This window comes from Stenotrophomonas sp. SMYL8 (genome assembly GCF_036320065.1).
In the GTDB taxonomy this organism is placed as follows: domain Bacteria; phylum Pseudomonadota; class Gammaproteobacteria; order Xanthomonadales; family Xanthomonadaceae; genus Stenotrophomonas; species Stenotrophomonas maltophilia_A.
The window spans coordinates 112,865-158,233 of sequence record NZ_JAWIRR010000007.1 but is presented as its reverse complement, the minus strand read 5'-3'; the positions used below and the strand labels follow the sequence as shown (position 1 = coordinate 158,233).

41 protein-coding genes (1 of these 41 running past the window's edge) are annotated in these 45,369 nt (G+C 64.1%); 27 read left to right on the top strand and 14 right to left on the bottom strand.

All coding sequences use genetic code 11. The features are described from left to right. Positions 1–77: 77 nt before the first annotated feature. The 3 genes from V3B25_RS08710 to ykgO form a co-directional block, all read right to left on the bottom strand. Positions 78–1,115: an agmatine deiminase family protein gene (locus V3B25_RS08710; RefSeq protein WP_329810506.1), complete on the bottom strand. Its 1,038-nt coding sequence runs from the start codon at positions 1,113–1,115 to the stop codon at positions 78–80. Positions 1,116–1,154: 39 nt separating this feature from the next. Further along, complete coding sequence (locus V3B25_RS08705; protein ID WP_005416228.1) at positions 1,155–1,484, bottom strand: hypothetical protein; 330 nt, start codon at positions 1,482–1,484, stop codon at positions 1,155–1,157. 146 nt (positions 1,485–1,630) lie between these two features. Further along, positions 1,631–1,756 (bottom strand): type B 50S ribosomal protein L36, encoded by a 126-nt coding sequence (gene ykgO, locus V3B25_RS08700; protein ID WP_005409283.1) that lies wholly within the window; start codon positions 1,754–1,756, stop codon positions 1,631–1,633. A gap of 197 nt (positions 1,757–1,953) precedes the next feature. On the opposite strand from ykgO, the gene cmk reads away from it, so the two are divergent. The 8 genes from cmk (at position 1,954) to galU (ending at position 10,240) form a co-directional block, all read left to right on the top strand. After that, on the top strand, positions 1,954–2,631 hold the full coding sequence (cmk, locus tag V3B25_RS08695; RefSeq protein ID WP_032130077.1) for a (d)CMP kinase: 678 nt from the start codon (positions 1,954–1,956) through the stop codon (positions 2,629–2,631). Between the two features lie 198 nt (positions 2,632–2,829). Then, positions 2,830–4,515 (top strand): 30S ribosomal protein S1, encoded by a 1,686-nt coding sequence (rpsA, locus tag V3B25_RS08690; RefSeq protein ID WP_005416230.1) that lies wholly within the window; start codon positions 2,830–2,832, stop codon positions 4,513–4,515. Positions 4,516–4,602: 87 nt separating this feature from the next. Then, positions 4,603–4,908 carry an integration host factor subunit beta gene (locus V3B25_RS08685; RefSeq protein ID WP_005409286.1) on the top strand — a complete coding sequence of 102 codons (306 nt, stop codon included), beginning with the start codon at positions 4,603–4,605 and terminating at the stop codon, positions 4,906–4,908. A 77-nt stretch (positions 4,909–4,985) separates the two neighbouring features. Further along, a complete protein-coding gene (locus tag V3B25_RS08680; RefSeq protein WP_049423675.1) occupies positions 4,986–5,270 on the top strand; it encodes a LapA family protein in 285 nt (94 codons plus the stop codon). A 6-nt stretch (positions 5,271–5,276) separates the two neighbouring features. Next, entirely contained in the window at positions 5,277–6,455 is a 1,179-nt protein-coding gene (gene lapB, locus V3B25_RS08675) for a lipopolysaccharide assembly protein LapB (RefSeq protein WP_049423673.1), read from the top strand. Between the two features lie 3 nt (positions 6,456–6,458). Beyond that, entirely contained in the window at positions 6,459–7,448 is a 990-nt protein-coding gene (locus tag V3B25_RS08670; RefSeq protein WP_049399455.1) for a glycosyltransferase family 4 protein, read from the top strand. 3 nt (positions 7,449–7,451) lie between these two features. Further along, positions 7,452–9,365, top strand: coding sequence for a nucleoside-diphosphate sugar epimerase/dehydratase (locus tag V3B25_RS08665; RefSeq protein WP_329810505.1), 1,914 nt, complete (start codon positions 7,452–7,454; stop codon positions 9,363–9,365). Continuing rightward, positions 9,362–10,240, top strand: a complete 879-nt coding sequence (gene galU, locus V3B25_RS08660; RefSeq protein WP_019336276.1) for a UTP--glucose-1-phosphate uridylyltransferase GalU — start codon at positions 9,362–9,364, stop codon at positions 10,238–10,240. Before V3B25_RS08665 ends, galU begins: the two co-directional genes overlap by 4 nt. 482 nt (positions 10,241–10,722) lie before the next feature. Here galU and V3B25_RS08655 read toward each other — a convergent pair whose 3' ends face one another. The 3 genes from V3B25_RS08655 to V3B25_RS08645 form a co-directional block, all read right to left on the bottom strand. Beyond that, on the bottom strand, positions 10,723–11,931 hold the full coding sequence (locus V3B25_RS08655) for an acetyl-CoA C-acyltransferase (RefSeq protein WP_201118820.1): 1,209 nt from the start codon (positions 11,929–11,931) through the stop codon (positions 10,723–10,725). Between the two features lie 105 nt (positions 11,932–12,036). Beyond that, positions 12,037–14,409, bottom strand: coding sequence for a 3-hydroxyacyl-CoA dehydrogenase/enoyl-CoA hydratase family protein (locus tag V3B25_RS08650; RefSeq protein ID WP_049421273.1), 2,373 nt, complete (start codon positions 14,407–14,409; stop codon positions 12,037–12,039). A 39-nt stretch (positions 14,410–14,448) separates the two neighbouring features. After that, positions 14,449–15,102: a TetR family transcriptional regulator gene (locus tag V3B25_RS08645; protein ID WP_006431024.1), complete on the bottom strand. Its 654-nt coding sequence runs from the start codon at positions 15,100–15,102 to the stop codon at positions 14,449–14,451. Positions 15,103–15,428: 326 nt separating this feature from the next. Between V3B25_RS08645 and ndk the strand changes: the two genes are divergently transcribed. The 7 genes from ndk to der all read left to right on the top strand — a co-directional run bounded on the left by ndk (position 15,429) and on the right by der (position 22,060). Next, a complete protein-coding gene (gene ndk / locus V3B25_RS08640; RefSeq protein ID WP_008265389.1) occupies positions 15,429–15,854 on the top strand; it encodes a nucleoside-diphosphate kinase in 426 nt (141 codons plus the stop codon). Between the two features lie 10 nt (positions 15,855–15,864). After that, a complete protein-coding gene (gene rlmN, locus V3B25_RS08635; protein ID WP_005409296.1) occupies positions 15,865–17,070 on the top strand; it encodes a 23S rRNA (adenine(2503)-C(2))-methyltransferase RlmN in 1,206 nt (401 codons plus the stop codon). Next, positions 17,057–17,842, top strand: coding sequence for a type IV pilus biogenesis/stability protein PilW (gene pilW, locus V3B25_RS08630; RefSeq protein WP_032130491.1), 786 nt, complete (start codon positions 17,057–17,059; stop codon positions 17,840–17,842). The genes rlmN and pilW overlap by 14 nt, the downstream gene beginning before the upstream one ends. Positions 17,843–17,860: 18 nt before the next feature. Continuing rightward, entirely contained in the window at positions 17,861–18,733 is an 873-nt protein-coding gene (locus tag V3B25_RS08625) for a RodZ domain-containing protein (protein WP_049421276.1), read from the top strand. A 65-nt stretch (positions 18,734–18,798) separates the two neighbouring features. Continuing rightward, positions 18,799–19,437 (top strand): tetratricopeptide repeat protein, encoded by a 639-nt coding sequence (locus V3B25_RS08620; protein ID WP_049399466.1) that lies wholly within the window; start codon positions 18,799–18,801, stop codon positions 19,435–19,437. Further along, on the top strand, positions 19,437–20,645 hold the full coding sequence (gene bamB, locus V3B25_RS08615; RefSeq protein ID WP_032130494.1) for an outer membrane protein assembly factor BamB: 1,209 nt from the start codon (positions 19,437–19,439) through the stop codon (positions 20,643–20,645). Before V3B25_RS08620 ends, bamB begins: the two co-directional genes overlap by 1 nt. A 17-nt stretch (positions 20,646–20,662) precedes the next feature. Continuing rightward, positions 20,663–22,060: a ribosome biogenesis GTPase Der gene (der, locus tag V3B25_RS08610; RefSeq protein WP_049453247.1), complete on the top strand. Its 1,398-nt coding sequence runs from the start codon at positions 20,663–20,665 to the stop codon at positions 22,058–22,060. Between the two features lie 305 nt (positions 22,061–22,365). Here the strand turns inward: der and V3B25_RS08605 are convergent, their stop codons facing one another. The 4 genes from V3B25_RS08605 to V3B25_RS08590 all read right to left on the bottom strand — a co-directional run bounded on the left by V3B25_RS08605 (position 22,366) and on the right by V3B25_RS08590 (position 26,126). Further along, positions 22,366–23,484, bottom strand: a complete 1,119-nt coding sequence (locus V3B25_RS08605) for an amidase family protein (protein ID WP_329810504.1) — start codon at positions 23,482–23,484, stop codon at positions 22,366–22,368. Positions 23,485–23,723: 239 nt separating this feature from the next. Then, positions 23,724–24,506: a lysine transporter LysE gene (locus V3B25_RS08600; protein WP_329810503.1), complete on the bottom strand. Its 783-nt coding sequence runs from the start codon at positions 24,504–24,506 to the stop codon at positions 23,724–23,726. A gap of 94 nt (positions 24,507–24,600) precedes the next feature. Then, positions 24,601–25,236 carry a LysE family transporter gene (locus V3B25_RS08595; RefSeq protein ID WP_329810502.1) on the bottom strand — a complete coding sequence of 212 codons (636 nt, stop codon included), beginning with the start codon at positions 25,234–25,236 and terminating at the stop codon, positions 24,601–24,603. A gap of 74 nt (positions 25,237–25,310) precedes the next feature. Beyond that, positions 25,311–26,126 (bottom strand): AraC family transcriptional regulator, encoded by an 816-nt coding sequence (locus V3B25_RS08590; protein ID WP_329810501.1) that lies wholly within the window; start codon positions 26,124–26,126, stop codon positions 25,311–25,313. An 89-nt stretch (positions 26,127–26,215) separates the two neighbouring features. On the opposite strand from V3B25_RS08590, the gene moeB reads away from it, so the two are divergent. The 6 genes from moeB (at position 26,216) to V3B25_RS08560 (ending at position 35,169) form a co-directional block, all read left to right on the top strand. Continuing rightward, positions 26,216–27,352 carry a molybdopterin-synthase adenylyltransferase MoeB gene (moeB, locus tag V3B25_RS08585; protein ID WP_329810500.1) on the top strand — a complete coding sequence of 379 codons (1,137 nt, stop codon included), beginning with the start codon at positions 26,216–26,218 and terminating at the stop codon, positions 27,350–27,352. A gap of 250 nt (positions 27,353–27,602) precedes the next feature. Further along, complete coding sequence (locus V3B25_RS08580; protein WP_329810499.1) at positions 27,603–29,435, top strand: monovalent cation:proton antiporter-2 (CPA2) family protein; 1,833 nt, start codon at positions 27,603–27,605, stop codon at positions 29,433–29,435. 295 nt (positions 29,436–29,730) lie between these two features. Continuing rightward, positions 29,731–30,609, top strand: coding sequence for a bifunctional methylenetetrahydrofolate dehydrogenase/methenyltetrahydrofolate cyclohydrolase FolD (folD, locus tag V3B25_RS08575; protein WP_014036908.1), 879 nt, complete (start codon positions 29,731–29,733; stop codon positions 30,607–30,609). A 385-nt stretch (positions 30,610–30,994) separates the two neighbouring features. Further along, positions 30,995–32,452, top strand: coding sequence for an IMP dehydrogenase (gene guaB / locus V3B25_RS08570; RefSeq protein WP_006435286.1), 1,458 nt, complete (start codon positions 30,995–30,997; stop codon positions 32,450–32,452). 109 nt (positions 32,453–32,561) lie between these two features. Then, positions 32,562–34,127 carry a glutamine-hydrolyzing GMP synthase gene (gene guaA, locus V3B25_RS08565; protein ID WP_054171531.1) on the top strand — a complete coding sequence of 522 codons (1,566 nt, stop codon included), beginning with the start codon at positions 32,562–32,564 and terminating at the stop codon, positions 34,125–34,127. A 94-nt stretch (positions 34,128–34,221) separates the two neighbouring features. After that, on the top strand, positions 34,222–35,169 hold the full coding sequence (locus V3B25_RS08560; RefSeq protein ID WP_329810498.1) for a DUF5655 domain-containing protein: 948 nt from the start codon (positions 34,222–34,224) through the stop codon (positions 35,167–35,169). Between the two features lie 74 nt (positions 35,170–35,243). Here V3B25_RS08560 and V3B25_RS08555 read toward each other — a convergent pair whose 3' ends face one another. After that, entirely contained in the window at positions 35,244–36,584 is a 1,341-nt protein-coding gene (locus tag V3B25_RS08555) for a site-specific DNA-methyltransferase (protein WP_329810497.1), read from the bottom strand. A gap of 105 nt (positions 36,585–36,689) precedes the next feature. Between V3B25_RS08555 and V3B25_RS08550 the strand changes: the two genes are divergently transcribed. Both V3B25_RS08550 and V3B25_RS08545 read left to right on the top strand, forming a co-directional pair. After that, the gene (locus V3B25_RS08550) at positions 36,690–37,586 is read left to right on the top strand and encodes a Dam family site-specific DNA-(adenine-N6)-methyltransferase (protein WP_329810496.1); all 897 of its coding nucleotides are present in this window, start codon (positions 36,690–36,692) and stop codon (positions 37,584–37,586) included. 6 nt (positions 37,587–37,592) lie between these two features. Continuing rightward, positions 37,593–38,930, top strand: a complete 1,338-nt coding sequence (locus V3B25_RS08545) for an HNH endonuclease (protein WP_329810511.1) — start codon at positions 37,593–37,595, stop codon at positions 38,928–38,930. A gap of 29 nt (positions 38,931–38,959) precedes the next feature. Here V3B25_RS08545 and V3B25_RS08540 read toward each other — a convergent pair whose 3' ends face one another. Next, positions 38,960–39,316 carry a hypothetical protein gene (locus V3B25_RS08540; RefSeq protein ID WP_329810495.1) on the bottom strand — a complete coding sequence of 119 codons (357 nt, stop codon included), beginning with the start codon at positions 39,314–39,316 and terminating at the stop codon, positions 38,960–38,962. Between the two features lie 542 nt (positions 39,317–39,858). Further along, positions 39,859–40,776, bottom strand: coding sequence for a LysR family transcriptional regulator (locus V3B25_RS08535; protein ID WP_329810494.1), 918 nt, complete (start codon positions 40,774–40,776; stop codon positions 39,859–39,861). Positions 40,777–40,873: 97 nt separating this feature from the next. Between V3B25_RS08535 and V3B25_RS08530 the strand changes: the two genes are divergently transcribed. After that, positions 40,874–41,713: a type 1 glutamine amidotransferase domain-containing protein gene (locus tag V3B25_RS08530; protein WP_329810493.1), complete on the top strand. Its 840-nt coding sequence runs from the start codon at positions 40,874–40,876 to the stop codon at positions 41,711–41,713. Between the two features lie 95 nt (positions 41,714–41,808). Here the strand turns inward: V3B25_RS08530 and V3B25_RS08525 are convergent, their stop codons facing one another. Beyond that, positions 41,809–42,384 carry a hypothetical protein gene (locus V3B25_RS08525; RefSeq protein WP_329810492.1) on the bottom strand — a complete coding sequence of 192 codons (576 nt, stop codon included), beginning with the start codon at positions 42,382–42,384 and terminating at the stop codon, positions 41,809–41,811. Between the two features lie 543 nt (positions 42,385–42,927). Between V3B25_RS08525 and V3B25_RS08520 the strand changes: the two genes are divergently transcribed. The 3 genes from V3B25_RS08520 to V3B25_RS08510 all read left to right on the top strand — a co-directional run. Next, positions 42,928–44,280, top strand: coding sequence for a DUF1963 domain-containing protein (locus tag V3B25_RS08520; protein WP_329810491.1), 1,353 nt, complete (start codon positions 42,928–42,930; stop codon positions 44,278–44,280). 91 nt (positions 44,281–44,371) lie between these two features. Continuing rightward, positions 44,372–45,103 (top strand): hypothetical protein, encoded by a 732-nt coding sequence (locus tag V3B25_RS08515; RefSeq protein ID WP_329810490.1) that lies wholly within the window; start codon positions 44,372–44,374, stop codon positions 45,101–45,103. 79 nt (positions 45,104–45,182) lie between these two features. After that, a protein-coding gene (locus V3B25_RS08510) for a hypothetical protein (protein WP_329810489.1) crosses the window boundary here: on the top strand, positions 45,183–45,369 show its 5' portion. It continues 293 nt past the right edge of the window; 187 of the gene's 480 nt are visible here — the first part of the coding sequence; the start codon lies at positions 45,183–45,185; the stop codon falls past the right edge of the window.

Genomic DNA, 45,369 nt, shown 5'->3' with positions numbered 1-45,369 from the left:
CCGGCCCCCCCCCCCACCCACACACACACCGGCGCGCCGCGGGGCCCCCCCCCCCCCCCCCCCGCCACTACCCATCCTCAGGCCTTCAACAACCCTTCCGGCAGCTGCATGGTGATGCAGTGCAGGCTGCCGTTCTGCCAGATCAGCGAGCGGCACGGCACCTGCACGATCTCGCGACCCGGGTGTGCCTGTGCCAGCACGTCGCGGGCCAGGTCATCGGCCGGATCGCCATAGGCCGGCATCAGCACCGCGCCGTTGACGATCAGGTAGTTGGCGTACGAGGCAGCCAGGCGACGGCCTTCGTCGATCACCGGCTGTGCCCACGGCAGCGGGAACAGGCGATACGGCTGGCCGTCCTTGGTGCGCAGCGCGGCCAGCTCATTGCCCATCGCCTGCAGTTCGGCGTAGTGCGAGTCGCTCTCGTCGTCGCAGGCCTGGTAGACGATGCTGTCAGCCGAGGCGAAGCGGGCGAGGGTATCGATGTGCGCGTCGGTGTCGTCGCCTTCCAGGTAGCCGTGGTCCAGCCACAGCACGCGGTCCTGCTGCAGCCAGTCGGCCAGGTCGGCGCTCAGGCTGGCGCGGTCGCGGTCCGGGTGGCGCTCATGCAGGCACTTCCAGGTGGTCAGCAGGGTGCCTTCGCCATCGGTTTCGATGCCGCCACCTTCCAGCGCGAACGGAATGCTGCGCACCGGTGCGTCGTTGAACACGCCGGCCTGGTCGAGCACGCCCACCAGCTGGTCATCCAGGGTGGCGTCGAACTTGCCGCCCCAGCCGGTGAAGCGGAAATCCAGCAGCTGGAAGCCGCCGTTGGCACGTCGCAGGGTGATCGGGCCGGAGTCGCGCAGCCAGGTATCGTCGTAGGCCGCCGTGGTGAAGTGGACCTTGTCCATGTCGATGCGGTTGGAGCGCAGCCGCATCTCGGCATAGGTCTCCACATCGTCGTCGGCCACGCAGATCAGCACCGGCTGGAAGCGGGTGATGGCCGCGACCAGGGCGATGTAGGTCTCTTCCACCTGGCCCAGGCGGTCGGCCCAGTCGGTGTCGGCGGTGGGCCAGGCAATCAGGACGCCGCTCTGGGCTTCCCACTCGGCAGGAAAACGAAGGGTCTGGTTCATGGTCTCGCTACACAGGCCCGCCCAGGGCGGGTAAAGGGATCAACGGATCGGCGGTTTCGGGCCGATTTCGTTCGGGTCCGCCTGGTTGGCCACCACGTCGATCACCTTCTGCTTCTCGAAGTAGACGGTGAACTGCGGGTACACCCAGCGGTTGATGGTCGGCCATTGCCGCTTCTGCCCGCCACGCGGCTGCAGCTGCTCGCTCGGCGCGCCGAACTGCGCCTGTACCTGCTGCATGCTCTGGCCGCGCACGGGCAGGGCACCGGCCGGCTTCTCGCGGGCACGGTCGACAAGCAGGGTATCGGCCAGCGCCGGCGTGGCGGCGGCCAGGGTAGCCATCACGGCCAGGGCGGACAGGTAACGCTTCATCTCGATCTACTCCCCAGTGGTCAAGAAAGGCGATTACAGCAAAAACGGCAGGAAAAAGCCGCATAAACAAAAAACCGCCCGAAGGCGGCTTTTTGCATCGGGTCGGCCCCGCGTAGGGCCAGCCGCAGCCGCGAAGGCTGTTGGGCTTAGCGCTGACGCGCCTTGAAACGCGGGTTCGACTTGCAGATGACGAAGATCTTGCCACGACGACGCACGACCTTGCAGTCACGGTGACGGGCCTTCGCCGACTTCAGGGAGGACAGGACTTTCATGGCATACCTCGGCGTAAACAGTAGTTGTTCGGGTGGAGCGTGGCCGCGATATGCGAAAGACAATCGGCAGTTGACGCTCGTTCAAGCCCGCCATTCTACCGGGCTTTTCCTCGTGGTTTCAAGTGGTTGCACAAAAGATCCCATTGGGGGCGTCTGACAGGGGCTAGAATGACCCCTTCACACGCTCTGGGAACCCCATGAATCCACTCGCTCCCGTCCTGACCATCGACGGCCCTTCAGGGGCTGGCAAGGGTACCATCAGCCGCATCATCGCGCGCCGGATGGGCTGGCATTACCTGGATTCGGGCGCGCTGTACCGGGCGGTGGGCGTGGCCGCGAGCTGGGCCGACATCGATACCTCCGATGCCTCGGCGCTGGTCCGCTGCACCTTTGATACCCACGTTCAGTTTGTCGAGCAGGGTGAAGCCATGCGGGTCATGGTGAACGGGACCGATGCCACCGACGAGCTGCGCCTGGAGACCACCGGCGCGCTGGCCTCGGCCATCGCCGCCATTCCCGAGGTCCGGGCTGCCCTGAAGGAGCGCCAGCGCGCATTCAGGGAGCTGCCCGGCCTGGTCGCCGATGGCCGCGACATGGGCACGGTGATCTTCCCGGACGCCTCCTACAAGGTCTTCCTGACCGCCAGTGCCGAGGAGCGCGCCGAGCGCCGGCATAAGCAGTTGAAAGACAAGGGGGTTTCTGTTAACTTTGATGACCTCCTGCGCGAGATCATGGCCCGCGACGCCCGTGATGCTCAGCGTACCGTGGCGCCCCTGAAGCCGGCAGACGATGCTGTCCTCATCGACACCACAGGCATCGGCATCGCAGATGTCGTTGCCAGAGTGATGGATCTGCTTCCGGTTCCGGCTGCCTGATCCGTTCGCGCGGGAGCACTGCCAGCAGCATCGGTGGTGGTCGCGCATAGCAGTGCTGTACCAGCTCCGTCGCGCAATGATGCGTGGCGGTTTTCCTACTACACACGACCTGCGTTTCCGGGGTCGACCAACAGGCGGGCGGTCGCCATTCCCCTGAAGGGGACGCCACCGACCCATGTGTCCAACAGAGTAAATCTAATGACCGAATCATTTGCCGAACTGTTTGAAGCCAGCCAGGCCAATCTGGCCAAGCTGAAGCCGGGCGCCATCGTCAGCGGTACCGTTGTTGAAGTCCGCGGCGACGTCGTGGTGATCAACGCTGGCCTGAAGTCCGAAGGCATCGTGCCGATCGAACAGTTCCGTAACGACGCTGGCGAAATCGACGTCGCCGAAGGCGACATCGTCAAGGTCGCCCTCGACTCGATCGAGAACGGCTTCGGCGAAACCGTCCTGTCGCGCGAGAAGGCCAAGCGCGCGATGGTGTGGGACGAGCTGGAAGAAGCGTTGGAAAAGAACGAAACCATCACCGGCCGCATCAGCGGCAAGGTCAAGGGTGGTTTCACCGTGGACATCAAGGATGTCCGCGCCTTCCTGCCGGGTTCCCTGGTCGATGTGCGCCCGGTGCGCGATCCGGCCTACCTGGAAGGCAAGGAACTCGAGTTCAAGCTCATCAAGCTGGACCGCAAGCGTAACAACGTCGTGGTCTCGCGCCGCGCTGTCGTCGAAAGCGAGCACTCGGAAGAGCGCGAGCAGCTGATGGACAAGCTGCAGGAAGGCGCGATCCTGAAGGGTGTCGTCAAGAACCTGACCGATTACGGCGCGTTCGTGGACCTGGGCGGTATCGACGGCCTGCTGCACATCACCGACATGGCGTGGAAGCGCGTGCGTCACCCGTCGGAAGTCGTGAACGTCGGCGACGAGCTGGACGTCCGCGTGCTGAAGTTCGACCGCGAGCGCAACCGCGTTTCGCTGGGCCTGAAGCAGCTGGGCGAGGATCCGTGGGACAACATCGGCCGTCGTTACCCGGCCAACAGCCGCGTCTTCGGCAAGGTCTCCAACGTCACCGATTACGGTGCGTTCGTTGAGATCGAGCCGGGCGTCGAAGGCCTGGTGCACGTCTCCGAGATGGATTGGACCAACAAGAACGTCAACCCGTCCAAGGTTGTCCAGGTTGGTGATGAAGTCGAAGTGATGGTGCTGGACGTCGATGAAGAGCGTCGCCGTATCTCGCTGGGCATGAAGCAGGTTGCCGCCAATCCGTGGGAAACCTTCGCTGCCACCCACAAGAAGGGTGACAAGGTGTCGGGCCAGATCAAGTCGATCACCGACTTCGGCATCTTCATCGGCCTGGACGGCGGCATCGACGGCCTGGTCCACCTGTCCGACATCAGCTGGAACACCACCGGCGAAGACGTCGTTCGCAACTTCAAGAAGGGCGATACCCTGGACGCCGTCGTCCTGGCTGTCGATCCGGAGCGCGAGCGCATCTCCCTGGGCGTGAAGCAGCTGGAGCAGGATCCGTTCGGCCAGTACATGGCTGCCAATCCGAAGGGCTCCAAGGTCGAAGGCGTGGTGAAGGAAGTCGACGCCAAGGGCGCGATCATCGAGCTGGCTGACGGCATCGAAGGTTACGTCTCGGCACGCGACATCGCCAACGAGCGCGTTGACGACGCCACCCAGCACCTGAAGGTCGGCGACAAGGTCGAAGCCAAGTTCGTGGGCATGGACCGCAAGGGCCGTACCCTGCAGCTGTCGATCAAGGCCAAGGACGACGCTGAAATGCGCGAAGTGCTGGAGGAATACCAGTCCTCTTCGGCTTCCAGCGGCACCACCCAGCTGGGCGCGCTGCTGCGTGCACAGCTGAACGGCAACAAGTCCGAGTAATCGGCCTTACGCTGTTCGTTGTTTCCTGGACGGCCCGGGCATTGCCCGGGCCGTTTCAGGCTGAGATACCCCTGATGTGAGCCGGTAATGACCAAATCCGAACTGATCGAAATCCTTGCGCGCCGCCAGGCGCACCTGAAGGCCGATGATGTCGATCTGGCGGTGAAGTCGTTGCTGGAAATGATGGGCGGATCGCTGTCCGCCGGGGATCGCATCGAAATCCGTGGTTTTGGCAGCTTCTCGCTGCACTATCGTCCGCCGCGCCTGGGTCGCAACCCGAAGACCGGCGAATCGGTTGCCCTGCCGGGCAAGCACGTCCCTCATTTCAAGCCGGGCAAGGAACTGCGTGAGCGGGTCAGCAGCGTGCTGCCGCTGGACGCCGATCCGGCCTGAGCCTCCCGTCGCGCCACCGCGTGCGAATCCAGCCGCGAGTCGGATAAGCTACGGACTCCTGCCACTGGAGCTGTCGCATGAAGGTTTTTCGTCTGCTGGTCCTGCTGGCGGTACTCATTCTTGGGTTGATCATCGGTGCCATGAACATGGACGAGATGACCATCAACCTTGTTTTCACCCAACTGAAGACCTCGGTCGGCGTGGCAATCATTGCCGCATTGCTGATCGGTGTCATCGTCGGCGCTGGCCTGGTGCTGGTGAGCGTGGTCATTCCGCTCTACAGCCAGTTGCGCCGCGCCAACAAGTCCGCTGTCGCCACGCCGGCACCGGTTGCTTCCCCCCAATCTTTTGATGGACGCTGATCGAAGATGGATTTCGTCACCGAGTGGTTCTGGTTCTTCCTGTTCGTTCCGCTGGCCGCACTGGCCGGGTGGGTGATCGGACGGCGTGGTGGTCAACGCCACGGTGACAGCCAGGTCAGCCGCCTGTCCAGCACCTACTTCCGCGGCCTGAACTACCTGCTCAACGAGCAGCCGGACAAGGCCATCGAGCTGTTCCTGCACATCGCCGAGCTGGACAAGGAAACCTTCGAGACCCAGGTCGCGCTGGGCCACCTGTTCCGCCGCCGCGGCGAAGTCGACCGCGCCATCCGCCTGCACCAGGGCCTGGTCAACCGCCACGACCTCAGCGATGCGCAACGCGTGCAGGCGCTGCTGGCACTGGGCGAGGACTACATGAAGTCCGGCCTGCTGGACCGCGCCGAGACCGTGTTCACCGAACTGGCCCAGCTGGATCAGCGTGCTCCGCAGGCACTCAAGCACCTGATCGGTATCTACCAGGCCGAGCGCGATTGGGAAAAGGCGATCGACAACGCGACCCGTTTCGAGGACGTCACCGGCGAGCCGATGGGCAAGCTGATCGGGCAGTTCGAGTGCGAACTGGCCGAACGCTTCCGCGGTGCTGGCAAGCTGGAAGAGGCGAGGGCAGCGATTGCCCGGGCCTACCAGGCCGATGCGATGTCGGTGCGTGCCGGCATCATTGAAGGCCGCCTGGAAACCGATGCCGGCAATCCGGAAGCGGCCGTGCGCGCCTTCGAGCGCGCTGCGCGCAATGATCCGGAGTACCTGCCGGAGCTGCTGACGGCGCTGATGCAGAACTACCGCAAGGTGGGCGATCTGGCGGGCGCGCGCGCCTTCCTGTCGGAGATGACCGAGCACTACCGCGGCATCGCCCCGGTGCTGGCGCTGACCCGCCTGATGGAAGAGCAGGAGGGCGTGGCGCCAGCCCGTGCCTACCTGGGCCGCCAGCTCAAGGATCGCCCGTCGGTGCGTGGCGAGTCCGCGCTGATCGACCTGACCCTGGCTGAAGGCGCCGATTCCACGGCGACCCTGCACGACCTCAAGCACATCACCGACCAGTTGCTGGTGCGCAATCCGGCCTATCGATGCACCCGTTGTGGTTTCGGTGCGCGCACCCACCACTGGCAGTGCCCGAGCTGCAAGGAGTGGGGTACGGTCAAGCCGCTGCTGAACTACGCGGTGCTCTGATCCATGCCGTGGCTCGTGATGGGCGCGCTGCTGGGCCTGGCCCTGCTGAGTGCGGCACTGACCTGGGCGGCGCGGGGCTATGCGCTGCGCCGGCAACTGTTTGACCAGCCGGGCGAGCGCCGCAGCCATAGCGTGGCGACCCCCCGCGGCGGCGGCATCGCCATTGTCATCAGCCTGCTGGTGACCGCCGGTGTTGCCATGTGGGCCTGGCCCGAAGCGCGTCCGAGCCTGCTGGTCGCCAGCCTTGGCCTGGCGCTGGTGGCGGGTATCGGCTGGTGGGACGACCACCGGCCGCTGCCGGCCATGCGCCGCCTGATGGTGCACTTCATCGCCGCCGCGCTGCTGGCCGCGCTGGTCAAGGTCCACGGTGGCAGCTGGCTGCTGGCCGTGCTGGTCCTGCTGTTCACCGCCTCGCTGATCAACATCTGGAATTTCATGGATGGGATCAACGGCATCGCGGCCAGCCAGGCCATCGTGGTCGCGCTGGGGCTGGCGCCGCTGCTGCCCTGGCCGTACTCGCTGGCGGCGGTCGCGTTGGGCCTGGCCTGCCTGGGCTTCCTGCCGTTCAACTTCCCGCGGGCCCGGATCTTCATGGGCGATGTCGGAAGTGGCGCGCTGGGCTACGCGGTGGCGGCAGTGCTGGCACTGGCCAGCGTCAAGACCGACATCCACTGGATCCTGCTGCTGGTGTCGGCATCGCCGTTCCTTGTGGACGCGGGCTTCACACTGCTGGCGCGCATCATTTCCGGACAACGCTGGATGGAACCCCATACCCAGCATGTCTACCAGCGCGCGGTGCAGGCAGGAGCCAGTCACGCCCAGGTAACAGGGATGTACTTTGCTTTGGGCCTGTTCAGTATTACAGTGCTTAATGTCTGCTCCAATTTGCAGCCGAGGTGGGAGGCTGCCGTGGCGATCGCGTGGTTCATTGCGCTGAGCGTCCTCTGGCTCCTCCTGCGCAATGGATTGCGCCACCCAAAAGGAAATACCTGACTTATGGCTTCACCCTGGCGGGACAGAATCCTCGGCCTGATGCCGCGTTCGGCCATCGTCTGCCACGACCTGTTCATGGTCTGGGCATGCTGGCAGCTGCTCCACGCGGGGCGGTATTCGATCCTGGCCAACGCCCCCGAGCTCCCTCTCTGGAACGTCGACACCACGCTGGTGCTGCTGCTGCAGGGCATGGTGTTCTGGCGCGTGGGCCTCTATCGGGGCCTGTGGCGGTTCGCCAGCGTCAGCGACCTGCTGAACATCTTCAAGGCCAGTTTCATCGGCATGGTCGCCATCGTGCTGGTGCTGATGTGGAAGCGCTTCGACGGCGTGCCGATGTCGGTGCTGGTGATCTATCCGTTCGCGCTGTCGGCGCTGCTGGGCGCGCCGCGCCTGCTGTACCGGGCCTGGAAGGACTATCAGGCACTGCAGTCGGACTCGTCCGCGCGCCGCGTGCTGATCCTGGGTGCCGGCCAGGCCGCCGAGACCCTGGTCCGTGACCTGCGCCGTTCCGGTAATTTCGAGCCGGTCGGCCTGCTGGACGATGCGCCACACCTGCGCGGCGCCAAGCTGCAGGGCCTGCCGATCCTCGGCACCCTGGACGATGCGCCGACAGTGGTGCGGGAGACGGCGGCCAAGCTGCTGGTGATCGCCATTCCGTCGCTGGACGCGGCGGGCATGCAGCGGATCGTCGCCATCTGTGAAAGCACTGGTGTGCCGTTCCGTACCGTGCCCAAGCTCAGCGACATCCTGCAGGGCCAGTCGCTGCCGGGGCAGCTGAAGGAAGTGGCGATCGAGGACCTGCTGGGTCGCAAGCCGATCATGCCGGACTGGAACCTGATCCGTGGCTGGCTGGGCGGGCGTACGGTGATGGTCACCGGTGCCGGCGGTTCGATCGGCTCCGAGCTTTGCCGCCAGTGCGCACGGCATGGTGCCGGCCGCATCATCCTGCTCGAGATCAGCGAACTGCTGCTGCTGACCATCGAAGGCGAGCTGCGGCGCAGCTTCCCCGATGTCGAGATCGAAGCGGTGCTGGGCGACTGCGGTGACCCGGCGGTGATCCGCCACGCCCTGTCGCTGTATCCGGTCGACACCGCCTTCCACGCCGCTGCCTACAAGCACGTGCCGGTGCTGGAGCGGCAGCTGCGCGAAGCGGTGCGCAACAACATCCTGGCCACCGAGAACGTGGCCCGCGCCTGTCTGGAAGCGCGCGTTGAGCATTTCGTGTTCATCTCCACCGACAAGGCGGTCGACCCGGTCAATGCACTGGGCGCCAGCAAGCGCTATGCGGAGATGATCTGCCAGAGCCTGGACCAGAAGTCCACGCATACCCGTTTCGTTACGGTGCGCTTCGGCAACGTGCTGGCCTCGGCCGGCAGCGTGGTGCCGCTGTTCCGCGAACAGATCCTGCGTGGCGGTCCGGTGACCGTCACCGACCCGGAAGTCAGTCGCTACTTCATGACCATCCCGGAGGCCTGCCAGCTGATCCTGCAGGCGGCCGCTTCGGCATCGCATGGTGCGATCTATACGCTCGACATGGGCGAGCCGGTGCCGATCCGCGTGCTGGCCGAGCAGATGATCCGCCTGGCCGGCAAGCAGCCGTACAAGGACATTCCGATCATCTACACCGGGCTGCGTCCGGGCGAGAAGCTGCACGAGACGCTGTTCTATTCGGACGAGGACTACCGTTCCACCGCGCACCCGAAGATTCTCGAGGCCGGTGTACGTACGTTCTCGCGCGACCTGGTGCTGGGCAATGTCCCGCGCCTGCGCGATGCCGTGGCTGGTTATGACACGACCAGCATCCAGGAGATCCTGTTCGCGACGATGCCGGAGTTCTCTCCCATCGAACAGGATGCTTACATTTCATCCGCTAAAGTCGTGCCCTTTCCAGCACGTGAGGCCAACAGGCACCAATGAGCAAGCGAATTCGCAAGGCAGTTTTTCCAGTGGCAGGGCTCGGGACGCGCTTTTTGCCGGCAACCAAGACGGTTCCGAAGGAAATGTTGCCGATCATTGATCGTCCGCTGATCCAGTACGCGGTCGATGAAGCGATTGAAGCCGGTTGCGACACGCTGGTGTTCATCACCAACCGCTACAAGCATGCCGTGGCCGACTACTTCGACAAGGCCTACGAACTGGAGCAGAAGCTCGAGCGCGCCGGCAAGCAGGAGCAGCTGGAGATGATCCGCCATGTGCTGCCCAATGGCGTGCGCGCGATCTTCGTGACCCAGGCCGAAGCACTGGGCCTGGGCCATGCGGTGCTGTGCGCCAAGGCCGTGATCGGTGACGAGCCGTTCGCGGTGCTGCTGCCGGACGACCTGATCTGGAACCGCGGCGACGGCGCACTGAAGCAGATGGCAGACCTCAACGAGGCCAGTGGTGCCAGCGTGATCGCCGTTGAAGACGTGCCGCACGACAAGACTGCCAGCTACGGCATCGTTGCCACTGATGCGTTCGACGGCCGCAAGGGTCGCATTTCGCAGATCGTGGAGAAGCCGAAGCCGGAGGACGCCCCGAGCGATCTGGCGGTGGTTGGCCGTTATGTGCTGAGCCCGAAGATTTTCGAGTTGCTGGAACAGACCGGCAGTGGTGCCGGTGGCGAGATCCAGCTGACCGATGCGATCGCGCAGCTGCTGAAGACCGAAGAGGTCGATGCCTACCGCTTCGAGGGCACCCGCTTCGACTGCGGCACGCACCTGGGGCTGGTGGAGGCGACGATCCGTTTCGCGCTGGACAACCCGAAGCTGGCTGGCCCGGCGCGGGAGAAACTGACGGCGATGTTGGCGGAATAAGGTTTATCAAGCGCTCCGTGTTGCGCCTTGATTGATACGTGATGGGCGGGACGGGTGGGCCTTTGCAGGACACGCCGTAAACCCATCCTTGGGGGCTCGATGGCGCCATCCATGGCGCCAACGGTCCTGCAAAGGCCCACCCATCCCACCTGTCAGGTCTCCTGCGGGCGCGGACGGGAAGGGCGGAATCAAAGGCAAAAACAGAAACGAAAAAGGCAGCCAATGGCTGCCTTTTTCGTGGGTTGGGGTCAGAGCCCTTTGCGAAGCAAAGGGCTCTGACCCCGGCCTTTGACCCTGCCTTTGCTCATCCCTCCGCCGCGCGGAATGTTGGCTGGCACGGGCGGGTGAGGCTGGCCGGGACTGTCAGCGGCATGGATGCCGCTGCCAAGCCTACAGGGATGTACTTGCGGCGTGTCCCAGGCAGTCTCACTCACCCGGGGCCCCACAGCAAACCGAAACGTCCGCCGGCAACGCTTTGAACCTTACAGCGCCTCGAAAATACCCGCTGCGCCCATGCCGGTGCCGATGCACATCGTCACCATGCCGTACTTCTGCTGGCGACGACGCAGGCCGTGCAGCAGGGTCGCGGTACGGATCGCGCCGGTCGCACCCAGCGGGTGGCCCAGGGCAATCGCGCCACCCAGCGGGTTGACCTTGCTCGGGTCCAGGCCGCAATCGCGGATCACCGCCAGCGACTGCGCGGCGAAGGCTTCGTTCAGTTCAATCCAGTCCAGCTGGTCCTGGGTCAGGCCGGCCTGCTTCAGTGCCTTCGGGATCGCGGCGATCGGGCCGATGCCCATCACTTCCGGACGCACGCCGGCGACCGAGAAGCTGACGAAACGAGCCAGCGGGGTCAGGCCGTAGTCCTTGATCGCCTGTTCCGAGGCCAGCAGCACGGCACCGGCGCCGTCGCTCATCTGCGACGAGTTGCCAGCAGTGACGGTGCCGCCGAACTGGCCGTTGCGGAACACCGGGCGCAGCTTGGCCAGGCCTTCAGCCGAGGAATCCGGGCGCGGGCCTTCGTCGGTGTCGGCGATCTTGTTGCGGGTGATGATGCGCTTGCCGTCAGCCAGGTCCGGCAGGTGCGAGACGATCTCGTACGGGCTGATCTCGTCCTTGAACTCGCCGTTCTGGATCGCAGCCATCGCCTTCTGGTGCGAGGCGAGGGCGAAGGCGTCCTGGTCTTCGCGCGAGACCTTCCACTCTTCGGCGACCTTCTCGGCGGTGATGCCCATGCCGTAGGCGATGGCCACGTGGTCGTTGTCGAACACGCTCGGCGCCATGGCGATCTTGTTGCCCATCATCGGCACCATCGACATCGATTCGGTGCCACCGGCCAGCATCAGGTCGGCGTTGCCCAGGCGGATCGCGTCGGCGGCCTGCGCCACGGCCTGCAGGCCGGACGAGCAGAAGCGGTTCACGGTCTGTGCGGCGATGGTGTTCGGCAGGCCGGCCAGCAGCACGCCGATGCGCGCCACGTTCATGCCCTGCTCGGCTTCCGGCATCGCGCAGCCGATGATCGCGTCATCGATGCGGTTGACGTCCACGCCCGGGGCCTGGGCGACGACGCTGCGCAGCACGTGCGCAAGCATGTCGTCGGGGCGGGTGTTGCGGAACATGCCCTTGGGCGCCTTGCCAACCGGGGTACGGGTGGCGGCGACGATGTAGGCGTCCTGGATTTGCTTGGTCATTGCAGTGATCTCTCGAATAGGTTTTGTAGAGTCGAGCCATGCTCGACTGCCACATCAGGGAGTGCCGACCAACGGTCGGCACCCACCGAAAGCAGGGAGGGGCGATCAATTACGCAGCGGCTTGCCGGTCTTGAGCATGTGCGCGATGCGGGCCTGGGTCTTTTCCTGCTGGGCCAGTTCGACGAAGTGCTTGCGCTCCAGGGTCAGCAGCCACTCTTCGTCCACCAGGGTGCCGCGGTCGACCTTGCCACCGCACAGCACGGTGGCGATGCGCTCGGCGATCTCGTAGTCGTACGGGCTGATGAAACGGCCTTCCAGCATGTTGACCAGCATCATCTTGAAGGTGGCGATACCCACGTCGCCGGCCACCTGGATGCGGCGTGCCGGCAGCGGCGGACGGTAGCCCGCTTCGGCCAGGGCGCGCGCTTCGGCCTTGGCGATATGCAGGGCCTCGTAGCTGTTGAACACCACCTTGTCGGTGCTGCGCAGCAGGCCCAGTTCCTTGGCGTTGACCGCCGAGTTGGACACCTTGGCCATCGCCACGGTTTCGAAGGTCTTCTTCAGTTCGGCGAACACGTCACCGCCCGGGCCAGCGGCCTGCGAGGCGCGCACGGCCAGTTCCTTCAGGCCACCACCGGCCGGCAGCAGGCCGACGCCGGCCTCGACCAGGCCGATGTAGCTTTCCAGGAAGGCCACGGTCTTGGCGCTGTGCATCTGGAATTCGCAACCACCACCCAGCGCCAGGCCACGCACGGCAGCCACCACCGGCACCAGCGAGTACTTGATGCGCTGGCTGGTGCGCTGGAAGTTGGCGACCATCTCTTCGAACTGGTCGACCTTGCCGGCCTGCAGCAGGCCCAATGCACCGGCCAGGTCGGCACCGGCGGAGAAGGGTTCCTTCTGCTGCCAGATCACCAGGCCCTGGAAGTCCTTCTCGGCGCGGCTGACACATTCCTGCAGGCCGTCGAGCACCTGGTCGGACACGGTGTTCATCTTGGTCTTGAAGCTGACCACGGCGATGCCGTCGCCGTCGTGCCACATGCGCAGGCCGTCGTTCTCGAACACGGTCTCGCCCGGCGCGAACTTCTCGCCCAGCAGCGGATCGGGGAAGCGCTGGCGCTGATACACCGGCAGCGACGAGCGCGGCAGCTTGGCGTTGCGCGACGGGCTGTAGCTGCCCTCGGCGGCGTGCACGCCGTCGCGGCCATCGAACACCCAGTCCGGCAGCGGGGCGTTGCTCATGCTCTTGCCGGCGACGATGTCATCGGCAATCCACTGTGCCACCTGCTTCCAGCCGGCGGCCTGCCAGGTTTCGAACGGGCCCAGCGACCAGCCGTAGCCCCAGCGGATGGCGAGGTCGACGTCGCGCGCGGTCTCGGCGATGTCGGCCAGGTGGTAGGCGCTGTAGTGGAACAGGTCGCGGAAGGTCGCCCACAGGAACTGCGCCTGCGGGTGCTGGCTCTCGCGCAGCTTGGCGAACTTCTCCGCCGGGTTCTTGATCTTCAGGATCTCGACCACTTCCGGTGCGGCGGTGCGATCAGCAGCGCGGTAGTCCTGCTTTTCCAGGTCGAGGACGACGATGTCCTTGCCGACCTTGCGGAAGATGCCGGCGCCGGTCTTCTGGCCCAGCGCGCCCTTGGCGATCAGCGCGTCCAGCCACTTCGGCGACTTGAAGAATTCATGCCACGGGTCGTTGGGCAGGGTATCGCCCATGGTCTTGATGACGTGGGCCATGGTGTCCAGGCCGACCACGTCGGAGGTGCGGTAGGTGGCCGACTTCGGGCGGCCGACCAGCGGGCCGGTCAGGCCGTCCACTTCATCGAAGCCCAGACCGAACTGCTGGGTGTGGTGGATGGTGGACAGGATCGAGAACACGCCGATGCGGTTGCCGATGAAGTTCGGGGTGTCCTTGGCATACACCACGCCCTTGCCCAGGGTGGTGACCAGGAATGCTTCCAGGCCTTCCAGCACGGCGGCGTCGGTGGTGGTGGCCGGGATCAGCTCGGCCAGGTGCATGTAGCGCGGCGGGTTGAAGAAGTGCACGCCGCAGAAGCGGTGGCGCAGCTGCTCGGGCAGCACGTCGGCCAGCTTGTTGATGCCCAGGCCCGAGGTGTTGGAGGCCAGCACCGCGTGGTCTGCCACGAACGGCGCGATCTTCTTGTACAGGTCCTGCTTCCAGTCCATGCGCTCGGCGATGGCCTCGATGATCAGGTCGCAGTCCTTCAGCTGCTCCAGGCCGGACTCGTAGTTGGCCGGGGTGATGGCTTCGGCCAGCGACTTGCTGGCCAGCGGTGCCGGGCTCAGCTTGCCCAGGTTGGCGATCGCCTTCAGCACGATGCCGTCGGCCGGGCCTTCCTTGGCGGGCAGGTCGAACAGCACGGTGTCGACGCCAGCGTTGGTGAGGTGGGCAGCGATCTGGGCACCCATGACGCCGGCACCCAGCACGGCGGCGCGGCGGACTAGCAGGGAATTGGACATGGTGTAGGGCCTTTGTTGGTCAGCAGTTACTGGGTGGAATCAAGGGGAAGCGGGCAGGGCGCTGGCGCGTGCGGCGGCGCGGAACCCGGCTTCGGCGAAATGGATCAGTTCGTGGGCGGCATGGGCACGATGCGCCGCTTCGGTGACACCGGCGGGACGCTTGATCAGCCCGAAGTCGGCCATGGCATAGGTGAGCGAGCCGGCCAGGAAATCCAGGCGCCAGTACAGCTCTTCCTTGCTCAGGTCGGGTGCGCATTCGGCAATCGCCTTGCCGAACGCACGCAGCACGTGACCGTAGTGGTCGGACAGGAACTTGCGCAGGTTGTCGTTCTTCTCGGCGTAGGCGCGGGCGATCACGCGCACGAAGGCGCCGCCGTTCTGGCGGTCCTGGGCCAGCGCCAGTGCCGGCTCGACGAAGGCGGCCAGCACCGGGCGCAGCTGCCCGGGGTGTTCGCTGCGGGCGCGCTCGAGCTGCGCCAGGCGCGCGCCGGTCATCTCGTCCATGCGGCGGCGGAACACCTCGTTGACCAGGTTTTCCTTGGAGCCGAAGTGGTAGTTGACCGCGGCGATGTTGACGTCGGCCTGGCTGGTCACCTGGCGCAGCGAAGTGCCGGCGAAGCCGTGCTGTGCGAACAGCTCCTCGGCCGCGCCGAGGATCCGGTCCTTGGTCGAGAAGTGGGCGGGTTTGGCCATCGGCGGGCGGACCTTAATCAAACGATTGTTTGATACTAGGACCAGACGGTAGCGTATGGCATTTTGCAGTGCAGCAAAAATGCCCGGACCGGTCAGATTTCACTCAGGTGGGTGAATGGGCGCAAAGGGTAGTCCCGGGCGCGGGGGGGCCACCCCACGCCCCCCCGGGGGGCGCCCCCCTGCCGGCCCGCCCCCGGCACTACCACCCTGCCGCTTTATCTTTTACAATTCGCCTACGTTTATCAGGCTAAGCCCGCGTCCCGACGCGGGTTTTTTTCATGTTACCCTTCGGGCCATCAGCGGCCCGATTCCATTGGAGACATCCCATGGCGCTGGAGCGCACCCTTTCGATCATCAAGCCGGACGCCGTTGCCAAGAACGTCATCGGCGAAATCTACGCCCGCTTCGAGAAGGCCGGCCTGAAGGTCGTGGCCGCCAAGTACAAGCAGCTGTCGCGCCGTGAAGCCGAAGGCTTCTACGCCGTGCACCGCGAGCGTCCGTTCTTCAACGCGCTGGTCGAGTTCATGATCTCCGGCCCGGTGATGATCCAGGCCCTGGAAGGCGAGAACGCCGTCCTGGCCCACCGCGACCTGCTGGGCGCCACCAACCCGAAGGAAGCCGCTGCGGGCACCATCCGCGCCGACTTCGCCGAATCCATCGATGCCAACGCCGCCCACGGCTCGGACTCGGTCGAGAATGCCGCGATTGAAATCGCCTACTTCTTCGCCGCCACCGAAGTCGTTTCGCGCTGAGAGTAATGCCGTGAACGAGGTCGTACAGTCCCCCGCCATCCAGCCGCTGCCGAAGTCGGCACCCACGGCTGGCAAGCAGAACCTGCTCGACCTCGATCGCGCGGGCCTGGAGAAGTTCTTCGTCGAGGTTCTCGGCGAGAAGAAGTTCCGTGCCCATCAGGTGATGAAGTGGATCCACCATCGCTACGTCACCGACTTCGATGAAATGACCGACCTCGGCAAGGTCCTGCGCGCCAAGCTGCAGGCCCATGCCGAGGTGCTGGTTCCGAACATCGTGTTCGACAAGCCCTCCGCCGACGGCACCCACAAGTGGCTGCTGGCGATGGGCGTGGATGGCAAGAACGCCATCGAGACCGTGTACATCCCGGACAAGACCCGCGGCACGCTGTGCGTGTCCTCGCAGGTCGGTTGCGGCCTGAACTGCACGTTCTGCTCCACCGCCACCCAGGGCTTCAACCGCAATCTGACCACCGCCGAGATCATCGGCCAGGTGTGGGTTGCCGCACGCCACCTGGGCAACGTGCCGCACCAGATGCGCCGCCTCACCAACGTGGTGATGATGGGCATGGGCGAGCCGCTGATGAATTTCGACAACGTCGTGCGCGCCATGAGCGTGATGCGCGACGACCTGGGCTACGGCCTGGCCAACAAGCGCGTGACCCTGTCGACCTCCGGCTTGGTGCCGCAGATCGACCGCCTGTCTGCCGAAAGCGACGTGTCGCTGGCGGTGTCGCTGCATGCGCCGAACGACGCGCTGCGCGAGACTCTGGTGCCGCTCAACAAGAAGTATCCGATCGCCGAGCTGATGGCCTCGTGCGCACGCTACCTGCGCGCCAACAAGCGCCGCGAATCGGTCACCTTCGAATACACCCTGATGAAGGGCATCAACGACAAGCCCGAGCATGCCCGCGAGCTGGCCCGCCTGATGCGCCAGTTCGACAACGCGGTGCAGGCCAAGGATTCGGGCAAGGTCAACCTGATTCCGTTCAACCCGTTCCCGGGTACCCGCTACGAGCGTTCGGAAGAAGCGCACATCCGTGCCTTCCAGAAGATCCTGCTCGACAGCAACGTGCTGACCATGGTCCGCCGCACCCGTGGCGACGACATCGACGCCGCCTGTGGCCAGCTCAAGGGCCAGGTGATGGACCGCACCCGCCGCCAGGCGGAGTTCAACAAGACGCTGCAGGCGGGGAAGGGGAGCGATGCCGCGGCCTGACCGCCTCTGGCTGGTTCTGTTCGCAGGCATGCTGGCCGTTGCGGTCGGCGGCTGCAAATCCCATCCCAAGGCCAAGCTGGGCCCCAGCGAGGCGCCGGTCTACTCGGTCCGTGATCCGGACAGCGTGCGGCGCCAGGTGCGCCTGCAGGACCTGCTGGCCCTGGCCGCCCGCGACATGCAGGTGGGCAACCTCGATGCGGCCGAGCGCAAGGCGCGCGAGGCGCTGAAGCTGGCCCCCGAGTCGCCCGATGCGCTGGTGCTGCTGGCCGGCATCGACGAGCGCCGTGGCCGGACCCAGCAGGCTGGCGAGAGCTTCCGCAGGGCTGCCGAGCAGGCGCCGCAGCGCGGGGACATCCTCAACAATTACGGCGCGTGGCTGTGCCAGCAGGGCCGGCCGGCCGAGTCGCTGGTCTGGTTCGATCGTGCGCTGCAGGCGCCGGGCTACGCCACGCCGGCCGAGTCCCAGGCCAATGCCGGGGGCTGTGCGCTGGATGCCGGCCAGTTCGAACGTGCCGAGCGCGACCTGCGTGCGGCGCTGGCAACGCTGCCGGGAAACCCGGTCGCGCTGGAGGCGATGGCCCAGCTCAGCTTCCGCCAGGGCCGCTTCATGGAGGCCCGGGCCTTCGCCGAACGTAGGATTGCGGCTGCACCCGCAACGCGTTCCGTGTTACAACTTGCGTCTCAAATCGAAGCGCGGCTGGGAGATCGGGCGGCATCTGACCGCTATCTTCAGCGCATTCGACAGGAATTTCCGCAGGAAGCGGGCTCCTAACTCCAGGGTTGATGCATTGTGATTGATGACCAGACTGTGAGCGCTCTCGAGACTGCGGCCGGCTGCGGCAGCCGCCTGCGCCAGGCCCGCGAGGCGGCCGGACTGACCCTCGAAGATGTCGGCTCGCGCCTGCGCATGCCGGTCCAGGTGGTCAAGTCGCTGGAAGAGGAACAATGGCAGAAGCTGGGTGCGCCGGTGTTCGTGCGCGGCCAGCTGCGCAGCTACGCGCGCCTGCTGGACGTGGATGTGAGCCAGCTGCTGGAGCAGGCCCAGGTCGGCCCGGTGGTTCCGCCCACCCTGGTCAGCCATACCCATACCCCGCGTGCGCGCCGCATTGCCGAGAATCTCGGCCGTCGCGTGCTGTATGTCGGCATCACCGCGGTGCTGGCGGTGCCGGTGTGGTTCGCCACCCGTGGCCATTTCGATGGCAGTGCCACCCCGTCGCCGAATACCGCCTCGTTGGACGCCATCCCGGCCGCCGTGCCGGTAACCCCGTCCGCTGCGGGTGTCGAGCCCTCGGCGCCGGCTGAAGTGGCGAGCGCCCCGGCCAGCAAGCCGGCCGCCACCCCGTACGTGGCCTCGCTGGCCCCGGTGCCACGTTCAGCCCCGGCACCGGCGGCTGCCGCCAACACGCTGGACATGCAGTTCAGCGGCGACAGCTGGGTCGATATCGGCGGCCCGGACGGCGCTACCGTCGAGAAGGCGCTGATCAAATCCGGCGAGAGCCGCAGCTTCACGCCGGGCCAGGTGACCCGGGTGACCCTGGGCAACGCCTCGGCGGTCCAGGTTCAGCAGAACGGCGCTATCGTCGATCTGACCCCCTACCAGCGAGCCAACGTGGCACGCTTTCAGGTATCCTCTGAAGGCTCCGTAGTCCCGGTTTCGCACTGAGGCGCGGTTTCACCACCTTCGATTAATCCCAATGGTCCCTCCCGATGGGCGGGGCGAGAGTACGCATGGCGATCGACGATCTGCTCGACGAGCACGAACAAAGTGAACGCGTCCGCAGCTGGCTGCGGAAGAATGGCGCCAGCATCCTCGGTGGCGTAGTCATCGCCATCGGTGCCATTGCCGGCTGGCAGTGGTACCAGAAGGATCAGGGCGGCAAGCTGGCCTCGGCCAATGTCGAGTACCAGAAGGCGCTCGTTGGCCTGCAGCAGAACAAGCTCGACGACGCCTCCAAGGCGGTCAAGGCGCTCGAAGCCGGCCCGTCCAGCATCTACGGCGACCTCGCGGCGCTGCAGCTGGCCAAGGCCCAGGTCGACGCCGGCAAGAACGAAGAAGCCCTGGCCACCCTGCGCGGCGTGAAGGTCGAAGGTGACCTGCAGCGCGTGGTCGACCAGCGTGTGGCCCGCCTGCTGGTGGCCACCGGCAAGAGTGACGAGGCGATCAAGCTGCTGGGCAGCGCCACCGACAGCAGCAGCCTGGAAATCCATGGCGACGCGCTGATGGCGCAGGGCAAGCGTGACGACGCCCGTGCACAGTACGAGAAAGCGCTGAAGTCGCTGGACGTGGCAGCGCCGCAGCGGCGCCTGCTGGAAACCAAGGTTATGGACGCCGGCGGCACCGTTGCCGCCCCTGCGGAGTCGGTTTGATGAGTCAGAAGGTCATGATCACCCGCGTCGCCACCGTGCTCCTGATGGGCATGGCCCTGACCGGCTGCAGCACCGTGAAGGGCTGGTTCGCCGGCAAGGACGCGGCCGCGAAGAAGGCACAGGAACCGGCTGAGCTGGTCAAGTTCGAGCCGACCGTGAAGGTCAACAAGGCCTGGTCGGTCAACCTCGGCAAGGGCGAGCGCCGCATCGGCGTGCGCCAGGGCCCGGCCGTGGCCAACGGCCACGTGTTCGCTGCGGCACTCACCGGTGGCGTGCACGCCATCGACCTGCAGACCGGCAAGAAGGTCTGGACCTGGGAGCCGAAGAAAGAAAAGAAGAAGGCCAAGCTGCGCCTGTCCGGCGGCCCGGGGGTCGGTGAGAACCTGGTCGTGATCGGCACGCTCGATGGCCAGGTCATCGCCCTGGACATCAACGACGGCAGCGAGAAGTGGCGCGCCCGTGTTCCGGGTGAAGTCATCGCCGCGCCGGCCATCGCCCAGGGCGCGGTCTACGTGCGCAGCAATGACGGCCGCATCACCGCATTCGATGCCGGCAACGGCACCCAGAAGTGGTTCAACCCGAGCGAGCTGCCGGCGCTGACCGTGCGTGGCAACGCGCCGGTGGTGACCGGCCCGGGCGTGCTGTTCATCGGCAAGGACGAGGGCGCGGTTGCCGCCCTGGCCCAGCAGGATGGCCGCACCCTGTGGGAACAGAATGTGGGCAACGGTGAAGGCCGTACCGAGCTGGAGCGCATGGCCGATGTCGACGGCGCGCCGGTGCTGGATGGCAACACCCTGTTCGTGAGCAGCTTCAAGAACCAGACGATGGCCATCGAAGGCCCGACCGGTCGCCCGCTGTGGGCGCGCGACCATGGCGGTGCCGGTGGCGTGGCGGTCTCGTCTGGCAATGTGTTCGTCACCGACAACAAGGGCGGCGTGTTCGGCCTGGACAAGGCCAGCGGTGCGGCGATGTGGTCGCAGACCGCACTGGCCCGTCGCTCGCTGACCGGCCCGGCACTGCACGGCGACTACGTCGTGGTCGGCGACTACAAGGGATACGTGCATTGGCTGCAGACCTCCGATGGTGCGATGGCGGCACGGGCAAAGAGCGGCGGTGACGCCCTGCTGGCCCAGCCAATCGTCGTAGACGGGGTGCTGCTGGTGCAGAACGTTGATGGCAAGCTGACCGCCTTCCGGTTGGCAAATTAAAAATTGGAGTAATCGCGATGCTGCCTTTGGTCGCCCTGGTTGGACGGCCGAATGTCGGCAAGTCGACTATTTTCAATGCGCTTACGCGCACCCGTGACGCGCTGGTCCATGACCAGCCCGGCGTCACCCGCGACCGCAACTACGGTGTCTGCCGTCTGGACGAGGACAATCATTTCCTCGTCGTCGACACCGGCGGTATCGCGGAAGAGGAAGAGGGTCTGGCAGGGGCTACCACCCGCCAGGCCCGTGCCGCTGCGGCGGAAGCCGACCTGATCCTGTTCGTGGTCGATGCCCGTGAGGGTACCTCGGCGATGGACGACGAGATCCTGGCCTGGCTGCGCAAGCTGTCGCGCCCGACGCTGCTGCTGATCAACAAGATCGACGGCACCGACGAGGACACCGTGCGTTCGGAGTTCGCCCGTTATGGCTTCGGCGAGATGCTGACCGTGTCGGCTGCGCACCGCCAGGGTCTGGACGACCTGCTGGACGAAGTGGTCCAGCGCCTGCCGGAAGAAGGCAGCGGCGAAGAGTTGGACAACGATCCGAACCGCATCCGCATCGCCTTCGTCGGCCGCCCGAATGTGGGCAAGTCGACGCTGGTCAACCGCATCCTCGGCGAGGAGCGCATGATCGCCTCCGACGTGCCGGGCACCACCCGCGACTCGATCGCAGTGGACCTGGAGCGTGATGGCCGTGAGTACCGCCTGATCGATACCGCCGGCCTGCGCCGTCGTTCGCGCGTGGACGAGGTCGTCGAGAAGTTCTCGGTGGTCAAGACCATGCAGTCGATCGAGCAGTGCCAGGTGGCCGTGCTGATGCTCGACGCCACCGAAGGCGTGACCGACCAGGACGCCACCGTGCTCGGTGCCGTGCTCGACGCCGGCCGCGCGCTGGTGATCGCCATCAACAAGTGGGATGGCCTGACCGAGTACCAGCGCGAGCAGGCTGAAACCATGCTGTCGCTGAAGCTGGGCTTCGTGCCGTGGGCCGAGTCGGTGCGCATCTCGGCCAAGCATGGCTCGGGCCTGCGTGAGCTGTTCCGTGCGGTGCACCGCGCGCACGAGTCGGCGAACAAGACCTTCACCACCAGCGAAGTGAACAAGGCGCTGGAAGTGGCGTACGAGACCAACCCGCCGCCGACCATCCGCGGCCATGTCTCCAAGCTGCGCTACGTGCACCCGGCCGGCGCAAACCCGCCGACCTTCATCGTGCACGGCACCCGCCTGAAGGAACTGCAGGAGTCGTACAAGCGCTACCTGGAGAACTTCTTCCGCAAGCGCTTCAAGCTGATCGGCACGCCGGTGAGCTTCATCTTCCGCGAGGGTACCAACCCGTACGAGGGCAAGAAGAACGTCCTCACCGAGCGGCAGGTCAAGGCCAAGCGGCGCTTGATGAAGCACGTCAAGGGCAAGTGATGCAGAGAAAGGCGGCCGTAGGGCCGCCTTTTTCGTTTGTGGTAGTGCCGGCCGCTGGCCGGCAACCCCCGTGTTCGCAGATACCGGTCGACGCGGTCCGGCGCCCCGTGCCCGACAATGCGGCCATGAGCATCGAAGAGATTCCCCCGCGCAGGCGCGTGAGCGCCTGGCCTGAGGCGCTGTGCTGATTGATGTGCGCTGGGCGGTCGCTGGGGGACCTACCTCGATGTGGAACTCGACGAGGGGACCTTTCAGCGACGGGATTTGGGCATGGACGCTTCTTTAGGGCCAAGACTGGATTCGACTTATGCGATTCCTTCTGTCATCTGCCTGGCTGAGGCCAGCACGAATTCATCCTGATAATGACCAGCGGCAACAGAGAGTCCAACCGGGCAATTGTCGACAGTCAGTAACGGCATGGAAATCTCGGGCAGCCGCGCGACACCGGAAAAGGCGGTGATCGCCATTGTCCTATCGTAGAAGTCCAGCACGGCTTCCAGCGTCGTCAGCGATCCCTTGAGAGGGGCAATGACAGGCGTCGTGGGGAAGCAGATGACGGTTCCGGGCATGAGGAAAGCATTGATCCTCTCGAAGAACCATTCGCAGCGGGTGATGCTGTCGAGTGCGGTAAGCCGGTCGAACGATTGCACATTTCCATACGCCATGGAGAAGGCAAAGCCAAGCTCGGGCTTGTGTGTTTCGATCCAGCTGCCAACCGTGCTCTGGAATTCGGCCGTCTGCAGATTCCGAAGCGCCTTCACATTGCAATCGACTAGCGGAACGTCCGCGCCGACGATCTGCGAGAAGCGGACTGTCTCCGGCTCGATGCCTGTGCGGGTGGCGATCGCCTGCAAGGCGGCCTCCGCCTGGTTTCTCACTGCTTCGTCAGCAATGTCCAGCGCATCGGCGAGGACCAGGATACGTCGCAGCGGCGCCGGCTGGCTTGAGCTGCTGCGCAGCAAAACCCGTGTCGCTGCATCAAGCAGGTTCAATGATGCGGCAACGACGCCCGCCGTGCTGACGCTCGGCATGAAGGGCAGCACGCCGGCTTCGGAAATCCGATGCAGGGATGGGCGCATGCCCCAGATACCGCATAGGCTCGCAGGAACACGGATTGAGCCGCCCGAATCGGGGCCGATGGAGAAATCGGCCACGCCATTGGCGACCGACGCTGCCGATCCACTTGAAGAGCCGCCGGGAATGCGATCTGGAGCCCTGGCATTCACCGGCGTGCCGAAGAATTGGCTTTCGCCGTCGGGGCTATACGTGAATTCGTCCGCGACGACCTTACCCACGCAGCGCGCGCCCGCAGCCAATGCCTGATCGACGCAAAGCGCATTGAGCTTCGGCGCAGGATGCCTGGCCCGCCAAGCGGGGCTGCCATAGGAGGTCTTATGACCCGCCAGATCGATATTGTCCTTCACCGTGAAGGTTGTTCACTCCAAAGGCCCTGCTCCAAGCGGTGCTATGTCGGTCCTTTCGACGATCGAGCCGGACGGATCATCAGGGTAACTACTGTGCATGCTCATCTCGTGGTCGGTTCCGAAGCATTGTGGCGATTGTCCGTGCGAACATCGGCCGAGTAGTATGAAACCCGAACGCTGCTGTTGCGGGCGCGCTGGGCGTGCCAGCCAAGGCATGGGTTTGGTTCTCGATGTCTCGATCATGGCGGACTGCTGCGACGAGCGCGGCAATGCGGCAACGCGCATGGCATGCCCCGGCCGCGCCGCGATGTTGAAGCCGGTTGCACCTGGCTTGTAGCGGGGATCGATTCCGGCAGCTGCACCTGCCCCGTGATGCTTGCCCAGACCAGGGCCGTACCCAGTGCACCTGCTAGGTACGCCACCGACACCGCCCCGATCAGCAGGCCCGCGGCATGCTCCAGCCATGGAAGCAATCGGCAACACCCTTGTGCCCAGCGCGGATGGCTGCCGAGCCACGCCATCAGCAGGCCGAGCGACAGCGCGACGCCACTCAGACAGGCCACGTACGCGGGCTGGGTGCCCGTGTCGGCAACGAGGCCGGTAACCAGGGCTGCAATCGCGAACTGCAGCATCCAGTTGCTGCTGCTGGCGAGCGCCAGCAGGCATCCTGCTTCGGCGTGCGGCCAACGGGAGCGGGCGCGCAGGCCCAAGGGCATCTGCAGGGAAAGCGGAGAGAACGGGGTCAAGCCGGCGTCGCGCAGGCACATGCCCGCCAGGCGCAGCAGCAGGAGGCAGCCCGCGCACTGCATCGCCAGCGTCCACAGGCCGCGGTTTCCCAGCATGCCCGCTGCAACGAAAGCCGTCGCACAGATGACGCCCGTACCGATGGCGATACCGAACGACGCGGCCATGGCGGCGTGCCCGCCCGCGCCCATTGCGGTGCGCAGGATCTTCGCGTGATTGGAAGCAGGCAGGAGCATGGCGAAGCCGTACAGCACCGCGACGATGAAGAACTGCTGCACGTAAACCTGCCACCGACCTACAGAAAGTGCCGAGTGTGGGTTGGTGCGGACGCGCCGTATTGAACGCTATTGCGACAGGCGCGAATCGCCGGCATCAGCCCACCCACAGCGACACGACGATCCATAGCGCCAGCGCAATCATCAGGAGCCCTGCGGCGCGCTCCAGCCAGGGCAGGGCGCGTGCGAACCGACGCAGCACCCACGGGTGGCCGACCAGCGCGGCGACCAGCAGATCCCATAGCAGGACGATGCCGAACATCCACGCGCCATAGAAGAACTTCGTTGCGGCGCCGGCCTGCGGGCCGTTGAGCATTGCCGCCAACGTTGCGTAGAACAGCGCATTCTTCGGGTTCAGCAGCGCAGACAGGGCGCCCAGCCCTGCCGCCTTCCACCATCCGTGGGCACCGTCCGCTCGCGATCCGGCGGCAGCGTCAGATGCCTGCAGCGTCGTCGAACCCGCATGGCGCAGGAACAGCGTGCCGAGGTACAGCAGGAACCCGCAGCCCGCCAACTGCACCGCAATGAACCCTGCGCTGCCTGCGCGCAGCATGGCCATTCCGGTGAAAGCGGCCACGATGAAGACGCCATTTCCGAGGGCGATGCCTGCGCAGGCGCCACTGGCGGTGCGCCAGCCAGAGGTGATCGCAGTGCGCGCAACAAGGAAGAAGTCGGGGCCGGGTGAGAGCAGGGCGAGAAAATGTACGGTGGCGATGACCAGGAACTGTTCCATCGGGTCCGGCGGCGGCTGGCGGGGGCGCCAGTGTGGGGATGCGCCGCGCGATGGTATTGAACGTTATTGCAGGCTCAGCGCCGGTACTGGCCCGGGGTCGCACCGGCGTGGGCCTTGAAGACCCGCTGGAAATGGCTCTGGTCGGCGAACCCCAATGCATGGGCGACCACGGCCAGTGCCTGCCCTTCGCACAGCCGCCGCCGGGCCTCCTGGATGCGCTGGTCGATCTGCCAGGCGTGCGGGGTCAGGCCCGTGGCACGTCGGAAGGCGCGGATCAGCTGGTAGCGGCTCATGCCTGCCAGCGATGCCAGCTCCTGCAGGGCCGGGGTGTGTTCGAGCCGCTGGCGCAGAATGTCCATCACCGGCTGCAGCCGCTGCTGTAATGCGGCATCTTCAGGTGGGCCGGCCACGGCTACACCATCGTGTTCATCCAGATCGCCGACGAACGCGATCAGGGCAGCTTCCTTGACGCTGACCGGATCGTCGGAGAACAGCGTCTGGTTGAGCTGGCAGTACTGCTGGTAGCGCAGGCGATGGCTGGAAATCCGGATCGGTTCCTGCTGCCAGTCGGGTTCGGGCAGGTCGTCATACTCGGCGCGGACTTCGGCCATCCAGCGCGCATCCAGGTGCAGCATCTGGTAGCTCCAGACCTGGCCGGGCAGGGGGTTGCAGGCATGCACGCGGCCTGCGGGTACGCCGACCAGATTGCCGGGTTGCAGCAGGCGCGGTCCTTCCGCCGCGCCGGTGAACACACTGCTGCCAGCGTCCACGGCGCCGATCGAGAAGGTGTCATGGCTGTGCGGGCGATGGCAGGCGCGGCTGTCGCACGCCCGTCGGCTTTCGACGAAGGGCATGCGCGGGTCACGCCAGAATTCGGTGGCAGAGCGCATGCAGCGGTTCCGGGAGGCAGGGGGCAACGCCCGCATGGTGCCATGTTCGGGGCAAGGCGCGTCGAGTGTGTCTGCGCGATAATGCAGCCATGAGCATCCACGAGCTTTCCCCCGCACAGGCACGCGAGCGCTTGGCCCACGGCGCGGTGCTGATCGATGTGCGCGAAGCGCACGAACGGGCCGGCGGGATGGCCGAGGGCGCGCGCGGCGTGTCCAAGGGCGAACTGCAGGCCGACCCGGCCGCGCATCTGCCGCGGCACGACCAGGAGATCCTGCTGATCTGCCAGAGCGGCAAACGCTCGGCCGATGCCGCGCAGTTCCTGCTGGAGGCCGGCTACACCCACGTCGCTTCCGTGACGGGCGGTACCGTGGCCTGGCGCGAGCAGTCGCTGCCGCTGGTGCAGCCGCTGGCCAGCGCCGCCGACCGTGACTTCTTTGATCGCTATTCGCGGCATTTGCTGCTGCCGCAGGTGGGTGAGGCGGGCCAGCGCACGCTGCAGCAGTCGCGCGTGCTGGTGCTGGGGGCGGGCGGGCTGGGTGCGCCGGCTGGTTTCTATCTGGCCGCCGCCGGGGTAGGGCACCTGCGCTTCGCCGACCACGACCGGGTGGAGCGCAGCAACCTCCACCGGCAGATCGTGCATACCGAAGCCAGTGTCGGCCAGCTCAAGGTCGATTCGGCGCGTGAGCGCCTGCTGGCGCTGAACCCGTCGATCGAGGTCGAGGCGGTGCCGGAACGGGTCACGTCCGAGAACGTGGATGCGCTGCTGGAGGGCGTGGACGTGGTGCTGGATGGGTCGGACAACTTCCCGCTGCGCTACCTGCTCAACGACGCCTGCATCAAGCACGCCACGCCGCTGGTGTATGCCGCCATCGAGCGCTTCGACGGCCAGGTAAGCGTGTTTGACGCCGGCCGCCAGCGTGGCGTGGCGCCGTGCTACCGCTGCCTGTTCCCCGAGCCGCCGCCGCCGGAGTTCGCGCCGAATTGTTCCGAGGCCGGTGTGCTGGGGGTGCTGCCCGGCCTGGCCGGCGTGCTGCAGGCCACCGAGGTGCTGAAGCTGCTACTGGGCATCGGCGAGCCGCTGGTGGGGCGCCTGCTGCGCTTCGATGCACTGGGCATGCGCTTCCGCGAGACCGGCATCCGGCCGGACCCACACTGCCCGGTGTGCGCGCCGGGCGTGCCGTTCCCGGGGTATATCGATTACGCCGCGTTCTGCCGGGGTGGGTGAACCCGGCCGGGGAGTGCATTGGTGGATGCCGACCTTGGTCGGCGCTCTTGTGCCAACCAAGGTTGGCACCTACCGAAGCGGGTGCATGGTTGGCACCTACCGAAGCGGGTACATGGTTTCGGGATGATGTTGGGGTCTGTCCCCGGTATCGTTCCACCTCCAAGACAATCCGGCGCAACATGCGTGCTATTGCCGTCATCGGCATTGCTCTATTGTTGAGCTCGATTCTGGATCTTGGGGAAAGCACCGCATGGCGGTAGAAGCAGCGACCAGCGAGCTGGTCAAGGTCGTGGCCCTGTTGGGCGCGGCGGTGGTGATGGTGCCCTTGTTCCGCCGGGCCGGCCTGGGCTCGGTGCTGGGCTACTTCGCTGCCGGCCTGGCGATCGGACCGTTCGGGCTGGGCTGGTTCTCCGACCCGCAGGCGATCCTGCATACCGCCGAACTCGGCGTGGTGATGTTCCTGTTCGTGATCGGCCTGGAGATGCGGCCCTCGCACCTATGGAGCCTGCGCAAGGAAATCTTCGGGCTGGGCACGCTGCAGATCGTCACCTGTGCGCTGGTACTGACGAGCATCGCCAAGCTGTTCGGGTTGCCGTGGCAGGTGGCCTTCATCGGTGCTACCGGCTTCGTGCTGACCTCCACCGCGGTGGTGATGCAGCTGTTGGCCGAGCGCGGCGACATCGCGTTGCCGTCGGGGCAGAAGATCGTCTCCATCCTGCTGTTCGAAGACCTGCTGATCGTGCCGCTGCTGGCGCTGGTGGCGTGGATGGGCCCGAGTGCAGGCAGTGCAGACGGCGAAGGCTCGCGCTGGCTGTCGGTGGCGATGGGTGTTGGTGCCATCGTCGGCCTGGTGCTGGTTGGCCGCTTCCTGCTCAACCCGCTGTTCCGCGTGCTGGCCGAATCGAAGGCGCGCGAAGTGATGACCGCCGCCGCGCTGCTGGTGGTGCTGGGCGCGGCGCTGCTGATGCAGCTGTCCGGCCTGTCGATGGCGATGGGCGCGTTCCTGGCCGGCGTGCTGCTGAGCGAATCGACCTTCCGCCACCAGATTGAAGCGGACATCGAGCCGTTCCGCGGCATCCTGCTCGGCCTGTTCTTCCTCAGCGTGGGCATGGCGCTGGACCTGGGCGTGGTGGCTGGCAACTGGCAGCTGATCCTCGGCCTGGTGCTGGCGCTGATGGCGGCCAAGGCGCTGTGCATCTATGTGGTGGCGCGCATCATGGGCAGCGACCACGCGCAGGCGCTGGATCGCGGCGTGCTGATGGCGCAGGGCGGTGAGTTCGCCTTCGTGCTGTTCTCCGCCGCCGCATCGGCCGGCGTGATCGACCTGGAGATCAATGCCAACTTCACCGCCGTGGTGGTGCTGTCGATGGCGCTGACTCCGCTGGTGGTACTGGTCTACAAGCGCATCGCGCCGAAGCCGACGGTGAACATGGATGGCGTGGACGAGGCCGATGGCCTGTCCGGCAGCGTGTTGCTGATCGGCTTCGGCCGCTTCGGCCAGGTCGCCAGCCAGTCGCTGCTGGCGCGCGACGTGGACGTGACCATCATCGACAACGATGTGGAGATGATCCAGAGCGCGGCGCGGTTCGGTTTCAAGATCTATTACGGTGATGGCACGCGTCTGGATGTGCTGCATGCCTCGGGTGCCGCCACCGCGCGGGCGATTGCGGTGTGCGTGGACAAGGCCGAGGCGGCTGACCGCATCGTCGAACTGGTGGCGCATGAATTCCCGCAGGCCAAGCTGATGGTGCGTTCGTTCGACCGCGAGCATTCGCTGCGGCTGATCCATGCCGGTGTCGATTTCCAGATCCGCGAGACGTTTGAATCGGCAGTGCTGTTCGGCCAGGCCGCACTGGTGGAGCTGGGGGCGGATGAGGACGACGCGGTGGAGATTGCCGAGCAGATCCGCCGTCGCGATGCCGAGCGTTTCGAGCTGGAGATTGCCGGCGGTGGTTTGAATGCCGGCGCGCGGATGATCTACGGCAACAGCCCGCAGGGCGTACCGACACCGACGCCGTTTACCGCACCGAAGCGGGAGAGCAAGACGCTGAACCCGCAGGATGTGCCGGAAGAGGAAGAGTAGCCCCGGTAGTGGGGGGGGGGGGGGGGGCCCGGGGGGGGGGGGGCGGGGGGCTAGGGGTGGCGGGGCGCGGGCGGGCCTCTGCCGGCCGCTGGCCGGCAAATACGGAAATGTTCCGACGTCATGAGGTTGCCGGCCAGCGGCCGGCACTACCGGAGGTTGGCAATTTGCGTAACCCCGGGGTCAGAGCCCTTTGCCTGCGGCAAAGGCATCCGACCCCATCGGGACCCATTCCGCGGTGGGCGAGGGGGCCTGAATCGGGGACAATAGCGTCCCCGCCGCCCCACGCCCGCTCCCGATGACCGATTCCGCCCCCCAGCTTCCTGCCCGCATCCTTGATGGCCGCCGCATCGCCGAGGACCTGCTCGACAGCCTGAAGGTGCGCGTCGATGCGCGCGTGGCCGCCGGCGGCAGCCGCCCGGGCCTGGCCGTGGTGCTGGTCGGTGGCGACCCGGCCTCGACCGTGTACGTGCGCAACAAGCGCCGTGCCGCCGAGAAGGTCGGCATCGAAGCACATGACTACGACCTGCCGGCCGGTACCACCGAAGCCGAGCTGCTCGACCTGATCGACCAGCTCAACGCCGACCCGAAGATCAACGGCATCCTGATCCAGCTGCCGCTGCCGGGCATCCCCGATGCGCGCCGGCTGATCCAGCGCATCGACCCGCGCAAGGACGTGGACGGCTTCCACCCGGAAAACGTCGGCCACCTGGCCCTGCGCGAGTTCGGCCTGCGCCCGTGCACCCCGCGCGGCATCACCACGCTGCTGGGCCACACCGACCAGCCGGTGCGCGGCCGCAACGCCACCATCGTGGGCGTGAGCAACCACGTCGGCCGCCCGATGGGCCTGGAGCTGCTGATCGCCGGCTGCACCGTGACCAGCTGCCACAAGTTCACCCCCAAGGACGTACTGGAACAGGCCGTGCGCAACGCCGACATCCTGGTGGTGGCGGTCGGTCGCCCGGGCATCGTGCCGGGCGAGTGGGTGAAGCCGGGCGCGGTGGTGATTGATGTCGGCATCAACCGGTTGGATGACGGCCGGTTGGTGGGTGATGTCGGGTTTGAGGCGGCTGCCCAGCGGGCGAGCTGGATCACCCCGGTGCCGGGTGGCGTCGGCCCGATGACCGTGGCCACGCTGATGCAGAACACCCTGGAAGCCGCGGAAGCGCTGAGCTGACCTGCTGTTGGGGAGATCTGCCTTCGGTGGGTGCCGACCGTTGGTCGGCACAATGCCAGAGGGGTGGGGCTCCTGCTGGGGCACTGGTGTCTGAGAGAGAGTGCGGACCAACGGTCCGCACCCACCACAGGCAGGCCGACGACCCGCTGTTGGTAGATGCCAACCTTGGTTGGCACGATCCGTCCGCCGCTGGACCCCAGATGGGGCGAAGGCCTCTCCCTGTTTGTGCCAACCAAGGTTGGCACCTACCAAAGGCGGTATGCGCGGGCCCGGATGGCCCCCTGAACCAATCACCGCCCGCGCGACACTGCGTCGCATCTACCCCCTGCCACAGGGCGCGAAAAAGGGGTAAAATGTCGCGCTTCCCCACATCTCGGGTATGCCGATGCTGCGCATCCAGGCTGAAGCACTCACTTACGACGACGTCTCGCTCGTCCCCGCCCATTCGACCATCCTGCCCAAGGACGTCAACCTCGAAACGCGGTTGACTCGCGACCTGAAGCTGAAGCTTCCGATCCTGTCCGCAGCCATGGATACCGTCACCGAAGCCCGCCTGGCCATCGCCATGGCCCAGCTCGGCGGCATGGGCATCATCCACAAGAATCTCAGCCTGGAACAACAGGCCGCGGAAGTGGCCAAGGTCAAGAAGTTCGAGGCCGGTGTCATCCGCGACCCGATCACCGTCGGCCCGGAAACCACCATCCGCGACGTGCTGGCCCTGACCCAGGCGCACAACATCTCCGGCGTGCCGGTGGTGGGCAGCGACGGCCTGCTGGCCGGCATCGTGACCCACCGCGATATGCGCTTTGAAACCGAGCTGGACGATCCGGTCCGCCACATCATGACCAAGAAGGATCGCCTGATCACGGTCAAGGAAGGTGCCGCGTCTGACGAAGTGCTGCAGCTGCTGCACCGCAACCGCATCGAAAAGGTGCTGGTGGTCAATGATTCGTTCGAACTGCGTGGCCTGATCACCGTCAAGGACATCCAGAAGAACACCGACTTCCCGAACGCTGCCAAGGATCTGTCGACCCGCCTGCTGGTCGGCGCTGCCGTCGGCGTGGGTGGCGATACCGATCGCCGAGTGGAAGCGCTGGTCGCCGCCGGTGTGGACGTGATCGTGGTCGATACCGCGCACGGCCACTCGCAGGGCGTGCTGGACCGCGTCAGCTGGGTCAAGAAGAACTTCCCGAACGTGCAGGTCATCGGTGGCAACATCTGCACCGGCGAAGCCGCACTGGCGCTGCTGGACAGCGGCGCGGACGCCGTGAAGGTCGGCATCGGCCCGGGCTCGATCTGCACCACCCGCGTCGTCGCCGGCGTCGGCGTGCCGCAGGTCACCGCGATTGATCTGGTGGCCGAAGCGCTGCAGGACCGCATCCCGCTGATCGCCGACGGTGGCATCCGCTACTCGGGTGACATCGGCAAGGCGCTGGCCGCCGGTGCCTCGACCATCATGGTCGGCGGCCTGCTGGCCGGTACCGAGGAATCGCCGGGCGAGACCGAGCTGTACCAGGGCCGTTCGTACAAGAGCTACCGAGGCATGGGTTCGCTGGCTGCCATGGAGAAGGGGTCGAAGGACCGCTACTTCCAGGACGCCGCCACCGCCGACAAGCTGGTGCCGGAAGGCATCGAAGGCCGCGTGCCGTACCGCGGCCCGGTGGGCGGCATCATCCACCAGCTGATGGGCGGCCTGCGCGCCACCATGGGCTACGTGGGTTGCGCCACCATCGACGACATGCGCACCAAGCCCAAGTTCGTCAAGATCAGCGGCGCCGGCCAGCGTGAGAGCCACGTCCACGACGTGACGATCACCAAAGAGCCGCCGAACTACCGCGCCTGACGCGGGCCGGAGAAAGAGGAACGAGGAAGCTGATTCCCGTTCCTCTTTTTCCATCTGCCGCAGCAAATTATTTGAAGTTTCGTTTTCCCTACTGCATTGCCAGGGCGCCATGACCAATATCCATAACGACAAGATCCTGATCCTCGATTTCGGCGCGCAGTACACGCAGCTGATTGCCCGCCGCATCCGCGAGCTGGGCGTCTACTGCGAAATCTGGGCCTGGGACCACAACCCGGCCGAGATCGCGGCGTTTGGCGCCAAGGGCATCATCCTGTCCGGTGGCCCGGAATCGACCACGCTGCCGGGCGCCCCGGCCGCGCCGCAGGAAGTGTTCGACAGCGGCCTGCCGATCTTCGGCATCTGCTACGGCATGCAGACCCTGGCGGCCCAGCTGGGCGGTGCTACCGAAGCCGCTGACCAGCGCGAATTCGGCCACGCCGAAGTGAACGTCATCAACCCCGATGCACTGTTCAAGGGCCTGAGTGACCACGGCGGCGAGCCGAAGCTGAATGTCTGGATGAGCCACGGCGACCACGTCTCCGTCGCACCGCCGGGCTTCACCATCACCGCCACCACCGACCGCATTCCGGTGGCCGCCATGGCCAACGAAGAAAAGCGCTGGTACGGCGTGCAGTTCCACCCGGAAGTGACCCACACCCTGCAGGGCCAGGCGCTGCTGCGCCGCTTCGTGGTGGATGTGTGCGGCTGCCAGACCCTGTGGACCGCCGCCAACATCATCGACGACCAGATCGCCCGCGTGCGCGAACAGGTGGGCGATGACGAAGTGATCCTGGGCCTGTCCGGCGGCGTCGATTCGTCCGTCGTGGCCGCGCTGCTGCACAAGGCCATCGGTGAGAAGCTGACCTGCGTGTTCGTGGATACCGGCCTGCTGCGCTGGCAGGAGGGCGACCAGGTGATGGCGATGTTCGCCGAGCACATGGGCGTGAAGGTGGTGCGCGTGAATGCCGCCGACCGTTACTTCAGCGCGCTGGAAGGCGTGAGCGACCCGGAAGCCAAGCGCAAGATCATCGGCAACCTGTTCGTCGAGATCTTCGATGAAGAGTCGAACAAGCTGAAGAACGCCAAGTGGCTGGCGCAGGGCACCATCTACCCGGACGTGATCGAGTCGGCCGGCAGCAAGACCGGCAAGGCGCATGTGATCAAGAGCCACCACAACGTGGGCGGCCTGCCGGAGCACATGAAGCTGGGCCTGGTGGAGCCGCTGCGCGAGCTGTTCAAGGACGAAGTGCGCCGCCTGGGCGTCGAACTCGGCCTGCCGCGCACCATGGTCTACCGCCATCCGTTCCCGGGCCCGGGCCTGGGCGTGCGTATCCTGGGCGAAGTGAAGCGCGAGTACGCTGAGCTGCTGGCCAAGGCCGATGCCATCTTCATTGATGAGCTGCGCAAGGCGGACCTGTACGACAAGACCAGCCAGGCGTTTGCCGTGTTCCTGCCGGTGAAGTCGGTGGGCGTGGTGGGTGATGCGCGGGCTTATGAGTGGGTGATTGCGCTGCGTGCGGTGGAGACGATTGATTTCATGACGGCGCATTGGGCGCATCTGCCGTATGAGTTCCTGGGTACGGTGAGCAACCGGATCATCAATGAGTTGCGGGGGGTGTCGCGGGTGGTTTATGACATCTCGGGGAAGCCGCCGGCGACTATTGAGTGGGAGTGAGTTGAAAGAACGAGGGCGCCGAAAGGCGCCCTTGTTGTATGAGATGGGCTGTTTGCCGGTACGCTAGGCGCAGAGTTGAAGGGAATCGGACGGAATGAGTGACATCAAGCTTTTCAGGTTGGTTGACGGCAAAGCGACTGAACTTCAGGGAAGGGCTTCAGATCTGGAGAAGCCGCTTCAGACGCTGATTGAGGCCAATTTGCTGCCTATGCTTGGGATTCGGTTTGTTGCGACTGAGTACGTCACCGGCAAAACTCACGGTGGACGTATTGATTCGCTCGGGCTGGACGAGAACAACACCCCTGTCATTCTTGAATACAAGCGTTCAATTGGCGAGAACGTCATCAATCAGGGGCTCTACTACCTTGATTGGCTGATGGATCACCAAGCGGAGTTCAAGCTTCAGGTGATGGATTCACTTGGTGGGGACGTGGCTGCGCAGATCGATTGGAGTGCGCCTCGAGTTCTTTGTATCGCCGCCGATTTTACTAAATTTGATGCGCACGCCGTTCAGCAGATCAACCAGAGTGTGGAGCTAATTCGATATCGGCGGTTTGGCGACGACCTACTCCTGCTTGAGCAAGTCAATACGGTGGAGAATGGCAGGGTGACCACGCGCCCTCGCAGCGCGGTCCCGGAGATATTTCCTATAGCTACCTCTCGCCAGGCGGCGTCCGGAGGAGATAGGACATACGGCGAATGGATGGCTCTATATGGGGCGGAGATGGCCGGTTTGGTGCGGTCGCTCGAGGACTTTATTGGATCGCTCGGAGATGACGTTCAGCGAAAAGAGTTGAAGTTGTACATGGCTTTTAAGCGTCTCAAGAACTTTGCTACGGTCGTTCCACAGAAGGCCCGCATACTTCTCTTCTTACATCTAAACCCAGATCTGTTGAGTCCGCTTGCCACAAATATGCGGGACGCGAGGGCATTTGGCCACTGGGGGACCGGAGACTTGGAGATATCAATTTCAAACTACGAGCAGCTTGAGCGGGCAAAGGTACTGATCTCGTTGGCATATGAGGGACGGGCTCCGGCTTGATCTGATATTTCACAGATCGAAATAGATATGAGTATCGAAGCGCTGGCGATTGGTTTGTCGATTCTAATAAAAATTCAGGGAGTGGTGTGCCGCTTCCTTTGACGGATTTTATGAGGTTGATTCTGTTCTTGTCGCAGATCGCGTATTTCCCTTCTTATTGAGTTGATGAGTGTGGCTGACGCGGCGCGACCACAGCGTGGGGGTACGTAGAGTGCATGGTACGACCCGCCTCCTTGCCAGTCGCTACTATCCGAAATTCCGCCCGGATCCTCTCCGTCAATTACCAATTGAAGTCGGGGAATGATGAATTCAGAAACATTCTGATGATTTCTTTCTGACAGTATCCAACGCCTCCCCATCTTGTGGGCGGTGGTGGCCGTTGTGCCACTTCCGCCAAAGATGTCTACGACCAGATCGCCGGGGTTTGTTGAAATATGAATTATTCGCTCAAGAAGCGTCTCCGGCTTCGGCGTGTCAAATACTTCGATGTCTGGAAACATTGCTAGAAGGTGCCTCTTGGCATCATCGTTAGTTCCGGTTTCTGCAGAACCCCAGATGGTAAATGGAACCAAGCCTTTCAGTTGATGGGCGAAAATTTTGATGCGAGGCGAGCCACTGCCTCCTTTTGGAAACCAGATTCGATTGTCAGCAAGCAGTTCAAGAAATGTTGATTCCGTGGCATACCAAGAGCGCCCTCGCGGTGGTCTTAGGACATGACCCGTTGGGGTGGTGATGTCGTACTGCTGAGCTTTTCTATAACCTGGTGCAGTAAACGGAGCGTCAGCCCAAGGGCCTCTTGGATCAGCATCTCGATTTCTCAGGTTGGCGTCGTCTTTCATGAGAAGATTTCGAGATGCCTTCCACTTCTTTGAGCCGCCTGGTGCATAAACTAAAATGGTGTCGTGGCTCGAAGAGAATGCTGCTCTTGAGTCACGAGTGGTCTTCTTTTGCCAGATTACTGAGGAGACGAATGCGTTCTCGCCGAATACCTCGTCCATGACAGTCCGGGCGCGATGGACCTCTGCATCATCTAGGTGAACCCAGATGCTTCCATCATCACTGATGTGCGGGCGCACCGCTTCCAGTCTGTCGCGCAGCATGCTGAGCCACATTGAGCGCTGCATACTGTCATTATATTGTCTGAAGTTTACTTGGGTGTTAAATGGGGGATCGATGTATACCAGCCGAATTCCGTCCGCCAATACGGAAGTGCTTGCGCTCAATCCTTCGATTACATCTAGTCCATCGCCGATCGCCAAAATGTTTCGTGAGTCTGAATTGCCTTCAGCGAGCCATTCAAGCTTTGGTGCCTCGGACCGGCGAGCGTCCTCCTTCTGAACCCATTCATAGTCAGACTTTCCTGACGCAAGAAGGGAAAGGTGCTTGTTTGGCCATACCAGCTGAATGTCGGACATAGAACCTCGATGCGCGGCAACTTGGGTGCGCGGAACTGTAAAAATTGTTGATGTCTTAAGGTACCATGATCCGCTGATCGGTAGCGTCTTCGGGGTCTGAGATCCATGGTGGGAAGTGCAACACAAGGTGTCTTGCTGGGGGGCGGGGGCGAGGAGGTCGCTATCAAGCCTTTCATTCGCTGGGTGGGAGGCAAACAACGACTGCTTCCGCGAATCATGCCGCATGTGCCGCCGACGATCCGGAACTACTATGAGCCATTCTTGGGTGGCGGGGCCGTTTTCCTGGCGGTGGCTGATCGTGTCAATGGGCGCGCCAAACTGGCTGACTTAAACGAGCATCTGGTGGCTGCGTGGACCTGTGTAAGAGACTTTCAGGATGAGCTTAGGCCACTTATTGAGTGGTACAAGAATAATGATTCAAAGGAATTCTATTACGAAGTTCGCTCTATGGTTCCGAGTGGGTTTGTTGAAAAGGCGGCTAGGTTCCTGTATCTAAATGCCACGTCCTGGAATCACCTTTGGCGAGAAAATTCTCGGACAGGTGCCATGAATGTTCCTTGGGGTGATCGTCAGTTCAAGGGGCTGGATGATGCGGCTATGCGTAGATTGGCTCGTTTGTTGCGCAATGCTGATTTAAGTACAAATGACTTTAGGTTGACCCTTGCGGATGCCTGTGAAGGTGATTTCGTATATTTGGATCCTCCCTATTTGCCGATATTTAGTAATCCGGAGTCGGAAAAAGAGCCTACCGCAAAATTCAATAAGTATACGGCCAAGACTTTCGAGATTAATGATCTGAAGGATTTGGCCGAAATTTGTTCTAGCCTGTCTGATCGCGGCGTGCGTTGGGTAATGTCAAATCGAGATAATGAGTCGGTTCGAGGTCTTTTCCCTGACTCGGAAATTGTTCAGTTTACTACGCATAGATCCTTAGCTGCGCAAAGTCGGCGCCAAGTTGAGGCGCATCGTTCACCTGAGGCGATTATTATTGGGAGAGTGTAAGTGGCAATGAAGCCGGTTGAGTGGGTGCTCGCTATTTTCTATGGACCTTCTGCACACAGGGCGACCTATGGTCGTTTGCAGGGCACTAAATATACCAAGGACTACATACAGCTATCCCGAACTTCTTCCTTCATTGCCGATCTTTCGGCAACTTTTGGCTTGCCTGTCAATGGCAGTGTTCCGATCACTTATCGTTGGCCAGGGGGCAATAGCCAAGGCGAGCTTGTCGCGCTTTCCGCAGATCGTCCGCATCTGAAGTGGGAGACTAGGGATGGGGCGCCGCCGCCTTGGAAGATGGCAAAGGCACCAAGTGCCTTGACCGATCAAACTATCCCTGGTGATCCCAGTCTAGCCAATGATTCACTTGCTGATGCTGAATACCATAATGTGGCTGCCTCGGGTGCTGGGGTGCCGTATTTAATTGCGGTCAAGCTTAAAGATGAAGGGAATGTTCTTCATTTGCGAGCCTACTTAAGTGGAGCTTCCTCTGCATTTTCTTGGGCTAGCGTAAACCATCTTCCTGCTCCTGTAAGAGATCTAGTACTTTCGACCTCCAGAACTAGTGCCTTGGCTGCGGGGCGTTTCCAGGCTCACGGGGTATTCGCTAATCAGAAGGTGCTGGCGGAGATAGCTGCCGCCTTGGCTTCGGCGGCTCCGGTCACATTCGATTCAACGCCCCCTGATGTTCTTTCTGAATTGCGTGAGTACCTGAGAAATCCTGGGGAAGGAGTATTTTTTGATCCGGATAAGAAGCATGATGCATGGGGCACCATGGGGCCGCTTCCCGGCTTGGACGCAGGTAAGCGGCAGGATTTCTCGGAATTGGTTCGCCAGAGAATAATCTCCTTCTCGGTGGACGACATTCAGGCGGAGGCCTCCCAGTCAGACGTCGTTGAGGTTGAAAGGCTTGCAGCGGCTGCTTCGCGCGGGGACTATTCCGTTGATGATATTCACGTATCAGCAAAGACTCGGGGCAGTGCACAGCGAGTTTTTGCATCTGCGGTTAAGGGGAATTACGGCCATCAGTGTGCCCTTACTGGAATTCAGGTTCCTAATTTTCTAGTCGCTTCTCATATCGTCCCTTGGAGTCAAGATTCGAGCATTAGGCTGGACCCAGCGAATGGGATATGCTTCTCGCTTCTGGTCGATCGGGCATTCGAGTATGGATTTATCCTGATTGAGGACGATCTTACGGTCCGCGTTAATTTTGACAGGATAGGGCAAGATCTTGAATTGGCGAAATATCTCAGGAATTTTGATGGCGCGAAGGTTCGTGCTCCGATGAAGTTTGCTCCCAAAGTGGAGTATCTCGCCAGGCGAAGGGAATTTGTTGCTGTTAAGTAAATAATCCTCTCGGAAATCAGTGGGGAGTTTTAGTCCGGCCTAACCTCCCGGCAACCCCACTCAGCCAGCCCTCTGCAGGCCAAGAACAGCCCATCAACAGTGCCCTCATCCAAATGCCGCTCCGGCTCCGCTGCCACCCGGCAGCGGTCCGCCGCGTGCAGCACCTCCAGCACCGTCAGCAGCCCCACCAACGCGCGCTCGGTCCTCGCCAGGCTCACGCGGCGGCCGGGTGACACATCGGTTTCTGGCCAGGGGTGGCCATCCGCCCCCTCGCAGCCGCGCATGCGCTTGAGGATGCCGAGGAGGGAGTTCAGGTCGGGCAGGGGAGTGTCGTCGTTGATGGGCTCAACAACGGTGTACGAAGAGAAAGTGTCGGATTCGTTCATGGCGTCGGCTTCCGTGGCTGTGCTTAACAGCGCCACCGCGTAGACGGGTGGCGGACGATGCGTGGCTGCAAACCGGAAGCTAGTTGTCAGTACCCGGCGGGCCCGAAGGCCCCCACGCACCGCCCGCCAGAAAGGCCGACGGATTACCCGCCGGCACCGGTTAAGGGCGGTGCCGACGGGTAAGCGTAAACAACTAACAGTTCGGGTTTGCAGGCCCGGCCACCCGTTGTCGGTGGCACGCCATGGTGTTTACGCCGCCGCTTCGAATGCCAATAGAAATTCGCGAAGGAATCGCGGAATCCGAGAGCGAAGAACTATTGTTGCACGCACCATTCGTGCAGCACGCGACGCCAGCAGACGCATTCGCGCAGCTGCTCTGCTGATAGCGATTCAAACTGGCGCAATCGCCCACGCTACAAGCGAATAGCGCGACAGCCTGCTTTGCAACAGTTCTTAGTCCGCCTCGCCAAGCAACTGCACGCGATCAGCCGCACAGCCCGAAAATCGGTTCAAACCCGACATCGACAGCGCGCCTCGCGGCTTCAACCAGCGCGATCCTCAGCCGCATTCCCCACCAGCAACTCAATCATCGCCCGCGCCGCCGCCGACTGCCGCCGATGCGGCGCATAGATCACCGAGAACGGCCGCGACCGCCCCCGCAGCTGCGGCAACACCTCCACCAGCTGCCCCCGCTGCAACCGCTCGCGCACGATGAACTCATAGCTCTGGCAGATGCCGATGCCCTGTTCGGCCAGCGACACCACGCCCAGCACATCGTCGGAGGTCTCGATGGACGAACGCGGCAGCCAGTCCACGTCGCGCCCGCCGTCGCGGAAGATCCACGGGGCCAGCCGCCCGGTGCGCGGCATCACGAACGGCAGGCACAGGTGCTGCTGCAGATCGTCCAGCGTCTGCGGCGTACCCCGGCGCTGCAGGTACTCCGGCGAAGCCACCAGCACCAAAGGCGCATCTTCCAGCTTCCGCCCCACCAGCCCGCTGTCCGGCAGCTGGCCCAGGCGGATGGCCAGGTCGAAGCCTTCCGCCACCAGGTCCACGTTGCGGTTGGTGATGTTCAGTTCCACCTGCACCTGCGGGTACTGCTGCGCAAAGCGCGCCAGCACGGGCGGCAGCCGGTAGTGGCCATAGGTGGTGGGCACGCTCAGGCGCACGCGGCCGGCCAGCGCACCGTCCTGGGCCAGTACGTCGCGCTCGGCGTCGTCCAGCAGGCCGAAGGCGGTGCGCACCTGTTCCAGATAGAGCCGCCCGGCGTCGGTCAGGCCCACGCGGCGGGTGGTCCGCTGCAGCAGCTGCCGGCCCAGCCGCGCTTCCAGGCGGGTGACCGCGCGGCTCAGCACCGAGGGCGTGGTGGACAGCGCCACCGCGCCGGCCGTGAACGAGCCGTGCTCGACCACTGCCAGGAACACCTCCACATCGCCCAGGTAGTCGAACTTGCGGCTCATTTGGCTCCCCGGGGAACAGATGTTTTGCGATGGGGCCAATTTATCGCCGCTGGGGCGATGAATAAAGTGGCCGCCATTCCCTGATAGGAGCTATCCCATGAACTTGAAGACCCGGCTGGCCGCAGCGCTGGCCCTGACCCTGGCCGCCAGCGGCGCGCAGGCCGCCAACGTGCTGGTGGTGCTGTCCGACGAAAACCACCTGGACCTGAAGGACGGCAAGGTGCTGTCCACCGGCTTCTATCTCAACGAGCTGATGCAGCCGGTCAAGCTGCTGCTGGATGCGGGCCACGCGGTGACCTTCGCCACGCCGCAGGGGCGGGCGCCGACGGTGGATGCGTCTTCGGTGACGCCGGCGTACTTCGGCAACGATGCCGCGCAGCTGAGGCTGCACAAGGACCTGCTGGAGAAACTGGCGCTGACCTCGCCGACGGCTTCGCCGGTGGTCAGCCTGGCGCGCGTCGAGCAGCTGGGCTACGCGCGTTTCGATGCGGTCTACATTCCCGGCGGCCACGCGCCGATGCAGGACCTGCTGAAGAGCCCGGCGCTGGGCCGGCTGCTGGCCGACTTCCACCAGCGCAACAAGACCACCGCGCTGGTCTGCCACGGGCCGATCGCGCTGCTGTTCACGTTGCCGGATGCGGGTGGTTTCGTGGCAAAGCTGGACGCGGGGGCGACGCCGGCCACGCCGAAGTGGATCTACAGCGGCTACCAGATGACGGTGATCAGCAACCAGGAAGAAGAGCAGGCCAAGCCGCTGCTTGGCGGTGGCGAGATGAAGTTCTACCCGCAGACTGCGTTGCAGCGGGCGGGTGCGAAGTTCAGTAGCAACACCACGCCGTGGACCGGGCATGTGGTGGTGGACCGCGAGCTGATTACCGGGCAGAACCCGGCTTCGGCGTTGGACGTGGGGCAGCGGTTGGTGGAGCGGTTGAAGTAGGGCGGAGCTACAACGCAGGCTGCCAGCCTTGTGGGCCGAGGGGCCAGCGCCTCGGCCTGTCTATGGAAGTGCCAATGTGGTCGGCAGAGAGGGCGTCAGCCCTTCGCCAACGCTGCCCCTGACAGATCTTCAATCTGGGAAAGCGCGTGATGCGTCGCGGTCCAATTGCCGGCGTGCCTGATCGCCACGCCTCCGGCCGCTGTCCAGGCATCACAGTTCGCTTCGAAATCATCGATCAGAACATCGCCCGGCTGGTGCATGAAAAGAGGCTTATGCCTGCCACCAAGCACAGGCAACACCAGGCAGGTTGCTGACAGGTGTTCGCGAACCCACTGTCGCTTCTGCATGGCAGCGAGCGGATAGTTCGATTTCGGGCAGGCGGTGAGAATCACCGGATTCAAGTGGTGGATGCTGTGGAAGAACTCCACTGCACCTTGCATCGGCGGAAGGTCGCGGAAAAATGACGGGTGGCTGTTGATGTGCCCCCACATTTCATCGTCGGCAAGCACGCGGTGGTCCAGGCCAAACAGAGCGGGAAATGCCGCGTCGAAGTCGGCCATTACGCCATCAAGATCTACGTAGATGGTGCGTCTGGATGCACTCGATCCACCGGTGTGCCGGTTCGCGAGCGGGTCCATCATCGGTATTGACTTCACATCATCAGCGTTCATTTGCGCGTTCTCCTTTCAAGAGTGGGCATTCTTCTTCATCGGTTCCCCAGTAGCGGGGCAAAGTGCTTGGCGACTGCGGCAGACATGGCAGCAATTGCGATGCCGACTGCGCCGGCACGACTGAAGGGGCCTGCGCCCCCTCGCCCACGCGGAAGGCCAAAGGGCCATTTGAGTCCATCAGGCGCTGCTGCAGCGGGACAGTGCGCCGCGCCGTAACCACACACTACGGACACTACCGGCCGGAATTGAGACCGAGATGGGCATCGCATCACGGCGACGCCGCCCGGCTGATGCCGTAATTAGCATGCTGGAAATGCGGCTTATGTCGCTGCGCTTCTTCAAAGGCCTGCCGGCTGGCTGACCTGGCCCTTGGTCAGGAGGCGCGGCCCGCACCCACTGGCCCACTTCGCCAACCAACGCGCACTGGCGCGCTGGGCAGCGGATCATCGCCGGGCGCTACAGGCAGGCCGGGTGGTGATATACCTGTGGTGCTCGATCCAGACTCAAAAGGACGTCACTGAAATGGATGCTCAGGCAGATTCAATGTACCACGCCGACCAGCGTGACCACCATGCCGAAGCCGTGCTTGAGGCCTTCTTCGCCAAGCATCGCACCCCGGCCCTGGTGCTGCAGCGTTTCTACCCGCCGGCGGCATTCCCCAGGGTTCGCAGCCGTCTAGGCGGTCTGCCGCAATTGCCCGATGGGATGGATTGGCCGGTTGGGGAAAGTTATGGCGAAGCGGCGCCGATGCACTTCCTGGCGCAGATCGATTGCGCCGAGCTGCCACGCGTGGATCCCGATATGCCCTCGCAGGGCATGCTGTTCTTTTTCGCCATGAACGACGAAGAGCAGATCTGGGACACGGACGAACCACAGCAACGCGTGCGTGTACTGTACGCGGCTGAGGTAGCGGTCGATCAGCACGTGCGTGCGCTGCCGGACGGTATGCGTCCGATTCTGGATGAAGGCCCCTCGGACCATGCGCACCGCAATCCCGCATGGCTGCTACCTGAGGAGGATGGGCCGTGCGTGCATGTTCAATGGCCCTTGGTGGCGCGGCGCATGGATACCTGGCCGGACGAGCTGGAGCTGTCGCCGGGTGAGGAGGATCGGCCGTATTACGATATCTACCCCTCGCGCCGGGACGAAATGCGGCTGGGTGCGGTGGTGGCGGCCACGGGCCTGTTTCCGCGCGCGGATGCAGCCACGGAATGGGAGCGCCCGCAGTCACCTGCGTGGACCTTCCCGGTGCAATGGCTGCGTTACCAGACCGATTTTCCCCATGTAGGCATCATCATGGACCGCCTTTCGCGGGTGATCGGCAATGAGCGGCGTGCAGGCAAGCGCGGGAAAATTGATTACGCCGACGTACGCGCATGGGTGAAGCGCGCCGCCGCCATTGGCCTGGACGAAGCCCCGGATGATGCAACGCGGGAGGCATTCCGTGAGTGGATTATCGGACAGATCAGCGACGAATTCGAGCGTATGACGCTGACCGACCTGGGCATGGGCCGGGCGTTCACAAAGGGACTGCTGGCGGCAGTTGCCTACGCGGCAGGCTCGCCGGCTGCGGCCGCGCGCATTCCTGCACTGATGTACCGCCACTTGCAGGACGAACATCTGCCGTTTGATGAAAGCCAGGGCACGTTGCCTGATGGCCGCAAGCGCTGCGCCGAGACGCGCGTGCACCAGATGCTGGGGCACGCACCGCGCTTGCACGGCATCGTACCCGACGTGGAAGGCGAGGGCGACGCGGTCTGCCTGCTGCAGTTGGCGTGTGACCCGGCGATTGATCTGGTCTTTGGTGACTGTGGCCAGGCCACGTTCTGGTTGAGTCGTGAGGATCTGCGCAACTGCAGGTTTGACCGCGTCGTGGGCGTGGTGGAGTCGCATTGATTGGGCACGGCGGGGCTGCCATGGCACCATGACGGGCTGGCCTCGTCCTTCCGGGCGGGGCCGTTTTCCCAGGGAAGCCCTCGAACACGACATGCGAACGTCCTTCTTCATTCTCTCCGCCCTGTGCCTTGGCCTGTTGTCTGGCTGTGCCAGTGGCCCGGAGGAGCACGCCTCAAGCCGCGAGATCACGGGTGCGTTCGTGGCCGACGACGGCCAGTTGTATCTGCTGCCGCGCTTTGAAGAGCCGATGCGTTTCAATGCTGCACCGTTCCGCGAGTACCGCGCGCTGATGGACAGCCCGCTGCGCGAGGCGGTGGCCTGCGCGCAAATGTATTTCCATGAAGACTGGCGCGACCCGGCCAACAAGGCCAAGGTGCACGGCAGCTATGCGCTGCTGCTGCGGTCGGAGCAGGTGACGCCGGAACAGGCCGCGCAGTTCAAGCTGGAGCGGATTGAGGTGCTCCCGCGCGAGGCGAAGTATGTGGATGAGCGTGCGCGCTACTACCTGCCGCAGGATCGGAGCCGTTATGCGCTGGCGTTTGATCGGGCCTGCAATCTTTCAAAGAAGGGTGGCAGCTATTACAGCGCGCTGTTCGAGGGCGACGGCGAGCGGGTGAAGTTGCCGGACGCTGCTGCGTTGGCGGAGAAGGGGAAGCTGGCACAGCCGATCAGTGCGCGGGCGCAACGGATCCTGCCGGAGAGGGAGGGCAAGCCGGGTGTTGGAACGGCGGCCGGCAAGGTGCTGGGCGCGGCGCTGATTCCTGTGGCGGTTCCGGTGTTTGTGTTGAGCCTGCCGTTCCTGGGGCCGGATCATTGGAAGTGATGGGGCGTTGAGGGAGAGCCATCCACGCGTGGCGTGGATCTACTTGGGCATCGCCTGAAAGTTCATCCTGGAGATCTGTGTGCCCAGCACGCTGGAAACTGTTTTGAAGACCGCAGGCTTCATTATCCTCGCGGCACTTCCGTTGGTGATCCTCTGGTTCACCCTTCGGCGAATGTCAGCGACCGCGCGTTCTGCATTGGGATCAGGGCTGCGTTTGGATCCCCCTCGCCGGATTTCTGGCAAGTCCATGACCTTGGTGATGGTGG

Excerpts from the sequence above, each read along its gene's own strand:
- V3B25_RS08530 (WP_329810493.1), top strand. The coding sequence starts at position 40,874 with ATGAACTTGAAGACCCGGCTGGCCGCAGCGCTGGCCCTGACCCTGGCC.
- V3B25_RS08520 (WP_329810491.1), top strand. The coding sequence starts at position 42,928 with ATGTACCACGCCGACCAGCGTGACCACCATGCCGAAGCCGTGCTTGAG.
- V3B25_RS08550 (WP_329810496.1), top strand. The coding sequence starts at position 36,690 with ATGGTGGGAAGTGCAACACAAGGTGTCTTGCTGGGGGGCGGGGGCGAG.
- ndk (WP_008265389.1), top strand. The coding sequence starts at position 15,429 with ATGGCGCTGGAGCGCACCCTTTCGATCATCAAGCCGGACGCCGTTGCC.
- V3B25_RS08580 (WP_329810499.1), top strand. The coding sequence starts at position 27,603 with ATGGCGGTAGAAGCAGCGACCAGCGAGCTGGTCAAGGTCGTGGCCCTG.
- V3B25_RS08590 (WP_329810501.1), bottom strand. The coding sequence starts at position 26,126 with ATGCGCTCTGCCACCGAATTCTGGCGTGACCCGCGCATGCCCTTCGTC.
- galU (WP_019336276.1), top strand. The coding sequence starts at position 9,362 with ATGAGCAAGCGAATTCGCAAGGCAGTTTTTCCAGTGGCAGGGCTCGGG.
- V3B25_RS08595 (WP_329810502.1), bottom strand. The coding sequence starts at position 25,236 with ATGGAACAGTTCCTGGTCATCGCCACCGTACATTTTCTCGCCCTGCTC.
- V3B25_RS08620 (WP_049399466.1), top strand. The coding sequence starts at position 18,799 with ATGGCGATCGACGATCTGCTCGACGAGCACGAACAAAGTGAACGCGTC.
- V3B25_RS08525 (WP_329810492.1), bottom strand. The coding sequence starts at position 42,384 with ATGAACGCTGATGATGTGAAGTCAATACCGATGATGGACCCGCTCGCG.
- der (WP_049453247.1), top strand. The coding sequence starts at position 20,663 with ATGCTGCCTTTGGTCGCCCTGGTTGGACGGCCGAATGTCGGCAAGTCG.
- V3B25_RS08645 (WP_006431024.1), bottom strand. The coding sequence starts at position 15,102 with ATGGCCAAACCCGCCCACTTCTCGACCAAGGACCGGATCCTCGGCGCG.
- V3B25_RS08560 (WP_329810498.1), top strand. The coding sequence starts at position 34,222 with ATGAGTGACATCAAGCTTTTCAGGTTGGTTGACGGCAAAGCGACTGAA.
- V3B25_RS08705 (WP_005416228.1), bottom strand. The coding sequence starts at position 1,484 with ATGAAGCGTTACCTGTCCGCCCTGGCCGTGATGGCTACCCTGGCCGCC.
- V3B25_RS08555 (WP_329810497.1), bottom strand. The coding sequence starts at position 36,584 with ATGTCCGACATTCAGCTGGTATGGCCAAACAAGCACCTTTCCCTTCTT.
- V3B25_RS08515 (WP_329810490.1), top strand. The coding sequence starts at position 44,372 with ATGCGAACGTCCTTCTTCATTCTCTCCGCCCTGTGCCTTGGCCTGTTG.
- V3B25_RS08710 (WP_329810506.1), bottom strand. The coding sequence starts at position 1,115 with ATGAACCAGACCCTTCGTTTTCCTGCCGAGTGGGAAGCCCAGAGCGGC.
- V3B25_RS08535 (WP_329810494.1), bottom strand. The coding sequence starts at position 40,776 with ATGAGCCGCAAGTTCGACTACCTGGGCGATGTGGAGGTGTTCCTGGCA.
- bamB (WP_032130494.1), top strand. The coding sequence starts at position 19,437 with ATGAGTCAGAAGGTCATGATCACCCGCGTCGCCACCGTGCTCCTGATG.
- V3B25_RS08685 (WP_005409286.1), top strand. The coding sequence starts at position 4,603 with ATGACCAAATCCGAACTGATCGAAATCCTTGCGCGCCGCCAGGCGCAC.
- rpsA (WP_005416230.1), top strand. The coding sequence starts at position 2,830 with ATGACCGAATCATTTGCCGAACTGTTTGAAGCCAGCCAGGCCAATCTG.
- moeB (WP_329810500.1), top strand. The coding sequence starts at position 26,216 with ATGAGCATCCACGAGCTTTCCCCCGCACAGGCACGCGAGCGCTTGGCC.
- guaB (WP_006435286.1), top strand. The coding sequence starts at position 30,995 with ATGCTGCGCATCCAGGCTGAAGCACTCACTTACGACGACGTCTCGCTC.
- cmk (WP_032130077.1), top strand. The coding sequence starts at position 1,954 with ATGAATCCACTCGCTCCCGTCCTGACCATCGACGGCCCTTCAGGGGCT.
- V3B25_RS08670 (WP_049399455.1), top strand. The coding sequence starts at position 6,459 with ATGCCGTGGCTCGTGATGGGCGCGCTGCTGGGCCTGGCCCTGCTGAGT.
- V3B25_RS08680 (WP_049423675.1), top strand. The coding sequence starts at position 4,986 with ATGAAGGTTTTTCGTCTGCTGGTCCTGCTGGCGGTACTCATTCTTGGG.
- V3B25_RS08655 (WP_201118820.1), bottom strand. The coding sequence starts at position 11,931 with ATGACCAAGCAAATCCAGGACGCCTACATCGTCGCCGCCACCCGTACC.
- V3B25_RS08650 (WP_049421273.1), bottom strand. The coding sequence starts at position 14,409 with ATGTCCAATTCCCTGCTAGTCCGCCGCGCCGCCGTGCTGGGTGCCGGC.
- V3B25_RS08540 (WP_329810495.1), bottom strand. The coding sequence starts at position 39,316 with ATGAACGAATCCGACACTTTCTCTTCGTACACCGTTGTTGAGCCCATC.
- pilW (WP_032130491.1), top strand. The coding sequence starts at position 17,057 with ATGCCGCGGCCTGACCGCCTCTGGCTGGTTCTGTTCGCAGGCATGCTG.
- folD (WP_014036908.1), top strand. The coding sequence starts at position 29,731 with ATGACCGATTCCGCCCCCCAGCTTCCTGCCCGCATCCTTGATGGCCGC.
- lapB (WP_049423673.1), top strand. The coding sequence starts at position 5,277 with ATGGATTTCGTCACCGAGTGGTTCTGGTTCTTCCTGTTCGTTCCGCTG.
- V3B25_RS08545 (WP_329810511.1), top strand. The coding sequence starts at position 37,593 with ATGAAGCCGGTTGAGTGGGTGCTCGCTATTTTCTATGGACCTTCTGCA.
- ykgO (WP_005409283.1), bottom strand. The coding sequence starts at position 1,756 with ATGAAAGTCCTGTCCTCCCTGAAGTCGGCGAAGGCCCGTCACCGTGAC.
- guaA (WP_054171531.1), top strand. The coding sequence starts at position 32,562 with ATGACCAATATCCATAACGACAAGATCCTGATCCTCGATTTCGGCGCG.
- V3B25_RS08665 (WP_329810505.1), top strand. The coding sequence starts at position 7,452 with ATGGCTTCACCCTGGCGGGACAGAATCCTCGGCCTGATGCCGCGTTCG.